Here is a 57,671-nt window from a genome sequence, read left to right as displayed (position 1 = left end):
ACTTCGTTCAGAACATCCCATTCTATGGCTTTGCCGTTCTGTGCATCGACCATCCCGAAGTCCAGGCCCTTATCGGGCGCGTCACGGATCGTCGCATTTTCACGTTCGGCTTTTCGCCGCAGGCCGATGTGCGTGCGGTTAATGTTCGCACCAATATCGGCGACACTGTCTTTGATGTCGTGATCCGCGAACGTGTCGATAGCGAAGAACGCGTGATCAAGGATGTCCGTTTGCCGATGGTAGGCGATCATAACGTTTCCAACTCGCTGGCGGCGATTACGGTCGCGCTTGAACTTGGCATCCCGGATGAGAAAATCGTCTCCGCCTTTGATGGCTTTACCGGTGTTAAACGTCGCTTCACCAAAACCGGTGAAGTCAATGGTGTCACCATTATCGACGATTACGGTCACCACCCGGTTGAAATCAAGGCGGTGCTGAAGGCCGCCCGTCAGGCAACGCAGAACAACGTGATTGCTGTGGTTCAGCCGCACCGTTATTCGCGCCTGCATGATCTGTTTGAAGATTTCTGCACCTGCTTTAACGACGCTGACAGCGTGATTGTCGCCGACGTTTACGAAGCCGGAGAAACCCCGATTGAAGGCGCATCACGTGATGCCCTTGTCGAAGGCCTGCGCAACCGTGGCCATCGACATGTCAGCGCACTTGAAGGGCCGGAAAAACTGGCCGAAGTCATCAAAGCCGAAGCAAAGCCGGGCGATCTTGTCGTTTGCCTTGGCGCTGGTTCCATCAGCGCATGGGCAAATGCCCTGCCCGCCCAACTTGAAGCGATCAAGAACTGAGGCAGATATGAGCACGCCGAAACACCATACGCCCCTGATCGACCGCCTGCCCAAGGTGCGTGGCAAGCTGCGTGAAGGCGCACAACTTGCCAAAGTCACCTGGTTTCAGGTTGGCGGCCCGGCAGACGTGATGTTTCGCCCAGAAGACGAAGCCGACCTTGCTGCCTTCCTGAAAGGCAAACCGGCAGACATGCCGGTAACTGTGATCGGAGTTGGCTCGAACCTTTTGGTGCGCGATGGCGGCATTCGTGGCGTTGTCATCCGCCTTGGTCGCCCGTTTACCGACGTGGTGGTTGAAGATGGCGCGGTTCACGCCGGTGCCGGTGCGCTTGACCTCAATGTTGCGCAAACTGCACAGATGAATGGCATTGCCGGTCTGGAATTTCTGTCTGGAATCCCCGGCACCATCGGCGGGGCGTTACGCATGAATGCCGGGGCCTATGGTACCGAGATCAAGGATGTCCTTGTATCGGCAACCGCAATTGATGGCAGCGGGAATATTCATACCGTCACGCCAGATGAAATGGACATGACCTATCGCCACTGCGGGCTTCCGGAAGACTGGATTTTCACATCCGCAATCTTGCGCGCATCGTCTGGTGATCCCGAAGACATCGCCAAACGCATGGATGAAATCCAGAAGGCGCGCGCGGAATCGCAACCGATCAAATCACGCACAGGCGGATCGACCTTTGCCAATCCTGTGCCTGATCGTGCGTGGGAGCTTATCGATGCCGCCGGATGCCGGGGACTTACCATCGGTGGCGCGCAGATATCCGAACAGCATTGCAACTTCATGATCAATAAGGGCGATGCCACCGCCCTTGATCTTGAACAATTGGGCGAAGAGGTCCGCAGGCGGGTCAAAGAACACAGCGGCGTTGAGCTGCGCTGGGAAATCCGGCGCATTGGCGAACGCCTTGGCCACTCGATCATAGGAAAAGACGCATGAACAAACATGTCGCTGTCATTCTGGGCGGTTGGTCAGCAGAGCGGGAAGTTTCCCTGTCCTCGGGGCGCGAATGCGCCAAGGCGCTGCGCGAAAAGGGCTATAAAGTCACCGAAATCGACGCAAACCGTGATCTTGCCCATCAATTGGCGGCCATTGATCCCAAACCGGATGTGATTTTCAATGCCCTGCATGGCCGCTGGGGCGAAGATGGCGCGGTTCAGGGACTGCTTGAAATCATGAACATCCCCTATACCCATTCCGGTGTTCGGGCATCGGCAATCGCCATGGACAAGATGTCCGCCAAGGCGATGTTTGCCGAATATGAAATTCCCTGCGCCCGCCATGTCTGGGTCACGCGCGAAGACATCGCATCGGGCAAGGCATTGCCGCCGCCCTATGTTTTGAAACCCAATAATGAGGGATCCTCGGTCGGGGTTGAAATCATCCTGACCGCCGAGGAAGAACAAAACATGCTGGCCCGTGATTGGGTCCATGGTGACGGCGTCATGCAGGAAGAATTCATTCCCGGGCGCGAAATGACCGTTGCCGTCAAGGATGGCGAGGCGATGGAAGTCATCGAAATCCTGACCGGCAATCACGCCTTTTATGATTTTGAATCCAAATATGCCCAGGGCGGCTCCGAACATATCGTTCCTGCCGACATCGAAGGTGATTTGCGCGATCGACTGCAACGTCACGCCGAAGAAGCCTATAAGGCGCTTGGCTGCCGGGGTGTGGCACGCGCCGATTTCCGCTATGACCCGGAAAACGACCGTTTGGTGATTCTTGAGATTAACACCCAACCGGGCATGACGCCGACATCACTGGTCCCGGATGCCGCACGCCATGACGGCATGAGCTTTGCCGACATCGTTGCATGGATGGTGGAGGATGCATCGTGCGAACGCTAGAAGAACAGGCCCGCGAACGGCGCGAAAAGCTTGATAAGCAACATAGCGTTGGCACCAACGTCAAAAAGATCGCACGGGTCATGTGGTGGACCGGCTTCATTGGTGCCATCGTGATTGTTCCGACAGCCCTTGTTTATACCGGCAAGGCCGATAAATGGATGAGCCTGGCGACGCAGGAAAGTGTTCGGCTTTCTGCCGCGTTTGGCATGACGGTAAAGAATATCGAAGTTTCAGGGCGCGAAAAAACCGACCCGAATGCCCTTTTGGCAGCCATCGGACAGAAACCGGGCACGCCGATCATTACATTTGATGTCGACGCCGCCCGCGAACGGATCGAAGAGCTGTCATGGATCCGAAGTGCGACCGTCGAACGCCAGTTGCCCGACACCCTCATCGTTTCGGTTGTTGAGCGCAAACCACTGGCGATCTGGCAAACCGAGGGCCGCGACCATGTGTTGATTGATGGCGATGGCGAGCAACTTCAGAATTACGAACTTGGTGATTACCTTGATCTGCCAGTTCTTGTCGGTGACGATGCACCGAAAAGTGCGGCGGAAATGCTGACCACCCTGCAATCCATTCCGCACCTTTATGAACAGATCACCGGTGCCCAGCGCATCGGGCATCGTCGCTGGAACATCCAGTTGGCCAACGGCATGTTCATTCGCCTGCCCGAAGAAAACATGGAAAAGGCATGGCAGCGCCTTGAAGTCCTTGATCGCGAACACAGCATCCTTGATCGCGATGTTCTGATTGTTGATTTGCGCCTGCCCGACCGCACATTTGTCCGCCTCACACCCGGTGCCGCAGAACAAAGGCGTAATCCGCCAAAGAAGGAGGGCGCGGTCTGAACTGACCGCCCCGACACCCTACGCATCCTGCACCCCATTTCAGACGCGTAAGGCACTGACTTGCGCAATATCATGATTGTTTTTCCACCTTCTTTGCGTAGTTTCGCATGAAGATGCGTTATGCGACGGTCTGCCTTAACCAAATTGCAACCGCTTTTGGTCGAAAACAGGCTTAATAAGGTACGGTCAAAAAAGTCCGACCATATAACCCATAAAAATTCAGAGCATTCAATTGGCACGCGGCAAAACCAGATCAGGATTGATTGCGGCATTGGACATTGGAACGTCCAAGGTCTGCTGCTTTATTGCGCGACGTGAAAAGGACCAACCGCCGAAAATCATCGGCATTGGTCACAACATGTCCAAGGGCCTGCAAAGTGGATCAATTTCCAATCTTGATGCCGCACAGGAAGTCGTGCTTGCCGCGGTCAACGCCGCTGAAAAAATGGCGGGTCAGACCATCGACTCAGTCATTGTCAATCTGTCTGGCGGTCGACCGGAATCCGAAACCCACACGGTTGAGCTTCCGCTTGGCTCCCGTCCGATTGGCAATCTTGAGATCCGGAAACTCAATGACCAGAAGGAAGCCCTTCTGCGTCAGGCTGGCGATGAGCTGATCCATACTGTCCCGTTGGGGTTCCGCCTTGACGGTGCTAACACCATGAATGATCCGCGCGGCATGTATGGATCGACCCTTGGTCTTGATCTGCATTTTGTCCGAACGCAAACCGCACCCTTGCGCAATCTTGGCACCCTTCTGGCACGCTGCCACCTTGCGATTGAGGAAACGGTCGTCACCCCGCTGGCATCGGGTCTGTCGGCCCTGACAGCCGATCAGCGCGATCTGGGCGCGACCGTGATTGATATGGGCGCAGGCACCACAAGTGTGGCGGTCTTTAATGCCGGTCAGGTGGTCTACACCACGTCTATTCCGGTCGGCGGCGCACATGTAACGCGCGATATCGCCTATGGGCTCAATACGTCGCTTAATCATGCCGAACGCATGAAAACCCTGCATGGCAGTGCTCTGACCTCGCCGTCTGATGATCAGGAAATCCTCGCGGTTCCGACCATCGGCGATGAAGACGAAAACAATTTCAATCATGTGCCGCGCTCGATGCTGATCAACATCATCAAGCCGAGGCTTGAAGAAACGTTCGAATTGATCCGCGATCAATTGGAAGAACACGGTTTGTCGCAAATCGGTGGACGCAGCATCGTTCTAACCGGTGGTGCCAGCCAGTTGAACGCCATTGCCGATCTGGCGAGCCAGATGTTTGAACGTCCGGCCACGATTGCCCTGCCGCACGGTGTTTCGGGCCTTGCCGAAGCCACCGCCGGACCAGCCTTTTCGGCCTGTTCGGGGCTCTTGTTGCGCGCTGTTGCCCAACAGAACGATCCCCTGAGCGAAGCCATGGCGCAAATCCGTCAATCGGGTGGGCGTTGGGGCCGTTTGGGTGCCTGGTTGAAAGAGAACTTCTAGTTCGCACGCCCAAACGCACTTTTTTATCCATTTTCCCGAAAACTTTTAGCCGCATTAAGAAGGCAATAACTCTTTGCCAGCTAAAACGGACTCGGAGGTCTTTGTGCCCGAAGCATTTCTGGCACGCACAGGCAAAGGGAAGGCCTGTGTGATCTTTAAGCTCTAAAGCGCGGAGAGGAAGAGCAAACAATGAGTACAATCAGTTTTTCCGTTCCTGAAACGGAAGAAAACCTAAAACCAAAGATCACCGTTATCGGTGTCGGTGGTGCCGGCGGCAACGCCGTTAACAACATGATCGCATCCGAACTTGAAGGATGTGACTTTGTTGTTGCCAACACCGATTCTCAGGCCCTGACCCAGGCAAAAGCAACACGCAAGATGCAGCTTGGTCGCAAGATTACCCAGGGGCTGGGTGCAGGCGCACGTCCGGATGCGGGTAGTGCCGCCGCCGAAGAGTCCATTGAAGAAATTCAGGCGCAGCTTGAAGGCAGCCACATGGTATTCATCACCGCCGGTATGGGCGGTGGTACGGGTACCGGTGCTGCCCCGGTCATTGCACGTGCGGCCAAAGAAGCCGGCATCCTGACCGTTGGTGTTGTTACCAAGCCGTTCCATTTCGAAGGCACGCGCCGCATGCGCACCGCCGAACAGGGTATCGAACAGCTTCAACAGTATGTCGACACCCTGATCATCATTCCGAACCAGAACCTGTTCCGGGTCGCGAATGAAAAAACAACCTTCGCAGATGCCTTCCAGATGGCAGATGACGTTCTGCGCAACGGTGTGCGTTCGATTACCGACCTTATGATGGTCCCGGGTCTTGTGAACCTTGACTTTGCCGATATCCGCACTGTCATGAGCGAGATGGGCAAAGCCATGATGGGTACCGGTGAAGCATCGGGTGAAAAACGTGCACTTGAGGCTGCCGAAGCTGCAATAGCCAATCCCCTTCTTGAAGATGCATCCATGAAGGGTGCCCGTGCGGTCCTGATCAACATCACCGGCGGCATGGATATGGCGCTGTATGAAGTTGACGAAGCCGCCAACCGCATCCGCGAGGAAGTTGCATCCGAAGCCAACATCATCTTCGGTTCGACCTTCGACCCGACCATCGAAGGTGCGCTTCGCGTTTCTGTTGTTGCAACCGGTATAGACGCCGAAGAAGTTCGCCGTCCGCAGCCGACCACTGTTTCTGTTGCACAGCCTGTTTCCCAGAAACCGGCAGAACAGCCCGCCGCGGCACCGTCCTTCGCACAACATGGCGCAGGCAACGCAGCAGCCGCTGCTGCCCACAACACGGGTGCTGGTGACTATGCGGGTGGTGCGTCGGTTGATCACATTCCTGCTGATCGCTTTGCTGCCACCGGCAGCGCACAGCAGCCGGAAATCAGCCATCAGGCCGAAGCACAGGAAACCGGGTCGATTGAAATGGGCCAGACGGTCCTGAAATCGAAACCCGTTCTGCGTGCAGACAAGCCGGTCCAGAAACCCACCAGCAACGGCGACATGGCTTTCATTCCGCCGCGTGCTGTAACGCCAAGCGAAGCCGAGCATGCTCAGCACAGCCCGGACGTATTCGAAGCAGCTGATGCCCAGAATGCAACCTCGCCGCGTTCTGTTCTGAGCAGCCTGTTTGGCAAGAACAAGACCGCCAAGGAACCGCATAGCTATGCGGAGCCGAAAGTCTCGCAGCCGCAGGCACCTGCGCCACGCCAGACCGAGATGCCGCTTGGCGAGGACAGCGAACATGTCATGAAGAAGGAGCCTGCTTCCCGGGGCAAGACGCAAGGCGCGTCTGACGACCTTCTTGAAATTCCGGCCTTCCTTCGTCGTCAGGCCAACTGACGACGATCTCCGCGCGAAGATGGGGAAGGCTTAACGCCTTCCCCCTTTTTTTTGGACGCACCAGCTTGGATGACGCTGTAATTCGGCAATTGTGACCAAAGCCCGTAAGCCACGCGGTTACAACCCGTGCAAAATACCCAGCAGAAATGCATTTTATTCAATAATTTCAAAGCACTATGAAGTTTACAAAGCGTAACAAAGAGTGATTTGAGTGATTGTTCGATCAACAGTAGTGTTCCAAACTAACAAAGCAGGGGCCAACGAATTTGACGGTGGCTTTGAACATGCTTTGACGTTGATTGATGACAAACTGACTGACCTGATTTGGGGGTTCCTGTGAACAATATTGCCGATCTTGGTTCTGCTATCACGCAGACTGGCTTTTCCGGCGACGGTTATGTGCTCCAGCGCACGCTCAAAGCCTCTATCGGCTGTGCCGGTGTTGGTTTGCATTCCGGTCAGAAGATTCGCATTACCCTTCACCCTGCCCCTGCCGATCATGGCATTGTATTCCGCCGCACGGACCTGGATGACCAGCCGCTGTTTCCGGCACGTTACGATGGCGTGATCGATACCCGTCTTTGCACCTGCCTTGGTGATACCGCCCGGGGCATCAAGATCGGAACCATCGAACATCTGATGGCCGCCCTTGCCGGGACGCGCATTGATAACGTCCTGATCGATATTGATGCCGACGAAGTTCCGGTCATGGATGGCAGCTCCGCCCCGTTTAACTTCCTGATTGATTGCGTTGGCATCGAAGAACTTGATGCCCCGCGTCAGGTCATTGAAGTCCTGAAACCGGTTGAAGTCGAATATAACGGCTGCACCGCACGGGTTGAACCGGCCAACGGGTTCGAGATCGATTTCGAAATCGACTTCGCCAGCAAGGCCATTGCCAACCAGCGCATGTCCGTAAAGTTCGATGACGGTGTATTTGTTGCCGATATCGCACGTGCCCGCACCTTTGGCTTCCTGCATGAAGTTGAAGCCATGCGTTCTGCTGGTCTTGCTCGTGGCGGTTCGCTTGATAACGCGGTTGTTCTTTCCGGTGACGAAGTCATGAACGAGGAAGGCCTGCGTTACGAAGACGAATTCGTCCGCCACAAGATCCTTGATGCGCTGGGCGATCTTTATACCGCCGGCAAACAGTTGCAGGGCAAGGTCACCGCGTACAAATCTGGTCACCATGTCAACAATCTGCTGCTGCAGGCGTTGCTGGCCGACGAGGACGCCTATCGTGTTGTCCCGCTGACCAAGGCGGCCTTGCGCGGCGTTTCCGAGCCGATGCTTGCCACCGCCTGAAATCAGGTGTCACTGGCATCCAAATTATGAAAATGGCGGCCCTTGTGGTCGCCTTTTTTGTTTTCGGCGTTGGTTTTCAGTCTTCTGATCCCCGTCACAGCATTTAACATGGAATAAAAGTCGGCATTTGACGACACAACTACTTGCCCAAGCACGCCCTTCGCATGATATAGTCCGGCGGATTTTACGGTGAGTGCGTCAAAAATTTCGAGGATACGTCACAGTGCTAAGTACCGTTCGCGCCAAACACGTCATTGCAACTCTCGGCCTGTCGCTGATGCTTGCGGCATGTTCAAGCAATGATGCGCCGGAATATGTCGAACGTCCGGTTTCCGAACTGTATAACGGCGCGCAGGATCTGCTTGACGCCAAGGAATACCAACAGGCTGCCGAGGCATTTGACGAAGTCGAACGTCAGCACCCCTATTCGGTTTGGGCGACCAAGGCGACCCTGATGTCGGCTTATGCCTATTATCAGGACAACAAATACGATGACGCGATCAACGCACTGGATCGCTTTATCTCGTTGCATCCGGCCAACCCGGATGTGCCATATGCCTATTACCTCAAGGCGCTGTCCTATTACGAACAGATTTCCGACGTCGGCCGCGATCAGCAGATGACCCAGCACGCGATGGATGCGCTTGACGACGTCATCCGCCGCTTCCCTGACAGCAAATATGCCCGCGATGCCAAGCTGAAAAAAGACCTGACAGTCGATCACCTTGCGGGCAAGGAAATGGATGTCGGGCGCTATTATCAGGACCGCAACGAATATCTGGCGGCGATCAACCGCTTCAAAGCGGTGATCGAGAATTATCAGACCACCACCCACGTGCCAGAGGCCCTTGCACGCCTGACCGAATGCTATCTTGCGCTTGGTCTTGAAGGCGAAGCCAAACGGACCGCGGCCGTGCTTGGTCACAACTTCCCGGGCAGCGAGTATTACAGCGAGTCCTATAGTCTCATGCTTGGTGAAGACGCACCGGAGCGCGAAGACAGCAGTTGGTGGGATGACACGACCAATGCCATCTCCAGCCTGTTCTGATTTCGATCAAGCAAACCCTCGCAAGGCCAAGGGTTTGCTTGACAATCCGCCCTGTGACAAGATAGAACAAAAAAAGAACAACTTGCGGTTAACGTCTGATATCCCTGCATTTTGATCAAACGCCCTTGGGACGACATGATTGAATGTCGTTTCGCCTTCGCAAGGCTTGCAAGGCAGGGCGGGATTGGGCACTCTGCACATTCACAAACAAGTTTGGCTGTACCTGTCTGCTGCTCCGTTAACAACATCAGTACCCAGCAATGCTTCGACGCCTCAGCATTCGGAATGTAGTCCTTATCGACAAACTGGATCTCGATTTTCACGACGGGCTTAGCGTGCTCACAGGTGAAACCGGTGCCGGTAAATCGATCCTGCTTGATTCCCTTGGCCTCGCCCTGGGTGCCCGCGCCGATAGCGGTCTTGTCCGCCATGGCTGCGACAAGTGCAGTGTCACCGCAACCTTCAATCTGCCGCAAGGCCACCCGGTTTTCGGATTGCTGTCCGATCAGGATATTGATCTTGAGGGCGAAGACCTTGTCGTGCGCCGTGTTGTCACTTCCGATGGCCGGTCGCGCGCCTATGTGAATGACCAGTCCGTCTCGGTCGGGCTGCTGCGTGATGTTGGTGATTACTGCGTCGAAATTCAGGGCCAGTTTGATCAGCACGGCCTTCTTGATCCCACCACCCACCGCGCAACGCTTGATGCCCACGGCAATCTTGGCACCCTTGCGATGACCGTGCGTGATCATTGGCGCGCCTGGCGTGAAACGCAAAAGGAACTCAACGCTGCCCGCGCCCGAATTGACAAGGCGCGCGAGGAAGAGGAATGGCTGCGCCATGCCGTCGATGAGCTTGAAAAGCTCTCCCCCGAAGAAGGCGAAGAAGAACGCCTTGCCGAGGAACGCCAGTTCCTGATGCATGGTGAAAAGCTGGTTGCCGCCCTGAATGATGCCGGTACAGAACTGTCGCGTGGCAAGGGTGCGGAAAGTGCCCTTCGCAGTGCACAGCGGTGCCTTGAGCGTGAACTTGAAAAGGCCGATGGCCGGTTTGAACCGATTATTGAGGCCCTTGATCGTGCCGCGATCGAGCTTGAAGAAGCCAACCGGGCAATCTCGGCCACCTTGGCCGATCTTAATCTTGATACCGGTCATCAGGAAAATGTCGAGGAACGCTTGTTTGCCCTGCGCGCAGCAGCCCGCAAATACAATGTTCCGGTCGATGGGCTGAATGCGCTGATGAAGGATTTCCGATCCCAGATCGATCAGCTTGAATTCGGCGAGAAGGAACTGAGCCGCCTCACCGCTGCCGTAAGCGAATATCGCAAAGCCTATATCGAAGCCGGCGAGAAGCTTCATGCCGCGCGCAAGGAAGCGGCCGCCAAGCTTGATGGCGCGATCAATGCCGAACTTCCGCCGCTTCGCATGGAAAAGGCCCGCTTCGTTACCGACATTGCCGAACTTGAAGAAGCTGAATGGGGCCAGGATGGCATTGACCGGGTGCAGTTCACGGTTGCCACCAACCCGGGCAGCCCCCCGGGCGCGCTCAACAAGATCGCATCAGGCGGGGAGCTTTCACGCTTCCTGCTGGCGCTCAAGGTCGTTCTGGCGCGTGTTTCAGCCGTGCCGAGCCTAGTCTTTGACGAGGTCGACAGTGGTGTCGGCGGCGCGACGGCAGCGGCCATTGGTCAGCGCCTGCATCTTCTGGCACAGGAACGCCAGATCCTTGTCATCACCCACAGCCCACAGGTCGCCGCCCGCGGTCGCACACATTTCTATATTGCCAAGCGCGAGGCAGACGGCACCATGGTGACCCGCGTCGACGCCCTTGTCGATGGTGCACGGCGCGAAGAAATCGCCCGCATGCTGGCCGGTCATTCCGTGACGGCCGAGGCGCGTGCAGCCGCCGACAGCCTGCTTGAACAACCCAATTGATCCCGACGCCAACGCGTCGGTCCAACCTTGAATACGGAACAAAAAGAATATGAGCGCCGAACACGCGTCAAACATGTCCGAACTCCCCGAATTGCCGTCTTCGAGCACGGAGGCGCGCAAACAGCATGCCGAAATTTCTGAACGTATCCGGTCTTATAACGAGGCCTATCACGTTAATGACGACCCGCTGGTTTCGGATGCGACATATGATGCGCTGTTCAACCGCCTGATCGAACTTGAATCCCACTATCCGACGCTTAAGAAAAACAGCCCGACACAGGAAGTCGGTGCCGCCCCGGCCGAAGGCTTTGCCAAGGTCAAGCATGCCCGCCCGATGCTGTCACTTGGCAATGCGTTTTCGCGCGAAGACATTGTCGATTTTCTTGCCCGTATTCGTCGCTTCCTGAACCTGACGGCGCACAGCCCGGTTGAGGTGGTTGGCGAACCCAAGATCGATGGTCTTTCGCTGTCGCTGCGCTACGAGAACCGCCAACTGGTCACCGCCGCCACCCGTGGGGATGGATCGGAGGGCGAAGACGTTACCGCCAATGTCGCCCATATTGACGACATCCCCAAGACACTTCCAGATGATGCGCCCGATGTGGTCGAAATCCGGGGCGAGGTTTATATGGCGCGCTCTGCATTTCAGAAACTGAACGCGACCCAGGCCGAAACCGGCGGCAAAACCTTTGCCAATCCGCGCAACGCAGCGGCAGGGTCGCTTCGCCAGCTTGATCCGTCGATCAGCGCCAAACGCCCGCTTCGTTTCTTTGCCTATAGCTTTGGCGAACTGTCCGAAAGCCTTGCCCAGACGCAGTGGAATTTCCTGCAAAAGGTCGAAGGATGGGGCTTCGTCACCAATCCGCTGACACGGTTGCTTCATAATGCCGATGACATCATGGCGTTCTATGACGAACTGGCAACGCAGCGCCCGGACCTTGATTACGACATTGATGGCATTGTCTATAAGGTCAATGACTTCGAACTTCAGCTGCGCCTCGGCTTCGTCAGCCGATCACCGCGCTGGGCGATTGCGCACAAATTCCCGGCCGAAAAGGCCCGCACACGGATCAAGGCCATCGACATTCAAGTTGGTCGCACAGGTGCCCTGACCCCGGTCGCTCGGCTGGAGCCGGTTACGGTTGGCGGTGTCGTGGTATCCAACGCCACCCTTCATAACCGAGATGAGATTGACCGCTTGGGCGTTTGGGTTGGCGATCTTGTGGTTGTGCAACGTGCCGGTGACGTAATTCCCCAAGTCGTTGAGGTCATTTTGGACGAGGATGGCAATCATCCTAATGATGCAACACCATACGAATTTCCCACCGAGTGCCCAAAATGCGGCAGCCACGCCATGCGCGAAGAAGGTGAAGCCGTCACCCGGTGCACCGGCGGCTTGATCTGCCCGGCGCAGGCAGTTGAACGCCTGAAACATTTCGTATCGCGCACGGCCTTTGATATCGATGGCCTGGGCGCAAAGAACGTCGAGGCGTTCTTTGAACTGGGTTGGCTGAAGTCGCCTGGCGATATTTTCCGCCTTGAAAGCGATCACGGGGATGCCATTCGCAAGCTTGAAGGTTGGGGCGAAAAATCCGCAACCAAGCTGTTTGACGGCATCAATGAACGGCGCACCATCGGGCTCGACAAGTTTATCTATGCACTTGGCATTCGCCAGATCGGTCAGGCAACTGCAAAACTTCTGGCACGCCATTATGGATCGCTTGCCGAATGGCGCAGCGCCATGGTTGCGGCCAATGAAGCCGACAGCGAAGCCCTTCGCGAACTGATCAACATTGATCAGATCGGCCCCGGCGTTGCCAAGGACCTGATCGAATTCATGGCCGAAGATCATAACCGCGAGGTTCTTGATGATCTGCAAGGGCTTTTGACCATTACCGATGTCGAAGCCCCGCAAGTCAGCGACAATCCGGTCAATGGCAAAACCGTTGTCTTTACTGGCAAGCTCGAGCTGTTTTCACGCAACGAGGCCAAGGTCAAAGCCGAAAGTCTTGGCGCAAAGGTCGCCGGATCCGTATCGGCAAAAACCGATTATTTGGTTGCAGGACCGGGTGCGGGCTCCAAATTAAAGAAAGCAGAAGAATTAGGTGTTACAGTGCTTGATGAACAGGGATGGCTTGATCTGATTGCCACGGAATAAAAATGATCTAATCGGGGAGTGTGTGCTGATGGAAGACCTTGGAAGTTTTTTTCGCCGTTATGTCGATGCCCATCTGAAGCTTGAAGAAAACGCACTTGATGATTTCTTCCACTTCCCGTGCCTGATCAATGATCTGTCCGGCGTGCAGGCCATTGGCAGTTCAGACGATCTGCACAAATACCATCACTCATTCTTTGATGAACTGAAAAATGCTGATCTTGCCATGGCAAAATCCATGGTGATTGAACAACATTCCGCCCTTCCCGGTGGGGCGCGCGCGATTGTTTCGTTCCGCTTTGGCAATTCGGAAAACAACCTGATCTTTGATTGCGACTATGCCTTCGCGCTGCTCAAGCAGGATGAAAAGTGGAAAGTCATCTTTGCCCAGCTTGATGAAATCAGATACAGCGACCTGTATTGAGGCCCGCATGGTGCCCGCCCTTCTCCACCGCCTGATCACACTTGGTTTCACCCTGATGCTGGGATGCTTTCCAGCGGCATCAAAGGCCGATCCGGACTTTGATACCCTGTCGGGCCCGGCACGTGCGATTGATGCTGATACGCTTGAGTTCGGCTTCAAACGTGTTGATCTGTGGGGGGCGGATGCCATGAACCGTTTTCAGGAATGTCTGATTAACGGTCAAAGCACGGCCTGCGGGGCAGAGGCATGGCAGGTGACAACCAACCTTCTGGTCGCTACACCGATCACGTGCGAAGTCCGCGGGAAAAACCGGTATCATCGCAACATGGCCGTTTGCCGAAATGCCAACGGGGTTGATATTGGACAAAGCCTGATTGTTCGGGGCATGGCGGTTGCCCGCCCCGATCAGATGCCGGAATACGAAGCCTATGAAAATCAGGCGCGACAGGCACGCACCGGCGTCTGGGCAGGGGAATTTATCGATCCGCTGAAATGGCGGCGCGGAGAGCGTTTACCCGAACATGAAATTGAAGTTCGCCGCTGGCAGCGTGACGAATAACGTCAAACCCAATTAGCGTTGCGACGTCCCGCCCGATGCGAATGGCCGTGCCAGCAACCGTCCAAGACCCGCCAGGGTAAAGCTGTTTTTAAGTGACGCCACACCGAGTGTGACCACAACAAACCCAACCAACTGCGGCACTGTCAGAACTTCGCCAAGGAACAGCCAGGCGGCAAAGAAGGTCATGGCTGGCCCGGAAAGCGAAATCAACGATGCCTGTGTCGCACCGACCCTGCGAATGCCCTCGTACAGCAGGAAGAACGGAATAACGGTGCAAAAAATCGAAATGCCTGCCGTCCACATGATGCCAGCCACGTTCAGGTTCAGCGGGTTTTGCACGATCATTTGGTAAATCACCATGCAAATACCGGCCATGGTGTTGATCAGGGCTGCAAAATGCATCGACCCGATGACGGTAATCATCCGCTGTCCGAAATAGAGATAAATCGCATAGGTCACGGCAGAACCGAACGCCCAAGCCGCCCCGTACCAAAGCTCCTGCGACACTTCGCCAAACCCGCCCGGTGCCAGCACCAAAACAAGTCCAACATAGGTTATGACAAAGCAGACAATCTGGCGAAATGGCGGAAAGCGCCGTTTATGGAGTGCCTCAAGGATCATCACGACAGCCGGGAACGTAAACAACACGATCCTTGAAACGGTGACCTCAATCAACGAAACGGCGGTAAAATCAAACAAGGCCGCAAGGAAAAATAATCCGCCATAAAGCCCGCCCCAGGCAAGATCGAACGGCTTCATCTTGCGGTCGCCCGGCCGGTCCTTGCCAAACAAAACCACACCAAGCCAAAAGAGCGGCATCGCAATCAGAAACCGCAACAGCAACAAGCCATCCACTGTCATGCCCGTGGCATAAACAAATTTTGCCAGCAGCCCTTTCATCGCCAAGGCAGCTGTCGCAAGCAACACAATGGTCAGCGCGGACCCCGCCGGCGACACGACAGGCGTAACAACCTGTTGCCCGGGCTCCGAAGGTGACGGTGGTGGCGTCATGGGTTTCTCCGATCCTCTATCGGTTGCCATAGTTACCCGTGAACTGCCATTATTCAATTCGAATTAATTGCTATCAGATATCAGCTTTGGCTATATCTAACAGGCACATGGATGCGCAAAGCTGCTCAGGATCACGCCCGATGGATATCAAACAACTTCGAAGCTTTGTTCATATTGCGGAACTCGGCAGCCTGTCACGCGCGGCAGAGCGGCTTAATTTGTCGCAGCCTGCACTCAGTCGGCAGCTTAACCTTCTCGAAGAGGCCCTTGACACCAAACTGCTGGAACGCACCGGGCGTGGCGTCAAATTGACCGAGGCGGGCCAGATGCTTGCCGAACGGGCCCGCGTAATCCTGACCGATCTTGCCCGGCTTGAAGCGGATCTTTCGGCCCGCAGCAGTCAGGTGACAGGCCATGTGCATGTCGGCGTTCCGCCCAGTGCCGGGATCGTGATTACCGGGGCGCTGATTGAAACTCTGCGCGATCGGTATCCTGACCTTAACATCACGGTTGCCGAAGACCTGACCGGTGATGTGCAGGAAGGACTACTTTCGGGGCGACTTGATATTGGGATCCTTCATGACGGCATGATTTCACGCAGCCTTCATGCCGAACAGCTATGGCGTGAAGACCTGTTTCTAATTTCCCACCCCTCACAGGTCGGCGAACAGGAAACCGAAATCGCCTATGAAGATGTTTTGTCCCTGCCACTCATCATGCCGACCAACAAGCACGGGCTGCGCGCCATGATGCAAGAAGCGGCCTTTCGCGCCGGACGTCCGTTGACCCCGGTGGTCGAGGCCGATGCCCTTCGCGTTTTGGTCGATCTGGTGACACGCAATGTCGGTCATACCGTCTTGCCGCGCAGTTCGCTGGTTCAGGAACTTTCGACCGGGCGCCTAAAGGCACGGCGCATCACCAACCCGGAACTGTCGCGCAAGGTAATGCTGTCATGGTTACAGGATCGCCCGCTGAGTGCCGGGGGCAAGGCGGTTGTCGATACATTGCGTGATCTTGCTGGCACCGTTCCGATGGCCAACCAAAAATAAGTCAGCACTGGCTCTCATAAACAAAACCCCGACCGAAGCATCTTTCGGTCGGGGTTTTTATCATTGTATCAATCGTTGGGATCAGACGGGTGCCTGACTGTCCGACGATTTCTGCCAAAGATTGATACCGGCATCCCCGGCATATTTATCGATCTCGGCCAACTCGTCCGCGCTGAATTCAAGGTTATTGAGCGCATCAAGGCTGTTATCAAGCTGCTGAACATGACGTGCCCCGATCAGGGCAGAGGTCACCTCGGGACGGCGCAGCACCCAGGCAATCGCCATCTGGGCCAAGCTTTGACCGCGGCGTTTGGCGATTTCGTTCAGTGCGCGAACGCGATTGATGTTTTCCTCGCTCAGCATGCCTTTCTGGAAGGATCCTTCAAGAGCGGCACGGGAATCCTCTGGCACGCCATTCAGGTACTTGTTGGTCAAAAGACCCTGTGCAAGCGGCGAGAAGGCAATGCAGCCCATGCCAAGCTCGGAAAGGGTATCAAGCAGACCATCCTCGACCCAGCGATTGACCATCGAGTAGGACGGCTGATGAATCACGCACGGCGTTCCCATGTCCTTGAGGATCGCATGCGCTTCGCGGGTCATTTCCGGGGAATAGGACGAAATCCCGACATAAAGCGCCTTGCCCGAACGCACGATCTGGTCAAGCGCGCCCATGGTCTCGGCAAGCGGGGTGTTTGGATCAACCCGGTGAGAATAGAAGATATCGACATAATCCAGCCCCATCCGCTTAAGGCTTTGATCCAGGCTGGAAATCAGATATTTGCGCGATCCCCATTCGCCAAACGGCCCCGGCCACATGCGGTAGCCCGCCTTGGTGGAAATGATCAACTCGTCGCGGTGCTTTTTCAGATCCTGCGATAGAACCTTGCCAAAGTTTTCTTCGGCCGAACCCGGCGGCGGGCCATAGTTGTTGGCAAGGTCAAAGTGGAACACACCGCGATCAAACGCGCGACGGATCATCGCCCGCTGGGTTTCATAAACATCCACACCACCGAAATTCTGCCACAGACCAAGCGTGATTTTCGGCAGAAGCAATCCACTGCGCCCGCAACGGTCCCAGTTTTCATCGTTATAGCGGTCCGGATTTGCCGTCCACTGGGCTTCGACTTCAGCCATATATTCCTCCTGCTTTCAGAAGCGGTTTACCGCTTTTCTTGAATCGATCCAATGCAGTCTTAATAGGGCATTCGACCCTGTTTGTCAGTGCCAAGTACGCAGCGAGAAATCAGTCTGATTTCTTTTTGATCGGCGCTGTTGCGTTTTGCAGCCATTCACGATGATCATCATCAAGATCATCGGCATACATCGCATAGACCTGTGCGTGGTAATCGTTAAGCCACTGCAGCTCGTCCCTGGTCATCAGTTCCGGATCGATCAGTTTGCGGTCAATCGGCGAGAAGGTCAGCGTTTCAAAGCCAAGCATCTTGCGATCGGCCCCAATCGGCGCATCGATTTCAGTTACCGCAATCAGGTTTTCAATGCGAATGCCGTATTCGCCTTCCTTATAAAAGCCCGGCTCGTTCGAAAGGATCATCCCCGGTTTCAGGGCCACCGTGTTCGGCGCCTTGGAAATGCGTTGCGGACCTTCATGCACACCAAGGTAGCTGCCAACCCCGTGGCCGGTGCCATGGTCAAAATCAAGTCCGGCTTCCCAAAGCGGCATGCGTGCCAGCGTATCAAGCTGTTGGCCCGTCGTTCCAACGGGGAATATGGCTCGGGCAAGGGCAATATGCCCCTTCAGCACGCGGGTGAAGCGGTCGCGATGTTCCTGTGTCGGGTTCCCGATCACGGTCGTGCGCGTGATATCGGTGGTGCCATCGAGATATTGCGCGCCGGAATCAATCAGGAAAATCTCTCCCGGGGTCAGATTACGGTTGGTTTCCGGGGTATTGCGGTAATGGCAAAGCGCCCCGTTCGGGCCGCTGCCCGGAATGGTTTCAAAGCTTGAATCACGGAACAGAGGATCTTCGGCACGCATCGACAGCAACATGTCGGCTGCAGCGCGTTCATCGATATCACCGTTGGCGGCCGTTTCATCAAGCCATTTGAAATAACGAATGATCTTTTCGCCGTCGCGTTTGTGGGCCTTGCGTGACCCTTCAAGTTCGACCTCGTTCTTGCAGGCCTTGGGAATGGCGACCGGATCACGCCCGACACGCACGGTGGCGCCAGCCTCGGACAATTTCATGCGCAGCCAGTCGGCTGCAGTGGCTTCATCCAGACGCACAGCCTGATTGCCCATCGCCTTCAGGGCATCCCCGAGTTCGCCCGGTGCCCGCAAGGTTGCCTCACCCGACAACCATTTGAGCGTTTCCGAGGCGATCTTGCGTTCGTCCATGAAAAGCTCGACCGAGGCATCGCCGTTGATGATTGCATAGCCAAGAGCAAGCGGTGTTTGCGGCACATCGGCACCTCGGATATTCAAAAGCCACGCGATACTGTCAGGTGCCGAAAGAATGGCGCTATCGCACGAAATGCGCGACAGGATTTCGGCAATCTGGGTGCGCTTTTCAAAACTGGATTTGCCGGCATATTCCATCGGATGTGGCCGAACCGGGCCAAGCGGCAGGTGCGGCTGGGCATGCCAGATGGCGTCAATCGGGTTGGTATCAATCGCGATCAGTTCCGCCCCCACGGCTTCACAGGCAGACCGCAGATGGGTCGCCTGTTGCACGGTATGCAGCCAAGGATCATAAGCCAGCTTCTCGCCCGATTTCAGGTGGTCATGCAACCAGCCGACAACTGGTTCTTCGACCAGGTGGCGGTATTCGAACAGATCACGGTTAACTTGCTGGCGCACCTGAATGGTGTAACGACCATCGACAAAAACGGCGGCCTTATTGCGCAAGACAACAGCCGCACCCGCAGATCCGGTAAAGCCGGTCAGCCACGCCAGACGTTCGGCCCGTGCTGGTACGTTTTCGCCCTGATGTTCATCCGCACGCGGCACAATAAAGCCGTCAACGCCCTTGGCCGCCAGATAGGTGCGCAAGGCATCCAGTCGATGGGCTGCGTCAAAATCATCCTTGGCCATTTTAAAAAGCGTTTTGCGCTCATCCCGCAGGGCCAGCAATTCGGCCCGCAGGGCATCATCCGGGGATTGGCAAATCAGATCAATCCAGTCTTCTCGCGTGCTGCCCTGGGCTGCGGCCAGAACACCGTCAATCAGGTCGATGACAGCGCTAACATCCTTGTCGACATTGGCGGCTTCAAGCAGTTTGGCAAGTTGAGCATCACCGGAAATGGCCATGAAGATCCTCTTTAAAACATGTGGGGCATTGGGCAGGTGGTAAGACCTATGTAAGGGTTTGTGCCGATGTCGCGCAAGCACCAAAGAACTTTCGGACATACTACGCTCTTTTCCCCGCCCGAAACACCGGTGCATGCATCCCGCGTATGAATGCGTTGCAACCTTCGCAATGCACATTAGCCAAAGGTTAACGTATGACAGTCCCGCGACAAAAAGATGGCCCGTCGGGACGTCAATTTGCTGGAGACCATGAACGGTGATCCGTTTTCCTATTACTGCCTTGAGCGTCATACAATCCCGTCGTCGCCAGACGGCCTATGACGGCCTTGAGCGCCTGGCCCTTGGTCAGAAAACTGCGCTCGGTCTTGATACAGGCCCTGCCCATCCGGCAGACGACATTGCGGATCGAACTAAAAACGACCCGCAAGATGATGCCAAGGATACGGAATAACGGATCAATCCCGCCCGGGTTGGTCTGCATCAAAAGACGAAGCGCAGGATCACGGTTCATGATCCTTGCGGCATTTTTGTCTTTTCCCTCTGAAACGGCCCTGCTTCTCCACAGCAGGGCCGTTTCTTTTTGACCAGTCGCAGGCCAGCACGCCATAGTGCCCCAAACAGTAAATCATCATCACGATGCGGAGTGGAAATGACCAAGACAGTTCTGATCACCGGTGGATCACGCGGTATCGGACGCGCAACTGCTGTTCTGTTTGCTGCCAAAGGCTGGAACGTTGCGCTAAGCTTTGTTGGCAATCATGAAAGTGCTGATGAAACATGTGCGATGTGCGAGCGCGCCGGGTTTACCGGCAATGTGATTGCCCGCAAATGCGATGTCCGCGATGAAGACAGCGTTATTGCCCTGTTTGAGGCCGCACGTGATCGGTTTGGCGCGATTGACGCCGTGGTCAATAATGCCGGCATTGTCGCCCGGCAAAGCACACTTGCGGATATGGATATTGATCGCATGAAAGCCGTGTTCGATACCAACGTGCTCGGTGCCTATCTGGTTGCACGCGAAGCCGCTCGAACCCTTCGTTCCGGTACCGCTATCGTCAATGTTTCGTCCATTGCTGCAAAGCTTGGCTCACCTGGCGAATATATCGATTACGCCGGATCAAAAGCGGCAATCGACACCCTGACCATCGGCCTTGCCAAGGAACTCGGCCCGAAAGGGATTCGCGTCAATGCCGTGCGTCCGGGCATTATCGAAACCGATATTCATGCCAGTGGTGGCCTCCCGGAACGCGCCCATGAACTTGGCCCGAATTGCCCATTGGGACGTGCCGGCGACCCGCAGGAAGTCGCCCAAAGCATCTTTTGGCTTATCTCGGGCGACGCGTCCTATGTCACAGGCAGCATCATTGATGTATCCGGTGGCCGGTAGCGAGACCGATCAAGCCTGATACTCGACAACTTTCCGGATTTGGTTGCTTTTAGGGCGTTTCAGGCTTTCCCGGCAAATCGGCAGATGCCATCGCCACGTCCTTTGTTTCGCCAAACACCGCGGCCAAGCCATCATGCAATTCAATGATATCAAGTGGCTTGGCCAGTATGCGCGCAACCCCCAAAGCATTGAAGGCGTCGGTCACCTCGTCTGAGGCATACCCGGTCATCACGACAACAGGAATGTCATTGCCAGCTTCTCGCAGCTTTTCGATCATTTTCTGGCCGGTCATGCCCGGCATGGTCTGATCGGTCAGAAGCGCATCAAACTTTGCGTCCGGTCCGCTCAGTGCTTCGAGCGCCTTAGCTGCCTCATTAAACGTATCGACGGAATATCCGATCCGCTCCAACATCCGCGCACACAGCCTGAGGTTCTTTTCCTCGTCATCCACGACCGCAAGATGCCCGCCTGCACCTGCAGACAGACTGCGGGTTTCGCGCTTTTCATCCGTGGCTTCGCGATCATGTTCCGGCAACAGGATCGCAAACCGGGTTCCCTGCCCCAAACGGCTATAAACCGATATCTCGCCCTTGTGGCCGGTCACGATGCCATGCACCGTAGACAGGCCAAGACCAGTGCCCTTGCCCGGCTCCTTGGTGGTAAAGAACGGATCAAAGATCCTTTTGGCTGTTTCCGGCTCCATACCGACGCCGTTATCCACGACGCTAATCTGGATATAGCGCCCGACCGTCAATAACGGATGTAGTTCCAGACTGTCTTCGGTGACTTCGAAGCGGCTTGCCTTCACGCGAATTTCACCCTGATCGCCAACCGCATGACAGGCATTGGTGATCAGGTTCATCAAACACTGATCAAGCTGTGTTGCGTTGCCCATCACGGTCATTGATTTCGCCCCCAGTTCGACCTTGATCGAGACACTTGATGGCATGGACCCACGGGCAAAACGAACCGTGCCCGAAATCATCGACCCGACATCAATCGGAGAACGTTCGGTTTCTGAATTCCGGCTGAATGCCAGAATTTGACGAACAAGATCACGGGCCCGATCCGCCCCCTGGCGAATTTCCATAACATCTTCACGCAGCGGTGAATTTTCGGGCAAATCGGAATAAAGCAGTTCGGCATAACCACTGATTGGCTGCAGGATATTGTTGAAGTCATGTGCGATCCCGCCCGCAAGAACACCGATGGTTTCCATTCGCTGGGAATGACGCAGTTGCTGTTCAAGCTTTTCACGTTTGCGTTCGGACTGAAGCCGCTGAAGTTCGGCAGACGCCCGCGACGCGAACACTTCGACGATGGATTTCGCCAGTTCCGGATCACCAAGTGGTTTGTCCGATATGGTCACCAGAATACCGATCGGTCGTGCCTCACTGTCGTAAAGTGCGGCCCCGACATATCCAACCACATCAACGTCAGTGACCTTTTGGACATCCTTCATCAAAACGGAAAAATTGTCTTTGCAGACAAACGTGCCTTCCTTGATAACGCGTTCCGCTGCAGATCCAGCCAAGGCAAAATCAAGGCCGCCGCGACTGCCATCCGGGGAATAGAACGCAACTGACTTCACCCGGTCACCGACAAGTTCGGCGATATGGCAATAGGTCATATCAAGTGTTTCACACAGAACCTTTGTCAGGTTTTCAAAGAACCCGGCACCGACCTGATAGCGGATACCACGATAAATGGATTCCAGTGTCTCCTGATGGCGTTCACGCTCCGTCACGTCCAGTGCGAAACTGGCGATACAATCCAGTTCGCCATTGGCATCAAATATCGGGCTTTCATACCATTCGCAGATGATGCGGCTGCCATCGCTTTTGACATTCTCGAACCGGTTATTGACGCTGTTTTGCGTTTCCATGATCCGTTCGATCAGAGTGCCAAGACGCGCCCGGTCTTCCTCGGGCACCAGAAGTTCAAGCTTCTTGCCGACCATCTCATCGGCATTATAGCCAAACAGCTGACAGGCGGTTTCGTTCACCTCTATGATGGTTCGGTCCGGCGTCCAGTAAAACACCCCGATTTTCGCGTTGTTGAAGTGCGCGCGCAGACGACGCTGGTTGGCCTCCAGATCACTTTTGGCAACCTCAAGATCCTGGCGATAACGGATGCGTTCGGTGATATCGCGGCAACTGATCCTGATGCCGAGGTTCCCACCGTCGCTATCGGCGATCGGTTGCCATGACATGTCGATACCGACCTTGCGGCCATCCTTGTGAACACCGGTGAATTCGCGGTCACTGCCTGACAGGCCATCAAGACCTTCGTCAATATAGTGGCGCACACGGTCACGATCCTCGGGCGCAACAAATGACAGCGGATAATCACCACAAGCCATACATTCATCGACCGTGTAGCCCAGAACGCGTTCAATCCCCGGGTTCACCCAGATCAGTTTGCCATCAGGTGCAATCCAGCTTTCCCAGCCGTAGGTATAGTTGGCAACCGCCTCAAAACGACGGCGCGAGAAGCTAAGCTCGTCATTGGCCTCCATGACATTTTTCATGCCTGCGGCGGCTGCCAACAATCCACCTGCCATGTGGGCAAAAACGATTTCCTCAGGGCGCCATACTCTGGTCCGCCCGACAGACTCAAAGCACAATATCCCCATTCGGCCGGCCGCCGAAATCAACGCCACATCAAGGATTGCCTTGATATTCATCGGGATCAGATAAGCGTCTTTAAGTTCGGAAGTACGCGGATCTTCAAGGGCGTTGTCCGCATCGATAATCTGCCCGGTTTCCAGAGCTGCAAAATATCGCGGCAATACAGCGCGTTTCAAAATCATGCCGTCATGTTTCGCCGACGGATCATTGGCATCAAACAGCCCGACGCACTCAACGTCACCATCATCTTTTTCCAACCACAGACTTGCCCGTTCACAATTCATCAGGTTGGCAAAACGCTTCAATGTCGGGCGGAAAGACGCATTTTCGATGCGCTCAAGTGACGAGAAATGGTTGGCGACTTCGGACGCACTTTCGCGGATTTGTTCAAGAAACTTTTTGCCCGACATCAGTTCGTTCTGCGAACGCAACTGGTCCATGCTGGTTTGCAAAAGTGCCTGCCGCATCCAGACGATCCCGACAACAAGTGACGCGGTCATCCAGACATACCCAAACAGCGCAGATCCCCAAACCGGCAACGTATGGGGAACGGTGCCGCTATCGGTGATCAAGCCGCCGTCGAGGTTGAAAACACGCGTCACGCCGACGCTTGCAATCGCGACAACGCAGAACACCGCGTATCGAATGGTCACGGAAAATCGCCAGAACAGCGCCACGATCACCGTCGATACAATCATCATCGCCATGCCGCTTGCGGGTGAAAACCTGACGATATAAAGCAACGACATGCTTGTCATTGCGGCGACAATCACAACCGACTTGGTAAAGGTCGATAAGCGCTTGCGCAGTACAAGACCGGCAACAACGGCCAGAAAAACCAAAAGATGGATGATCTCGACCGTGATCGAACGCTGGCTTGCTTCGCGCAACATCGAGGAAACCAGTGCAGGCAACCCGCCAATCGACATCACAAACAGCATAAAGTCTGCGATGCGGTTTCTTGTCCGGTCCAGATTGGCGCTTAATCTTTTTGGCATGAGTTATCGGACCCCATTCTCAGACCAACTGGTCGGGCATGCTGTTATAGATGCTTTCAAAGCGCAGATGATTATCGGCAAACAGCCCCAAAAGTTTCGGATCGAACATCTCCGGGGATGTTCGCTCGTCACCTTTGGTGATGATATTCACAGCCTCCGTGTGGCCATAGGCCGGTTTGTATCGGCGCGCACTGCGAAGGGCGTCATATACGTCTGCCAGTGAGACGATCCGCGCAATCATCGGGATATCCGCGCCCGACAGGCCCACACAATAGCCTGACCCTTCCCAATGTTCGTGATGATAGCGCGCAATGATTGCGGCCTGTCCCAGAACCGGGTTGTCAGATGAGTTGAGCATCGCAAAGCCGATCTCTGTGTGGCGCTGCATGACCTTGAATTCGTCGTCGGTCAGCTTCCCGTTTTTCAGAAGCACCTCATCGGGCACACCGACTTTTCCAATGTCATGAAGAATGCCGGCCAGACGGATTGTCCGTTGAACATTCTGATCCAGACCGGCCATTTCTGCCAGCAATTGGGAATAAAGACCGACGCGAACACAATGCTCGGCAGTTTCGATGTCCCGATACTGGGAAATCAGGCTCAGCCGATCGATCATTTCCTGTTCGGCTCCGCCAAGTTTGCGGCTGATGTCATCCAGAGTTTTCGACTGACTGATATTTTCCAGTTCGAGTTTCCGAACACGTTCGACTTCGCGGTCCCGTTCCTGCAGTCGTGCCTGCGCATCAAGTGCGGCGCGTTCAAGATCGGCACGTTCAATCGGCTTATCAAGAAATTCCCGAACACCAAGACGCAGTGCCGTCACGGCATCGGTCTTGTCACCATCCCCGGTCAACAGAATGAATTCGAAATCCCGTTTGTATTCGTTGATTGCCCGTTTGACGAAGTCCAGACCACTGCAATTTGGCATGCGCAAATCAGAAACAACCAGACGCAATGATGCGTCCGATTTTACTGTCTCAAGTGCTTCAAGTCCGTCAGATGCAACCACCACTTCAAAACCGGCACGTTCCAAAATACGTGCCAGCAATTTTCGGATCGGCGGTTCGTCATCTACAACCAAAATGCGACGTTCAAGCTCACTCAATCACTCTGCCCCATGCCAGATACAAAACACTACGAGCGAATAGATAAAACCTATCCGTTGGTATTGTATATTGCAACATACGCAAAAAGTGCGAGATCGGTTCTCAGGCTGTTTTTTGCCCGGTTTCCAAGGGATTTCGCGGAAAAAGCAGTAAAAACCTTTGATTGAAATTTGATGGAGAAGTTCTGGTATCTCAGGGATTTCAGTTGCGAAGGCCCGATTGCAATGCGAATCGAAGAAAATCAGCATACGGAAAATCGATCAAAGCAACCGGATCGTGTACCCAGTCATCATGCAACAGCGACCGACAAGGCGGTTTTGGTGATGGGCGTTTCAGCGTCCCGGTGCGAACCTGTTAGGCATTGCCCGTTATCCACGGGCACCTGATTGTCAAATGTCTCGTGGTATTAATGCATAACGGCAATGCCTCGCGAAAATCACAACGCAATATCGCATTGCCGCCAACTTGTTACACTTTGCAGCATCGTATCCATGCCTGGAGCTAGCGGCGAAGATGGATGAGTTTTTCTGGTGGATCGTTCTGATTGGGTTTATCGCCCAATTGATTGATGGCGCCCTTGGTATGGCCTATGGCCTGACCTCAACTTCCCTTTTGATCACGCTTGGCCTACCACCTGCACAGGCAAGTGCGACTGTCCACGCCGCCGAGATTGCAACCACCGCTGTTTCCGGTACAGCCCACCATTTTGCACGCAATGTCGATTGGCGCATGGTCCGTCAACTGGCACTTGCCGGTGCAATAGGCGGCTGTGCTGGCGCTGCTCTTTTATCATCGGGGATCGGGGACTATCTGGCACCGTTTGTCGCGGTTTATCTTAGTGCCCTTGGCGTGCTTGTAATTGCAAAAGCCCTTCGCAAAGTTCAGCCGCCTGCGGCGATCCGCGGGCTTACCCCGCTTGGCATGATCGGTGGATTTCTTGATGCAATCGGGGGTGGAGGCTGGGGACCTATCGTATCAAGCACTCTGGTCTATCGCGGCAATGAACCGCACCGCATGCTTGGAACGTCTGCCGCGGCCGAGTTTTTTGTAACCGTGACGATTACCGTCACATTTGCCGGATCATTCGGATTAGAAAGCTTCGGCATGGCGGCACTAGCACTTGTAATCGGTGGTGTGCCGGCCGCCCCGTTGGCGGCCGTGCTTGTCAAAATTATCCCGCGAAAGCCGCTTATGATTGCGGTTGGCGTCCTTATTGTCGGCCTTGGCCTTCTTGGGATATATCGCTTTGTCTTCGCCCTTATGGCTTAGCCGACGACAAGTGTTGTCCAGTTTTCGAACTTGAAGCGATTGATCAGGGAAAGCCCGACATCGCGATAGGCCGACAGAACAAACTGTTCCTGATGGGCAAGAAGGCCTGAAAGGATGACGACACCGTTTTCCGAGAGCGTGCTGGTCAGGTCATGCGCCATCCCACGCAGTGGCCGAGCAAGGATGTTTGCACAGACAATGTCGTAATACCCGGCATCACGAATACGGGCATCCTGAAAACCGTTTGAATGAATGGCCGTGACAAGATCGGCGATCTTGTTGGTTTTGGCATTTTCGCGTGCGACCCGAACCGATGCGGCATCAATATCGGCCATCATCACCGGGCACCGCCAGGTTTTGGCACATGCCATGCCCAAAATGCCGGACCCACAGCCCATATCAAGCGCATTCTGACGCGGTCCGCGTTTGGCCAGCCAATCGATTGCAGCAAGACATCCCTTGGTAGTTTGATGTTCACCAGACCCGAATGCCAGACCGGCGTCGACCTGAAGGGCAGTTTTGGATACCGGGATTTCCTCGTTCCAGTGCGAACCATGGACAAAGAAACGCCCGACCGAGATCGGCTTGAAGCTGCGCAGGTTTTCGCTGACCCAGTCCTTTGGCTCATAGGTGCCAAAGGTCACGGTTGGTGCATCAATGCCAACTGCGGATGCCATGATCGACACCGCGGTCTCAACCGCACCCTTGTCAAACATCTCACCGGCAAAGCCTTCGATACGCCAAGGTCCGTCAGGGTTGCCATCACGCTCGAAATGCGAAAGCGCATCGCAATAATCAAACAGCGCGTCGGCAAACATCTGTGCATAGGCGCCATCAACTTCGAACTTGAAGTTATAGCAAAGGACGGGTTCGGTCATATCGCTTCTCGCTCGTGTGGGCGGCAAATGTGCTCTGCCCGGTTAAATCGGTCATCCGAAAATGTTGCCCGGGGCTTACCCCGGCAGGATGAAGCTGTCGACCACTTTCTTGGTGCCGACACTTTCGAAATGGATTTCCAGCTTGTTGCCATCGACCGCACGGACGGTTCCCGACCCGAACTTACGATGGCGCACCGTATCGCCCACCTTGTATTTCGATGAGTTGGAACTGGTGGAATAACTGGTTTCACCGTCGGGCTTCACATCAATCACGTTCTTGCGCACGCGATCCTGCCATCCGCTTGAGGCGAATTTACGCTCCCCGGCACCTGATACCGGATTGCGTGATGGCGCACTGCTATCACTCGCCCAGCTTGGCATTTTCATCCAGTCATCGGCACCCCAGGCACCTGGCGAATGATTGCCGCCATGCCCGCCAAGACCGGTATCGCTGCTGCGTTCGATATGTTCGTCTGGCAACTCATCAACAAAGCGCGATGGCAGGGCTGATTGCCACTGATTATAGATGCGCCGATTGGCCGCATAACAGATGGTCGCACGTTTGCGCGCCCGGGTGATCCCGACATAGGCCAGACGGCGCTCTTCCTCTAGGCCCTTGACCCCGCTTTCATCCATTGCGCGTTGATGCGGGAAGACGCCCTCTTCCCAACCGGGCAGGAAGACATAATCGAACTCAAGTCCCTTGGCCGCATGCAGGGTCATGATGGTGACTTTTTCCTCATGATCGTTCTGCGCGTTTTCCATCACCAGTGAAACATGTTCGAGGAAACTAGTCAGGTTTTCGAACTCGCCAATTGCGGACACCAGTTCTTTCAGGTTTTCCAGACGGCCGGGCGCATCAATTTCCTTTGATGTCCGCCACATATCGGTATAGCCGCTTTCATCCAGAACGGTTTCAACGACTTCGACATGGCTGCTGTTGCCAAGCATTTCGCGCCAGCGTTTGAAATCCCCCAAAAGGCCGCCGATGCTTTGGCGCATCTTGGGTTTGAGTTCTTCGGTATCCAACAAATCACGCGCCGCCGCCGGCAACGAAATCGCCTGATCACGGGAATATTGATGCAATGTCTGAAGCGTTGCCTTGCCAACCCCGCGCTTGGGTACATTGACGATGCGCTCAAATGCCAGACTGTCATCAGGCTGCGCAACAAGCCGGATATAGGCCAGCGCATCACGGATTTCCTGACGTTCATAGAAGCGCGGACCACCGACAACGCGGTACGGGATGCCCAGCGTGATCAGGCGCTCCTCAAACTCGCGGGTCTGGAAACCGGCACGCACCAGAATGGCAATCTGCGATGCGCCAACGCCCTTGCGCTGCAGGGCTTCGATATCCTCACCGATCAGGCGGGCCTCTGCTTCACCGTCCCAGACACCTTTGACAAACACCTTGTCGCCAGTATCGATTTCGGTCCACAGCTCCTTGCCCAAACGGCCATCATTAAACGTGATCAGTTTGGATGCAGCGGCCAGAATATGCGGGGTGGAACGATAGTTTTGTTCAAGACGAACCACCTTGGCACCGGGAAAATCGGACTCAAAGCGCAGGATGTTGCCAACCTCGGCCCCGCGCCAGCTATAGATCGCCTGATCATCATCGCCAACGCAGCAGATATTGCGATGAACCATCGCCATTGCGCGCAGCCACAGATATTGGGCAACGTTGGTGTCCTGATACTCGTCGACCAGAATATAGCGGAAGGTGTTCTGATACTGCTTCAGGATTTCCGGGTGCTGCTGGAACAGGGTCAGGCAATGCAGCAACAAGTCGCCGAAGTCACAGGCATTCAGGACTTTGAGGCGTTCCTGATAAATCTTGTAAAGGTGCTTGGCCCCGCCATTGGCGAACTCGACACTTTCATTGACCCGTTCAGGTGTCAGGCCCTTGTCCTTCCAGCGCTGAATGATCCCCATCAGTTGCTTGGCTGGCCATTTTTTCGGATCGATCTGTTCGGCATCCATGATCTGCTTAAGCAGGCGCACCTGATCATCGCTATCAAGGATGGTGAAGTTTGACTTTAGCCCGATCAGGTCGGCATGACGGCGCAACAAGCGTGCTGAAAGCGAGTGGAAGGTTCCCAGCCACCAACCTTCAACCGGACGACCAAGCGCCTGTGCCACACGTTCCTGCATTTCCTTTGCCGCACGGTTGGTAAAGGTCACCGCAAGGATCTGCTGCGGATGCAGGCGTTCGGTCTGTGCCTTGGTTTCCAGAAGATGCGCCAGACGCGTCGTCAAAACACGTGTTTTCCCGGTTCCGGCACCTGCAAGCACCAACAGCGGCCCATCCAGCGTTTCGACAGCATCGCGCTGCTCGGCATTCAGATTGTCGAGATATGCCGGGGTCGGTGTATCGGCCAGACGCATTTCGGGGCTGGCGGCGAATTCATCAATTTCGAAGGGATCATCCATCATGACCGCATATATATCACGCTGTGCGAAGGGGGCCAGTCTCGTTCCATATTGACCCTACGATTTTTACATTCTGCACCACATTGCGGGCGTCAACCAAGCCCTTCGCGGGAACGTTTGTATCAACCGGCTCTGCCCGGCAGAAAGGCCTCGAGTTCCTGAATAACACGCGACGCCGTCATACCATCCCACAGCGGGATTTTGGCTGGCGTCCGCTTGTAACCGTCGGAAACACTTAGCGCGGACATCACTGCGGGGGTCAACTGATCAAGCTCGACAAGCTGATTGGTTCCCAGTGTGATGGTGATTGGACGTTCGGTTGAATTGCGCAGCGTCAGGCATGGCACGCCAAGCAGGCTGGTTTCTTCCTGAACACCACCGGAGTCTGTTACGACAACGCCTGCATCCTGCATCAAACTGGTAAACCCGACATACCCCATCGGCGGCAGCAAGCGAACACCGTCAGTATGCAGCGGCCCCATCAAATTTGATGTCCGAAGGCACTTTTCCGTCCGGGGATGAAGGACAAAACAAATATCGGCATTGGTGGCGAGCGCCATCAAAGCATGGCATATCTGATGGAGCCGTCCGAGATCATCGACATTGCTTTGCCGATGCAGGGTTACAAGGACATAGCGACCGTTAAAGAGACTGAGCTTGTGAGCGGTTTCTTCCTGATCAATCCTTCCTTTCATCATCGCCAGCGTATCAGCCATGATATTGCCGACACGCTTGATGCGGTCGGCCGTGATCCCTTCGGCCCGTAAATTTGCATCGGCCTCCATCGACGGCGTCAGCAACAGATCTGCCTTGTGATCTATCTCGATACGGTTTTGCTCTTCGGGCATGTCGGGATCAAAGCATCTGAGACCCGCTTCCAGGTGAACAAGGGGCACGTTTATCTCAGTTGCAACGATGGCTGCGGCACGGGATGAATTCACATCCCCGACAACCAGAACCATGTCGGGCCGGTCTTCATGACAAAGTGCCTCATATGCCTGCATCATTCCGACATTCGGATCGCCATTTTCGAATGGCTCCCAGTTCAGGACATGATCAGGGTCCGGCAATCCAAGCTCCCGCCAGATAGTCGAAGACATCGCGCGGTCGAGATGCTGGGCCGTATGGACAAAAGACGGACGAATTACAGGATGGTTCGCCAACCCGCGCAACAGCGGCGCGATCTTCATGAAGTTGGGTCTGGCACCGGCAACGAGATGAAGCTTCATCTTATATCGATACATCCTGCATCTGGAAAAGCTTGGCCGTTTTCACATAGCCTAATAGATAAGTCCGGCTTCCCATAACCCTCTTTGGTATCGGTATTTTTTGCCGCAGATCGTCACAGCTGCGGGATCAGAAATACCAAATAACATCATCAGCCTATTTCATGGTCTCTGTATGTGACTTGCTCACCCGCGCTTTCAGCATCCATGGTCTGAAAATTGCTTTGATTTCCGTTGGTAAGCATGTCTGACGCCCCCGGAGGTCTTCTGGGAGTGCCAGCTGTGCTTTGTGCATCCCAGAAGAAAGGTATCTCGAAATGAGTGCTATTTTTGGATTGGGCAACGGGTTGCCGATATCAACCCGGGCCAGTTCTGCGGAACGGTCAGGTGCACACGAAAGTATCGAAAGTTTTAGCGCAGGTAGCGCTGCACCTGTTTCAGGCGTTGCGGCAATCGGATCTGAGGGTGGCTCCTCCAAAAGCCAACTTTCGGACGCGGTTCAAGCCGTCATGCTTGAATTCCAGAATATCGGAAGCGGGTCATCAAGCTTTGCTGCGGCCATGGACGCAGTCAAAGCCAATGACAGCGCAAACGGTATCAAGACCACTGATGACCCGGTCTCGTCGAATTCCGATCCGGCAAAAGATGATTCTGCACTTGCAGAGCAGGATGCCGAGGAGGAATTCAAGTCTGCCGCTCGTGACAGTTTCAATCTACCGACAAAAGACAAGGAACGTAACGAAAAGGCAGAAATTGAGGTCCGCAAAGAACGTCAGGAAATTGACGATGCAGCTCAACCGGCTGCAACGGATCTTCCAGAAAACGTTGCCGGTCTTGATAGCCGGGTTGCAGCCCAAGTCATGTCTGGTCCGCCAGCACGACAGCAACCTGCATTGGCCGCCTGATTACATCGGCCTAAAAACCTTGAACGGAGCAGCGCAAAATAGCGCTGCTCTTTTTTCATTGCGGATCGGACTAGAACAGCTTTGGTGGTGCATCACCGCGTTCTTCGCTTTGCAGTTCCATCAAGGCGTTGTTATAGGCCATCATCGCATCCTTTTCATGGACGAAGCCGATGATATGGCGCTCCTCGGCACTGTTAAGAACTGGCAAGTGTTCTTCGCCGGTTTGCTCCATCAGTTTGATGGCCTTTTCGATATTGTCTGTCCGGTAAAGGACCGGCGGCTTTGAACGTGCGACCTCGCCGGCCGTGACTTCATCGCCAAGATTGGGATCAAAGGCAGCATGGCGCAAATCGGTCAGTGTGATCGTTCCGTGCAGTTTGCCCTGATCATCAATGACAAAAAGTTCCGAATAGGGTGCGTTGATCAGCTTTTCACGGACAGTCGTCAACCCCTCGGTCAGGGGGACGGTTTCGTATTCGCGCTTCATGATCTCGTCCACCTTGATCGTGCGCAACAAATTGACCTCCCTACCCCAGCGCGTCGACAAACCACGGCATTTCAATTGCCACTGGAAAAACGATCCGCCCTGGAACTGATCCATCACCACTGTTGCCAGAACAGATGCCACCATCACCGCAACCGTCAACGCATAGTCACCGGTCAATTCAAAGATGATCAGGGTCGTTGAAATCGGTGCACCAAGGATGGCCGCGGCAACAGCCCCCATACCAACAAGCGTGTAGGCCGAATAGCCAGATGAAAGCTCGGGAAAGGCGCTGGTTGCGATCATCCCGAATGCCCCGCCCAGCATTGCACCAAGGAATAGTGCTGGGCTGAACATTCCGCCTGCAAAACCAAGTCCCATGCAGATCGAAACGGCAAAGCCCTTTGCAAGCAACAAGCCGATCAGGAAAGTCAGGCTGTAGCTTTCATTAAGCGCATCATTCATCGCCCCATAGCCGACACCGACAATCTGCGGAAAGACCAACGCAATCAGGCCAACAATCAGCCCGGCAACCGCCGGACGCAGCCAGAGCGGTGCATTGGTCAGATTTGCCGTTTTTTGCACGACCGGGATCGCACGCACGACCAAAACCGCCGCCACACCAGCAATAATCCCCAAAAGCGCAAAAGCCGGAAACTCCCAAAAAGACTGGATTTCATGACCGGGGATCAGGAAGGCGACCTCATCGCCGTAATAGATGCGCGTTATGACCGTACCGGTGACCGATGCCAGCACAATCGGCGCAAAAGCTGTCAGGGCATAATGACCCAGTGCAACTTCATGGGCAAAAAGGGCACCCGCCAGCGGCGCGTTGAATGATGCCGCCACCGCTGATGCCACGCCACAGCCCAAAAGTGTTCGGGACGCAGAACGGCGCAAATGAAGAATGCGCGCCAGCCACGCCCCAAATGATGCGCCCATATGGACAACCGGCCCTTCGCGGCCAAGGGATGCCCCACTGCCAAGCGATACCGCACTGGCAATCGCACTTTTGATCCCGCAGCGGGTCGACATGCGCGCATCATGGAACGATGCCGCGTCGATCACATCAGCAACCCCGTGCGGTCTTCTTTCCGGCAGGAACTTGTAGATGAAAATCCCGACAATCAGACCGCCCACCGCCGGGGCCAGGATGAGTTGCCAGACGGGAATTTCACTGAGATGCCGATGAAGGGCTTCTTCGCCAGTCCCGAAAAACAACGACTGAACAAGCAACAAGCCATCTCGAAACAGGATGGCGCCGCCCCCGGCCAGTGCCCCGACAATCATTGCCAAAATCGACAGAACCAGTTGCTCGCTTTTGACGATGCGACGCATGCGGTTCAAAAAGATGTTCGATTTCAAAAGCTTTTCAGCCATATCAGCAATACCGGGGTTGGCGAATTGATTGTGCGTAAGATCTTAGGATCAGCTTTTCCTGCGAATAAAGGGTAAAGACAAGAACCACCATGTTTAATTTCGCATTCCTGACGCCCGTTGATTGATCCGGATAGATATGCCACAACAAGTGACCCGGATTCAGCGCATCCCCAGTGCCGCGATCCCGTTTCAGAAAACCGTCATTGCCAAAATCATACGAAATACAGCATTCTGCCCGTCTCGCGTGAAAGCAGGGCCAGAAACGCCACCAATCGTTCTCAACGGAACCAAAAACAATGAATGACCACCGACCAACGGGTACACAGGCGGCGCGGCCGCTGCCCGGTCTTGTTGAATTTATCTGTCTGATGGCAATCACCATCGGGCTTGTTGCCCTGTCGATTGACAATCTGCTGCCGGCCTTTGGCCCAATCGCGCAAGACTTTGGCATCGAAGACGGCAACCGCATGCAGATGCTGATTTATGTCTTCATGATCGCGTTTGGCCTGATGCAGATCGTTTATGGCCCGCTTGCCGATAGTTTTGGTCGCCGCCCCACCCTGATCGCAGGACTTGGCATTTATTGCATCGGCACCGTGATGGCGATCTTTGCCGACAGCTATGAACACCTTCTAATCGCACGTTTCGTACAGGGTCTTGGTGCGGCTGCACCGCGGGTTCTGACCATGGCGATCACGCGTGATTGCTTCGAAGGCCGCGAAATGGCCCGCGTCATGTCGTTTGTCATGATGGTGTTCATCATTCTGCCTGTGTTCGCCCCGGCATCAGGCAGCCTGATTTTGGCACTGGCCAACTGGCATATGATTTTCGTCAGCACCTTGGTCCTCGCGATTGCGATTGTGTGCTGGTACTTGCTGCGCATGCCTGAAACCCTGCATCCGGAATATCGGCATAAATTGTCGATGCGCCGGATCGCACGCGACATCAAAACCACCGTCACCAATCGTCAGACATTCGGCTATGCCACGGCGATGGGCGTCATGTTTGCCTGCCTGATGGCCTATATCGGATCTGCCCAGCAAATCTTTGAAACCGAGGTTTACGGGCTTGGTGTCTGGTTCCCGCTGGCCTTTGGCATGATTGCCGCCTGCATGAGTTTCTCTTCATTCATCAATGCACGACTGGTGCGCAAGATCGGCATGCACAAGATTTCTCATGTCGCGCTGTTCTTCTTGACCGCCAGCAGCCTGATCAATGTTCTCATTGCGCTCTGGTTTGACGGGCATCCGCCCTTGTTCGTCTTTGGCATCGGCCTGACAACGATCCTGTTCTGTTTCTCGCTGACCATGCCGAACTTCAACTCGCTTGCGATGGAGCCAGTCGGCGCGATTGCCGGTACTGCCTCCTCGATCACCGGTGTTTACAGCACGTTGATCGGCGTGATCGCCGGCGGGATTATCGGGCAGCAGTTCAATGGCACTGTCATCCCGCTTCTGGTCGGTTACTTCGCGCTTGGCCTGATTGGCATTGTGATTGTTGGCATCACTGAACGCGGCAAGTTCTGCCACGCAACCCACTAGGCGCCGACATTCCTGATCACAAAAAAGCCCCGCAGAGTGCAGTCTGCGGGGCTTTTCCTTCCGACCGGACAGGCGTTTATTTCGCCTGACGCGGATCGTAATTCAGGTTCGGTGCCAACCAACGTTCTGCCTCGGCCAGGGTCATGCCCTTGCGCTCGGCATAGCTTTCCACCTGATCGCGTTCGATTTTACCAAGGCCGAAATACTTGGCCTCCGGGTTGGCAAAATAAAAACCGCTCACCGACGAGGTTGGCGTCATGGCATAGCTTTCAGTCAGCGACACACCAACATTCTTCTCTGCATCCAAAAGATCCCAAAGAATGCCTTTCTCAGTATGTTCCGGGCAGGCCGGATAACCCGGTGCCGGACGGATACCGCGATATTTTTCGGCAATCAGATCATCATTGCCAAGCGCCTCGTCAGGCGCATAGCCCCAAAGCTCCTTACGAACTTTTTCGTGCATATGCTCGGCAAACGCCTCGGCAAAACGGTCGCCCAGGGCCTTGACCAGAATGGCATTGTAATCATCATGCTCTGCTTCAAGCTTGGCAGAGATTTCTTCGACTTCTGGCCCGGCGGTAACAACAAAGGCACCGATATAGTCGGTCTTGCCGCTGTCTTTTGGCGCGATATAGTCGGCCAACGCGCGGTTCGGACGCTTGTTGTTCTCGCGATACATCTGCTGACGCAGGGTATGGAGCATCACCGGCTCATTCTTCTCTGGCGCCGGGGTAACTTCGATATCATCACCGACCGAGTTGGCTGGCCAAAGACCGACAACCGCCTTGGGCTTGAACCATTTTTCGGCAACGATTTTTTTAAGCATTTCCTGCGCGTCCGCATAAAGGCTACGCGCTGTTTCGCCGACCTTTTCATCCTTCAGGATGTCGGGGAAACGCCCATGAAGTTCCCAGGTCTCGAAGAACGGCTTCCAGTCAAAACGCGACACCAGTTCTTCCAGATCGAAATCTTCAAACAGTGTGATACCGGGTTTGAGCGGAACCGGTGCCTCGAAATTATCCCAGTCAAGCTGAACCTTGTTGGCGCGTGCATCGACAATCGAGAAACGCTTTTTCTGCAGTTGCTGTGCTGCATGCTTTTCAGCCATCGCGATATATTCGTTGCGAATTTCCTCAGCAAAGCGTTCGCCATTGGTTTTTGAAAGCAAATTGCTGGCAACACCCACCGCACGGGATGCGTCGATCACGTAAACCACCGATGATTTCAGATAGTTCGGCGCGATTTTAACCGCTGTATGGACCTTCGACGTCGTCGCGCCGCCAATCAGAAGCGGAATATTCAGCCCTTCGCGTTCCATTTCGGCCGCGACATAGGTCATTTCTTCAAGCGACGGGGTAATCAGGCCCGACAAACCGATCATGTCGACCTTTTCGGCCTTGGCGGTTTCGATGATTTTCTGGGTCGGCACCATCACCCCAAGGTCGATGACCTCGAAGTTGTTACATTGCAGAACCACACCAACGATGTTCTTGCCGATGTCATGCACGTCGCCCTTAACGGTCGCGAGCAATATCTTGCCGTTGGTTTCGTGCTTGCCATCTTTTTCCTCTTCGATGAAGGGAATCAGATAAGCCACCGCCTTTTTCATCACACGCGCGGATTTCACCACCTGCGGCAGGAACATCTTGCCGTCACCGAACAGGTCACCAACGATGTTCATGCCGTCCATCAACGGACCTTCAATCACATGCAGCGGCTTGTCCGCCTGTTGACGGGCTTCCTCTGTGTCTTCTTCGACGAACTCGGCAATACCGTTGATCAGGGCATGCGCCAGACGTTCTTTGACCGGTTTTTTACGCCATTCAAGGTCGGCCTTTTTCTCGGGCCCGCCAGTACCTTTGTATTTTTCGGCAACTTCAAGCAAACGGTCGGTCGCATCCGAACGACGGTTCAGGATGACGTCTTCGACGCGTTCACGAAGCTCTGCCGGGATTTCTTCATACACAACCAACTGACCGGCATTGACGATCCCCATATCCAGTCCCGCCTTGATGGCGTGATACAGGAACACCGAGTGCATCGCTTCGCGGACCGGGTTGTTGCCCCGGAACGAGAACGAAACGTTGGAAACACCACCGGAAATCTTGGCGTATGGCAGGTGTTTTTTGATCAGCTTGCAGGCTTCGATGAAGTCGACAGCATAATTGTCGTGCTCTTCGATACCGGTCGCGACGGCAAAGATGTTCGGATCGAAAATGATGTCTTCGGGCGGGAAGCCAACCTTATCGACCAGCACGTTATAGCTGCGCTTGCAGATTTCGAACTTGCGATCAACCGTATCGGCCTGACCTTTTTCATCAAAGGCCATGACGACAACTGCCGCGCCATAGCGGCGCAGTTTTTTGGCCTGTTCGATGAAGGGTTCTTCGCCTTCCTTGAGGCTGATCGAGTTAACAATACCCTTGCCTTGCAGGCATTTCAGACCGGCTTCGATCACGTTCCATTTGGAACTGTCGACCATGATCGGCACACGGGCAATGTCTGGCTCGGCCGCAATCAGGTTGATGAACTTGACCATCGCCGTTTCGGCGTCAAGCATCGCATCATCCATGTTGATGTCGATGATCTGCGCGCCGTTTTCGACCTGCTGACGGGCGATCTCAAGGGCTGCATCGTAATCTTCTTCGACGATCAGCTTCTTGAATTTCAGCGATCCGGCGACGTTGGTCCGCTCGCCAATATTGATAAATCTGGAAATGTCGGTCATGGGTCTTTTCGATCTCTTTTCAGCTATCAATATCAGATTTACGCAGCATCAAACGGCTCGAGGCCGGACAGACGCATTCTTGGCTCAAACTTGGGCACAACACGCGGCTTGGCATTTGCCACCGCATCGGCAATCGCCTTGATGTGCGGCGGTGTCGTGCCACAGCAGCCCCCCAGCAGATTGACCATGCCGGTATCGGCCCATTCCTTGACCAATTCGGCCATTTCGGCATCGGTCTGGTCATATTCGCCAAACTCGTTGGGAAGACCTGCATTGGGGTAAACCGAAACGCGGCATTCGGCAATGCGCGACAGTTCCTGAACATAGGGGCGCAGCTGTGCGGCACCCAATGCGCAGTTCAGACCAATCGAGAACGGCTTGGTATGACGCACGGAGTTATAAAACGCTTCGGTCGTCTGCCCCGAAAGCGTCCGACCAGATGCATCGGTGATCGTGCCGGAAATCAGCACCGGAACATCTTCACCACGTTCGTCGAGAACCTCGTCGATGGCAAAAAGCGCAGCCTTGGCATTGAGTGTATCAAAAATGGTTTCCACCAGCAGTGTATCCGCCCCGCCATCCAGCAAACCGGTTGTGGCTTCCTTATATGCCTCTTTGAGCTGATCAAAGGTGATGGCACGGAAGCCGGGATTGTTCACATCTGGCGAAATCGATGCCGTCCGGTTGGTCGGGCCGATGGCACCATTTACAAAGCGCACATCCCCCGGATGGGCGGCTTCCCACTCATCACAGGCAGCGCGTGCAATCTTGGCACTTTCGAAATTGATCTCGTAGGCCAAGTCTTCCATGCCGTAATCGGCCTGGGCAATGGTTGTCGCACTAAAGGTGTTGGTCCCGTTCAGGTCTGCACCGGCCGCGATGTACTGCAGATGGATGTCCTTGATGATGTCCGGCTGGGTCAGTGACAAAAGGTCGTTGTTACCTTTGACGTCCTGCTTCCAGTCAGCAAAGCGTTCACCGCGATAGTCTTCCTCGGTCAGCTTGTGCTTCTGGATCATCGTGCCCATTGCGCCATCAAGGATCAGTATCTTTTCCTCGGCCCGTTTGCGCAGCAGGGCAATGCGTTCCTTGCGATCATTCATCTTTTTCATCCAATCAATTCTTCATGCGTCCGGGTTACAGGGCAAAACCAGTTTCAGGCTGCAACCTGTTCGGTTCCGCGAATGCCCAGCGCATGGCAGATGGCATATGTCAGTTCGGCACGGTTAAGCGTATAGAAGTGGAAGTCGGTCACCCCTTCGCTGATCAAACCTTCCACCTGCGAAATGGCTTCGTGGAATGCGACCATGCGACGGGTATCGGGATCTTCATCAAGCCCTTCGAAACGCCAATGCAAACGTTGCGGCACAGAAGCACCACACATATCGGCAAATTTCAAGAGCGACGCAAAGTTAGTCACCGGCAAAATGCCCGGAACGATGGGCGCTTCGATGCCCGCAGCCACACATTTGTCACGGAACCGCAGATAGGTTTCGTTATCAAAGAAGAACTGGGTAATTGCCCGGTTGGCGCCGGCATCGATCTTGCGTTTGAGATAATCAATCTCGAAATCGGAACTCGGTGCATCCGGATGGGTTTCCGGATAGGCTGATACCGAAATATCAAAATCGGCAATTTCCTTAAGGCCAGCAACCAGATCAACCGCATAGGCGTAGCCACCCGGGGTCGGTTCATACTTATCGCCCGCATCCGGCAAATCCCCGCGAAGGGCAACGATGGAACGGATACCCTCGTTCCAATAGCTGCGCGCGATCTGATCGATCTCTTCCTTGGTATGACCGACACAGGTCAAATGGGCGGCGGCCGGAATACCGGTTTCACCCTGAATACGGGTGACGCTGCCATGGGTGCGATCACGTGTGGTGCCGCCGGCCCCATAGGTCACCGAAACAAAAGACGGATTGAGCGGCGCAAGCCGATGGATCGACCGCCACATGGTTTCTTCCATCTTCTCGGTTTTCGGCGGGAAGAACTCGAACGAAACCTTGAGGTGTTTGCGTACTGCGTTGATTTCTGGAACCGTCATCATATCGATATCTCAATCCTGTCTTCGCTTTCCCGCAGGCTGAGCCCTTGGGTCGGTCTTTCTATCTGGTTATTTTCAATACATGCTGCGCGTTATTCCGCAGCCTTTTCTGAATTTCTTTGAACTTTGTCCGCTGCTTGTGCCGATGTCGGGCGAGCCATCCAGATCCGAACCGTCAGTGGCTTGCCCGGCAAACTGACAACGTTGCCAGGCTCAAGACCGCTGGCGCGGAACCAGTCATTGATGGACGCGTCATCAAAACCAAGACGTCGGTGCGCATGTTCTTCGCGGAGTTCTTCCTGTTCGTGCTGGGCAAAATCGACAATGACAAGCTTACCCCCGGGGGCCAGAACGCGTGCTGCCTCGGCAAGTGCCGCCTCGGGCTTTTCAGCGAAATGTAGCACCTGATGCAGGGTCACCACATCAAACATGCCGCCGGGATAAGGCAACTGGTACATGTCGGCTTGTCGAACAAGGCAGTTGGACAGGTCTGCGCGTTGCAGACGCGCACGCGCAACAGCCAACATTTCGCGTGACATATCAACGCCAACGCCCTCTTCGGCGTTACGCCCGAGAAGCTCAAGAATACGCCCGGTACCTGTTCCGACATCGAGAATCCGGCCACCGGTCAGATCACCCACCGCCTCAAGCAATGCTTTTTCAACAACTGCCTCGTCGACATGCAGCGAGCGAATCCGATCCCAGTCTTCGGCGTTGGCGCGGAAATATTCAGTCGCGATCTTTTCACGTTCTGCCTTCACCTGATCCAGACGGGCACGATCAAGTGCAAGCGTTTCGTCATCCTTTGGCAGCAGATCCAGCACAGGCTGCACAAGGTCGGCACCCGGCCCGGAATGCGGCGTGCGATAGAAAACCCAAGTCCCTTCGCGGAACCGGACAAGCAGGCCTGCCTCGCACAATAATTTAAGGTGTCGGGAGACGCGCGGCTGGCTCTGACCGATGATCTGGGTGATCTCGCTGACGGTCAATTCGCACTCGGCACAGATCGCAAGCAAGCGAAGCCGCGTCGCTTCAGCAGCTGCGCGCAATCTTGCCAGAACCTGTTCCATACCAATGCCCTCCACGTTGACAAGAAAGATATAAAGATATGTTTATATTTGTTCAAGCGCTATTTTCGCGTGAAAACTTGTTGCCTAAATGCCACACCTGAAAACTGCTTGATCCTGATCAACTTTTTGTATGCTGGTGTTTAATTTCACCCTATGCTAACCAAATGGATATCTGAGGCGTGCGCGTTACATGATCGCCCTTCGAGCAGGGGATTGATCGGTAACGTTTTTTGGTGTCCCGCATCAAAAGCGTTTCGGGTCGGGGAAGTCTGTGTATCGAACATCGGTTGGCTAAAAATAATGAAGTTTCGAACTTTGCTTTCGCTTTGTGCCGCAGGATCGCTGTCTTTGCTGACCGCGTGCGCATCGACAGAACCCGCTCAGGACACGAGTGATTATGATCCGCTTGAGCCGGTGAACCGCGTGGTTCACGGTGTTAATGGTGCGGTCGATTTCATGGTCCTGTATCCTGCTGCAATGTGGTACCGCGACATTGCCCCGGAACCTGTTAAAACCTCCGTCGCGAGCTTCGTGCGCAACATCAACGAACCGTTGAACTCTTTCAACGCGTTGCTGCAGGGCGACCCGGATCAGGCTGCTGCCTCGTTCCAGCGTTTCATCATGAACTCGACGCTTGGTTTCCTTGGTTTCAATGATGTCGCATCTGATTTCGGCATTCCTTACCGTCGCGAAGATTTTGGTCAGACCCTTGCCCATTACGGCATTGGCGGTGGCCCTTACATTGTGCTTCCGCTGCTTGGCCCGTCCAACCTGCGTGATACAGCCGGCATCGGTGTTGACTATGTTGCCAACCCGCTGACTTGGGGCGCACAGAATAGCGATACCGCCGAAGCCCTTTATCTTGGCTCGGTCGGTCTTACAGCCCTGCATTATCGTTACGCGACGATCAATCAGCTGAACGAACTGCAAAAGTCGTCTATCGACTATTACGCAGCCCTGCGCAGCCTCTATCGTCAGCAACGCAATAAGATGATCCGCAACGGTGGCCCGTCACCAGAATTCGCTGTAGAAGACGAAAGTGCATCTTTTGACTTCGACGATGCTGTCGAAGCGGCAAGCAAGTAAGAGCCGGTCATGGTAAACAGCAAAATCGCCATATCAACCGCCGCGATGATCGCCATCGCAGCCGCTTGGTCTGGTCCGGCGTCGGCAACGGGTTTGTCTTCAAACGTTGTTGCCGAAGTCGCTGTCGAAACCAGCGCAGCAAATGTCATTCAGAGCATGGCTGACCAGGCCATGAATGAACTGACCGATCAAAGCCTTGCTGAAGATGTCCGCCGCAAAAAGTTCGTGTCCTTGATGGACCGCTATTTTGCAATGGATGTCGTTTCGCGCTTCGTTCTGGGGCGTTACTGGCGTTCGATTTCCGAAGCGGAGATCGAGGAGTTTTCAGTCCTGCTTCAGAACTATCTGGCTCTCAACTACGCAAACCAGTTCAAGGAATTCAACGGCGAACAGTTTGTCGTCGGTGATGAGACCCAGAAGAACAAGGACACCTTTGTCGATTCGCAGTTCGTCCGTCCGGACGGCCCACCGGTAAACATTGTTTGGCGGATGCGGATGTTTGATGACAGCTACAAGATCATTGATGTTTCCATCGAAGGTCTTAGCATGGGCATCACCCAACGCGATGAGTTCACATCGGTCATCCAACAGAACAATGACGACGTTGGCGCCCTGACCGCTGCACTCAAGGCAAAAACCGGTCTCTGATCGAAGCCCGCCTCAATATCCGAATATAAAAGCCACCATCCTTGCGACGGTGGCTTTTTTTGCATCTGGCATCCGGGCATCAAAAAGGCCACCCGAAGGTGGCCTTTAATCTCAAAGCGCAAAACCGTCTTAGCGGGTCAGCGGCTTGTATTTGATACGGTGCGGGCGGCTTGCCTCTTCACCATAGCGACGTTTGTAGTCGGCTTCATATTCCTGATAGTTCCCTTCGAACCACTCGACATGCGAGTTGCCCTCATAGGCCAGAATATGGGTCGCAATTCGGTCAAGGAAGAAGCGATCGTGCGAGATGACCACAGCGCAACCGGCAAACTCGAGAAGGCCTTCCTCAAGTGCACGCAGGGTATCGACGTCAAGATCGTTGGTCGGTTCGTCAAGCAGCAGAACGTTTGCGCCGGATTTCAGCATCTTGGCAAGGTGAACACGGTTACGTTCACCACCGGACAACTGACCGACTTTTTTCTGCTGATCTGCGCCCTTGAAGGCGAACTGTGACACATAGGCACGCGACGACATCGGACGCTTGCCCAAAAGGATCTCGTCGAGGCCGTCGGAAACTTCCTGCCAGACGGTCTTGTTCGGATCAAGCGAGTCACGCGACTGATCAACATAGCCCATCTTTACGGTATCACCGATCTTGAGCGTTCCGGCATCTGGGGTATCAGCACCCGTCAGCATCTTGAACAGGGTGGTTTTACCCGCACCGTTCGGACCGATCACACCAACGATACCACCCGGCGGCAGACGGAAATCAAGGTTTTCAAACAGAAGCTTGTCACCATAAGCCTTGGTCAGGCCCTCGGCAGTGATAACTTCGTTACCAAGGCGCTCGGCAATCGGAATAACGATCTTCGTTGAGTCCGGAACGGCCTTGGCGGCCTCGGCGACAAGATCGTCATAGGCGCGGACACGGGCCTTGGATTTTGCCTGACGGCCTTTCGGGTTCTGACGGATCCACTCAAGTTCGGTGGCAAGCTGTTTCTGGCGGCTGCCTTCTTGACGGGATTCCTGTTCCAAACGCTTTTGCTTCTGCTCAAGCCAGGAGGAATAGTTGCCTTCGAACGGAATGCCTTGACCGCGGTCAAGTTCCAGAATCCAGCCCGTGACGTTATCAAGGAAGTAACGATCGTGGGTGACCAGAATGACGGTACCCTGATAATCTTCAAGGTGGCGTTCAAGCCACGCAACCGATTCAGCGTCAAGGTGGTTGGTCGGTTCGTCAAGCAGCAGAATGTCAGGTTTTGCAAGCAAAAGACGGCAAAGGGCGACACGACGGCGCTCACCACCGGAAAGCTTGGTTACATCCGCATCCTTGGGCGGGCAACGCAGGGCGTCCATCGCGATCTCAAGGGTGCGTTCCAGATCCCAGCCATTGGCCGCATCGATGCGTTCCTGAAGTTCACCCTGCTCTGCAAGGAGGTCATTCATTTCGTCATCGGTCATCGGCTCGGCGAATTTGCCGCTGATTTCGTTGAAGCGTGCAAGATCGTCAACAATCGAACCGCACCCTTCCATGACGTTGCCAAGAACGTCTTTCTCCGGATTGAGCTGCGGTTCCTGTTCAAGATAGCCGACATTGACACCTTCGGCAGGCCAGGCTTCACCGGCGTAATCCTTTTCGATGCCGGCCATGATTTTCAGCAGGGTCGATTTACCTGCGCCGTTGTTGCCCAGAACACCGATTTTTACGCCTGGCAGGAAGGACAGTGTGATGCCCTTGAAAAGTTCGCGACCGCCCGGAAGGATCTTGGTCAGGTCCTTCATGACGTAAATATACTGGTAGGATGCCATTAAATTCCCCATCCAAAAGTCGTTGGGTCCGCCCTGTTGGGCTGAAACACTTCGGCACACTCATGCGCATGCCTGAAATACTGTGCCCGTTTGTAACCGACAGGCAGGCTCTTAACAACTTCAAACCGCAGACAGCTCACATGCTATCAAAACATGCCAGGTGGCGAGCTGAAACAAGGTGCATCAAGCAATCTCGCGTCGGCGACATCAATCGGGTTAGGCAAACGAAATTTGCGTCGATTTCAGTCAAAAAATAGCTGCGTCGGACCGTGACGGGTCCCTTAAGTTATAAAAACGTCACTTTTTAGGCACTTAGACGCAATGTTTTTCAACCTTAAAATGCTGCAATGCACACAGTGAAAACCGCCCGGATTCTGTCACTATTTTTATTCGACGTTGGGGCAGAACACCTTCTAACACCCTGTTCTATACGACTAATGATTAGCTTATGGCGACTCTCGAAAACTGGTATCGAGCTTTACAGGCAATGAGTGTGTCTTGATGCATTCAACGCCACGCATTCATGCGGCCGACAAACACAGCATAAAAATATGTCGGCAGGGAAAGTTATCATTTCTAGGAAGGAGACGCGCGATGGATGAACAAAGCGCAGCCTACTGGAAGAGAAACGTGAAGCTGGTCTCGGTCCTTATCGCGATCTGGTTCATCGTTTCCTACGGTTTCGGCATCTTGTTTGTCGATGCCCTCAACTCTATCGAAATCGCGGGCTTCCAGCTTGGTTTCTGGTTTGCTCAACAGGGGTCCATTTACGTCTTTGTCGCACTGATTTTCGTCTATGTGGCCAAGATGAACAAACTGGATCGCGAATTCGGCGTTCGTGAAGACGACTGACGCAGGATCAGGGAGACAGACAAGATGGATCTTACCACCCTTACATATATTGCCGTCGGCTTGAGCTTCGCGCTGTATATCGGCATCGCGATCTGGGCCAAGGCAAGCACCACCGGCGAATTCTATGTCGCTGGCAAAGGTGTTAACCCGGTCGTCAACGGCATGGCGACCGCAGCAGACTGGATGTCGGCTGCTTCCTTTATCTCTATGGCTGGCCTCATTGCCTTCCTTGGCTATGGTGGCTCGGTTTACCTCATGGGCTGGACAGGTGGTTACTGCCTGCTGGCGATGCTTCTGGCACCGTACCTTCGCAAGTACGGCAAATTCACCGTGCCGGAATTCATCGGGGATCGTTATTATTCCAAAACCGCCCGTATCGTTGCTGTTATCTGCCTGATCTTTATCTCGTTTACCTATGTGGCAGGTCAGATGCGCGGCGTTGGTATCGTGTTCTCGCGCTTCCTTGAAGTTGAACTCCTCACCGGCCTGATCGTCGGCATGGGCATCGTCTTCATCTATGCTGTTCTTGGCGGCATGAAGGGCATTACCTATACCCAGGTTGCACAATATTGCGTTCTTATTATTGCCTACACCATTCCGGCAATCTTTATTGCCTTCCAACTGACCGGCAATCCGCTGCCGCAGCTGGCATTTGGCTCGACCGTGAATGGCACAGGCGAATACATGCTTGATCGCCTTAACCAGGTTGTGACGGAACTCGGCTTCCTCGAATACACCACCACCAACAAGTCAACGATTGATATCTTTGCAATCACGCTTGCACTGATGGTTGGTACTGCCGGTCTTCCGCACGTTATCGTTCGCTTCTTCACCGTTCCGAAAGTCCGTGATGCACGTTCTTCTGCCGGTTGGGCGCTGGTCTTCATCGCGCTGCTGTACACCACTGCTCCGGCAGTTGGTGCAATGGCACGCCTGAACCTGACCGACACCATCCAGACCGGTGAAGTGGGCGCAGAAGACGGTAACCTCGTCTATGAAGAACGTCCGGACTGGATGAAGCGCTGGGAAGCAACCGGCCTTCTGAAGTTCGAAGACAAGAACGGTGACGGCCGCATCCAGTATTACAACGATGCGAACGCAGAGTTTGCGACCAAAGCAGCCGAATATGGCTGGGCTGGTAACGAACTGAGCGTTGACCGTGACATCATGGTTCTTGCCAACCCGGAAATCGCACAGCTTCCGAACTGGGTCATTGCCCTGGTCGCAGCTGGTGGTATCGCCGCAGCACTTTCAACAGCTGCTGGTCTTCTGCTTGTGATTTCATCAGGCGTTTCACATGACCTTCTCAAAGGCACGTTCACACCGAACATGACAGAAGGACAGGAACTGATGGCCGGGCGTGTTGCGGCTGCGGTCGCGATCGTGATTGCCGGTTATCTGGGCTACAATCCTCCGGGCTTTGTGGCACAGGTGGTGGCCTTCGCCTTCGGTCTTGCCGCATCCTCGCTGTTCCCGGTTATCATCATGGGTATCTTCTCCAAGAAGGTTAACCGTGAAGGTGCTATTGCCGGGATGCTGGTCGGTCTGATCTTCACCATGGGTTATATCATGTCCTACAAGGGCATCTTTATCCCGGTATTGATCGAAAACGTCGAAGCAAACTGGCTGTTCGGCATCTCGCCGGAAGGCATTGGCGTCGTTGGTATGATCCTGAACTTCATCGTTGCTTTCGCTGTGTCGAAAGTCACCGCTGAACCGCCAGAGCATATCCAGCACATGATTGAAGACATCCGCGTTCCGAAAGGAGCCGGTGGCGCAGTTGACCACTAATCGGTCAACTGGTTTGCCAAGAACTGTTGCAGGCCCCCGGATCATTGATCCGGGGGCTTTTCTTTTCGGCCTTAGTCAGGCAACAATGACTCAGGGCATGCCCTTGCGGAGGAAAACAGTCATGAGCATCGAACTCGAAGAAATTGCCGAATTTCTAAAACAGCACCACCCGTTCGATCTGTTACCTGACGAAGAAATCAACGCCCTGCCCAAGCGCCTCTCGGCCCGCTATTTCCGCGCAGGGACCAAAGTCCTCTCGCCCGAGGAACAATGCCTTCATCTTTACATCATCCGCACCGGCGGCACCGAAACCCGTGACCCGAACGGGCAGTTGCTTGCCCGCCTGTCAGAGGGTGAATGCTTTGGTGTGCGCGCGATGTATCAGAACGGGCGCGCGGCCAACAACATTACAACTCTCGAAGACAGCCTGTGTTACTTGCTGCCTGAGAAGGATTTTCACGCGCTAACTGGCAAGTATCCGCAGTTTAGCTATTTCTTCGCCCAGATGGGGGGCGAACGCCTGCGCAGTGGCATGCAGTTGCTCGAAAGTCGCGATGACGATCAGCTCAAACTGATGAGTGTGAAGGTCAGTGACCTGATCGCGCGCGAACTGGTCAGCATCGACAAGTCGGCCTCCATCCTCGAAGCTGGCCAGTTGATGAGCAAGGAACGCGTTTCCTGTCTGTTGATCACCGAAGGCGGTGACGGCGTTGCCGGGATCATGACCGACCGTGACCTGCGCAATCGTGTCATCGCCAAGGGCCGCAGTTATGATGAGCCGGTAACCGCCATCATGACCGAAAAGCCGATCTCAATCGATCCTGATCAGTATGCGTTTGATGCACTTCTGACCATGACACGCAACAATATCCGTCATCTGCCGGTGATGAAGGACGGCAAGGCAGTTGGCATGATCACCACCAACAACTTGCTGGCACGCCAGTCGCTGTCGGCTGTTTACATGGCAGGTCGGATCGGCAAACTGACCGAACCCGAAGAAATGGCAAAGGTCATCGCCCAGGTCCCCGAACTTCTTAGTCACCTTATTGAGGCGGGCGCGACATCGCAAAATGCCGGACATATCGTAACGACCCTTTCGGATGCGGCGACCGCCCGGCTGCTGCAACTGGCAGAGGAAGAATTCGGCCCACCGCCCGTCCCCTATGTCTGGATGGCGGGTGGGTCACAAGGCCGCCAGGAACAAACGGCACTTTCGGATCAGGACAATTGCCTGATTATAGATGACGCCTATAACGCGGATCAGCACGGGGACTATTTCAAAAATCTTGCCGACTTTGTCTGTGATGGCCTGAACAAGGTTGGCTACGTCTATTGCCCCGGTGAAATGATGGCCAGAACAGATGAGTGGCGGCAACCGGTGCGCACCTGGCAGCACTATTTCAATAAATGGATCGAACAACCCGAACCAAAGTCCCTGATGTTGTGTTCGGTCTGGTTTGACCTGCGCCCGGTCCACGGCACCAAAAGCCTGTTTGAAGACCTGCATCGCATGATCATCTCCAAGGCCAAGGACAACCGTATTTTCCAGGCCTATATGGTGGGCAATGCGCTGAGCCATCACGTCCCGCTTGGTTTCTTCAAGAATTTCGTCATGATCCGCGGCGGCGAACATGACAAGACGCTTGATCTGAAACATAACGGCGTGGTGCCAATTGTTGATGTCGCCCGCATTCACGCCCTTGCCAACGGTGTCGAGGCCGTAAATACCTATGAGCGGCTCAATGCCGTAAAGGCATTCCCATCCATCAGCAATCAGGGGGCATCAGACCTTCTCGATGCCTTTGAATTCATCAGCATCACCCGCCTGAAACATCAGGTCCGTCAGATCCGGCGCGGCGAAAAACCCGATAACTTCCTGCAACCTGAAAGCCTGTCGGCGTTTGAGCGCAGCCATCTAAAAGATGCGTTCTCGGTGATCAAGAACCTTCAGGGCGCGCTTGAGCACGCCTTTGGCAAAAGCGGGACGTAAGCCATATGGGATTGCGCCAGAAAATCCTCGACAGTCGGCTGTATCGTGACTTCATCCAGCGCAAGGCAACCGGGCCTTTGCGGACCTATTACGATGTGCCGCCTGCCGATCCTGAAAGATCCGTGATGGAAACCGAATTCATCGCTCTTGATTTGGAAACCACCGGCCTTGACCCCAAAAAGGACGAAATCGTCAGCCTCGGCTGGGTGATTATCCGTCAGCTTTCGGTCGATTTTTCAAGTTGCGAACATATTCTGGTGCGGCCAACCAAGGAGCTCAGCGAAAGCTCGGTCGTGGTCCACCGGATCTTTGACAGCGATGTCGCCGATGCCCCAAGCATTGAAGCAGCCCTTGAGCATCTTTTGCCCCAGATGGCTGGCCGGGTTCTGCTATCCCATCATGCGCCAATTGAACTGGGATTCCTTGGCCAAGCCTGCAAACAGTTCTTTGGCGCGCCACTGCAAATCCCGACGGTCGATACTCTGGTTCTGGCTCTGCGTGACATCCGGCGCAGCGGAGAAACCATGAAATCCGGGGCGCTCAGGCTTGATACATTGCGCCGAAATCATAACCTGCCCCCCTTCCGGGCCCATAACGCATTGTCTGACGCGATTGCCGCGTCGGGCCTGTTTCTGGCCCAGATCGCCAAACGTGATCCGAAAGGCGAACTTGAGCTCGACCGGATACTGCGCTAATCGGTTATCAGGGCTCAAAAAATGCCCCACCAATAATAACAGCAGATCGGGAGCCACCAGCCTATGTACGTCTTTATCTTCTCAACCGTTGTTATCGGGTTTGCGTCGGCTGGCGTGGTCATGTTGCTGTTCCGGCTTTGGGGCCGTAAGGCACCGAAATATGTCATTCCGCTCGTCGCAGCGATTGCGATGTTTGGCTACATGATCTGGGATGAATACACATGGTTTGATCGCTACGAGGCCCGTCTGCCTCAAACCATCAGCGTCATTCAGACCTTTACTGACGAAAACATTTTCGCGCCGTGGACACTGGTTTCCGCACCGACCAACCGCTTTACGGCGATTGATCGCGAAAAACTGGTATCCAATCCCCAAAACCCCGATGAAAAACGCGTCATGACCCTGCTGCTGCGCAAGGGCGGCGAAACCCTTGCCCTGACCCATCTTGTTGATTGTGCGCAAGGACGGCGTGGCTATATCACGCCCGATACATCACTCGACAGCAACGGCTTCCCGACCGCGATGAATGAATGGTTTGATATGGATGCCAACGACCCCCTGCGCGCGGCGGTCTGTTCCTGAACGCTGTTTCCATCGCGAAACCGGATAACCTTTGGCCCGCCCTGTGGCGGGCCTTGTCATGTGTGGCAACAAAACTGATTTCGGCTATAGTGATGCAAACGCGCCCTTTTTCTTAAGTTACGGGTCCCTATGCCCCATTTTCGATCCCCATTGCCATCCGCAGTCGCCTTCTTTGTGATCGCGGTCGTTTTTTTCGGCAGCATCTCAACAGCGGCCCGTGCGCGCGATATCACTGTCTTTGCCGCTGCGAGCCTGACCAACGCCATTGAAACTGCGGCCGCCACCTATGAAAAGGAAACCGGTGATACAATACGCCTGTCACTGGCAAGTTCTTCGACACTGGCGCGCCAGATTGCCGCAGGGGCACCCGCAGATGTCTTTATCTCTGCCAACGAAAAATGGATGACCTGGTTAACTGATCAGGGCCCGCTTGTCCCCGGCAGTCGTCATGACCTGCTGACAAACCGTCTGGTTATTGTCGCCCCCAAAGATAGCAATCTTAGCCCGATTAAAATTGGCGATACTTCAGACCTGACAGCATTGATCGGACCCAATGATCGCATTGCAGTCGGCGACCCGGACCACGTACCTGCCGGGATTTATGCCAAACAGGCACTGACATCTTTGGGGCAATGGGAAACGGTCGCACCAATGCTTGCGCGTACTGACAATGTTCGTGCGGCCCTGGCGCTGGTTGAACGGGGCGAAGCACCGATTGGCATCGTTTATCAAACTGACGCCGGCATTTCAGATAACGTCAAAATCATCGGCACCTTCCCCGAAAACAGTCACCCGGTCATTACCTATCCTGTTGCCCTGACAGGTGATCCGTCCGAAACCAAAGCCATGAAATTCCTACTTTGGCTTTTGGGGGATGACGCGGGGCGCATTTTTGCCGACTATGGCTTTGAACCCGTTGCAACAACGCAAGCCAACGTACCCGGAAAATGATCAGCTTAACCCCCGCCGAAATCGAGGCACTTCTGCTAAGCTTGCGCATCTCAGGCGTTGCTGTTGCTTGTGCACTGCCCTTTGCCATCATCGTCGCAACTGCGCTTGCCCTCGGTCGGTTTCCAGGGCGCTTTATTCTTGATGCGATTGTGCATCTACCGCTGATCCTGCCACCGGTTGTGATGGGCTATTTGTTGCTGATTGCCTTGGGCACACGGGCACCGTTGGGCGCTTGGCTGTATGAAACATTCGATCTGCGTTTTGTTTTTAGCTGGACGGGCGCGGCACTGGCATCGGCGATCGTAAGCTTCCCGTTTCAGGTCCGCGCCATTCGACTGAGCCTGGAAAACGTCAATCCCGGTCTTTATCAGGCTGCCGAAACCCTTGGCGCCGGGCCGATTGACCGATTCTTTTCGCTGACACTACCCTTGGCACTCCCCGGTATCATTGCCGGTGCCATTACCGCCTTTGCCGCAAGCCTTGGTGAGTTTGGTGCGATCATCACGTTCGTATCAAACATCCCAGGCGAGACCCGCACCCTGCCACTGGCGATCTATACTGCGATCCAGACACCGGGCGGCGAATTGGCCGCGGCACGTTTGGCGGCTCTTTCGATCGGGTTGGCCTTTGCCGGGTTGCTTCTGTCTGAATTGGCGCTCCGTCGTATTCGCAAGAGGGCCGCTTCATGAGCATCGGTGTCAATGTTGAACGCAGTCTCAAGACTTTCCGGCTTTCCGCCGAATTCAATATTCCTGAACCGGGGATAACCGCCCTGTTTGGCCCTTCTGGCAGTGGCAAGACGACGCTTGTTAACATGATTGCCGGTTTGGTCCGCCCGGATCGCGGCCATATTCAAATCAACGACCATGTGCTTTTTGAACATTCACGTGGCATCAACCTTCCGGTTCGCAAGCGTCGGGTTGGCTGCGTGTTTCAGGATAATCGCCTGTTCCCCCACAAATCGGTCCGCGACAACCTGTTTTACGGCGCGCGCCGTAATCCCCACAAACTGCCACAGGATGAACAACAGGCCATCCTTGAGATGCTTGATATCTGGGATCTGATGGATCGCCGACCCAACCTTCTGTCTGGCGGGGAAAAGCAACGGGTGGCACTGGGGCGTGCACTTTTGTCCAATCCGGATGTATTGCTGCTTGATGAACCGCTTTCTGCCCTTGATCACGCCCGCAAACAGGAAATCCTGCCATATCTCGAATGGTTGCGTGATCATCGCAAGATACCGATCCTGTATGTCACCCACGCGATTGACGAGGTCGCCCGCCTTGCCGACCACATGGTGATCATTGATCAGGGCAAGACACTTGCGACCGGGTCGGTATTTGAGATGCTGGGCCGCACGGACTTGGCGCCGCTGGCCGGGCGTTTTGATGCCGGAACGGTTCTGGCCGCCCGAATTGTCAGTCGTGATCCCAAGGCCGAGGTCAGCTTCCTTGAATGTGGCGGTCAACGACTTGTCGTGCCCTATCTGGGCCGTCCGAAAAGTGATCGTGTCCGACTGCATATTCGTGCCCGCGACGTCATGATTGCCCGCACCCCGCCCCACGATATCAGTGCCAACAACATCATTCCCGTTACCATCACCAAAATCAGTGACGAGCCCGGTGACACCATCGACGTGACCATGTGCTTTGGTCAGGATGCGGACGCCACCCTTCTGGCCGAAACCAGTGGCCGCCCCAAAATTCATGCCCGCATCACGAAATGGTCGGGATCACGCTTAAAACTGCAGCCCCATCAAAAGGTCTTTGCCGTGATCAAGTCGGTCACAGTCAATGGGCAGTTGCGCGATCGCTAGATTTGACACACCAGGAAACGGCAAACCCCCGCCGGTATCTTCGACGGGGGTTTGTTTTAAGGCTTAAGGGTGCTGATACGCACTGGGCGCTGGCCAATCCCATTTATCCTGCAAGGCCGGATCGGTTTCATAGATCTCGACCTTCAGCGGATAACAAGCGGCTTCATCACTTGAATGGCCGGTGCTGCAATCCCCACCCGGACAGGTCGACAGATTGCCCAGCAAATCAATCTCGGCAAACATTTCAAGATAGTCCCCCGGGCGTACAGGACTTGCCTTCATGAAATACTGATGGGTGTCCTTGGTAAAGCCGGTGCACATGAAGACATTCAACACATCATGCACATAGTGATCGGCTTCCTGCATCGACATGCCAGTCTCATCACTAAAGGCCCGGCAAAGGTTGGAATGGCAGCAATGGTGATAATCATTCCCTGACAGCAACCGGTTGGTGAACGGATCGCAGCGGGTGCCGATCACGTCATGCACACTGCCGCCATCCTCATCAAAGCCATACCAATCAAGGGTATCTTCGCTGATGAGCGCCATCGAACGCAGATAGGGCATGTTGGACCACAAACGGTCACCTGTGGTCAGGTGTGTCCGATGCAGGGCACGGGTCTTGCCGCTAAAAAACCGTTCCTTCAGGTCATTGGCATTCCAAAGGTTCAAATCACCGACCTGCGGCCCATCGACACTGACAATGCGGAAAAAGTATCCCTTGGGCACATGAAACGTGCGCGCATCGCGTGGTGGAACGATAACCTCGTTCACTTTCTTCATTGAAGCCTTGAATTCGGTAAGCGTCGCAAAGTCGGGCTCGGGCAAGGTTCCGTTGGGATAAACAACGACCGGCTTAATCGCGCGACGCTCGGCGGCGTCTGTTGGGGCTTGGTGCTGGGGTTTGAAAGTCATGGGGTGGCCTCGATAACAGGAAAATAGATGGGCGACAGAATGGCACAGTGACAGGTTGACACAAGCCTGTTTCAACCTGTCCGACAGGCAGATCAAACGAACAACTAAACAAGCGGTGTGATCAATTCTCGGCGTTCATCCCACGTATCAAGATTATCGACAACCAGTTGGCCCATGGCATCGCGGGTTTCCACCGTTCCACTCGCCAGATGCGGATACAGCACAACGTTATCAAACTTGGCAAATGCTGGATCAATCTCCGGTTCATTTGCAAACACATCAAGTCCCGCACCGGCAATCGACCCGTGCTGCAACCCCCGGATCAAAGCCGGTTCATCAATCACCGATCCCCGTGCGATATTGATCACGACACCATCTTTGCCAAGGGCTTCAAGCACCACTTCATTCACAATCCCGTTGGTCGCGGCCCCACCGGGGCAGGACAACACCAAGATATCCGACCATGTCGCGAGTGCCGTCAGATCATCAAAGAACCGGTACTCGACGTCCTTCTTGCTGCGTCCGAAATAGCCGACCTCGACCCCACTTGGCACTGCGCGTGATGCAATTGCCTGTCCAATCCGGCCGAGCCCTACAATGCCAAGCCTCTTGCCGCGTACACTTCTGGTCAGTGCCATCGGACCTTTTGCGGCCCACTTTCCGCTGCGCACCCAGTCATCACCCAAAACAAGCTGTCGCAAAGTGGCATGCATCAACATGATCGCCGTGTCGGCAACGTCATCGGTCAGAACGTCAGGTGTGGTTGAAAGACGAATGCCGCGGTCACGAAGAGCCTTAAGATCAAACACATCATGCCCAACGCCAAAGCTTGTAATGACTTCAAGGTTCGGCAGTTGCGCCAGCAAGTCATCCGGAACACCAAAGCGCGCGGATGTCACAACTGCTCTGATCTGATCGCCCATTTCATCAAGAAATTTCTGCTTGTCCGAAACCAGGTCATAGCGATGCAGATCGTGGCGTTCTGCCAACATGGCCGTATAGGCCGGGCGGATATCAAGAAGGGCAAGGACGGAACGTATCATTGGGGCGTCTTTCGGTGGCTGCGTGTGCCCCAAAGACTAGCGGCCTCAATCACCTGAGACAAGTTGATGCGCAGTTTCGTATCACCAGAAAACCACATTCAACCCAATACGTTTGCCTAGATACAATGAGGGCGGGGATGGCAATCGCCCAATCCCCGCCCCAATGCAGATTACTCTGCCGCGAATTCCTTGCAGCCGGTGCAGAGCAGATCAATGATGTGCAGGGCAAAGGAACGCCAGATATCCATGCGGAAGCTTTGCTCGGCATCCCGCCAAAGAACAACCGTGACACCGTCAATCACCGTACGGCAACCACCACCCACCGGGATGCTGTCGATATCGCGTGGGCAACCGATGGTCAGCAACTCGCTCGCACGTTCGCCTTCGATGCGCACCGTGACTTCACGGGCTGACACCTCGGTCAGGCTGTGGGTTGCCGATGCATAGACATCCGCGCACGCCTTGGTCACTGTTTCGGCATCATCCGGCTTGGCAATGATCAGCCATTCATCCGGACCGAGGCAGATGGACTCAGTCGTGCCGTTGGCCGCACGTGCGCCAACAGTGGTTGCCAGATCAACACCAATCGCCTTGGATACGGCCGGAATATTGGCCGCCCGCAAACGCAGCGAGAAACGGGCAACAGGTGCCATCAGGGTCAGTTTGACCGGCCCTGAAGCAACGATCGGACCTGGCGTAAATGCGTGTGTAAGTACCGTCATTTTTCTGTTCCCCGCCTAGAGTTTCAACCGTTCGCCTTCGGGATCGTAAAACACGGTCCCGGTGACGGTCGCCTTGATCACACGATCTGGCATCGGAATGTAAATGGTTTCACCCAAACGATTGAAACCGTCTTCAAGCAGCGCCATGGCAATCGGGCGACCTGCGGCATCGCTGTGATAGCTTGATGTCACATGGCCGACCATCTTCATCGGCTTGGGCTGGTTCGGATCAAGAACGATCTGTGCCCCTTCCTCAAGCTTGGTTTTGCCATCTTCGGTCAGAAGACCGATCAACTGCTTGCGGCCTTCGGCAACCAGGTCCGGACGCGCCAGACCACGTTTACCGACGAAATCAGGTTTCATTTTACCAATAGCCCAGCTCAGCCCGGCATCGTGCGGGGTGACTGTGCCATCGGTATCCTGACCGACAATGATATAGCCCTTCTCGGCACGCAGCACGTGCATGGTTTCGGTCCCATAGGGGCAGATATCGTATTTCTTGCCCGCCTCGAACAGCATTTCCCAAAGTGCACGACCGGCATGGGCCGGAACGTTGACTTCAAAGCCGACTTCACCGGTAAAGCTGATGCGGAACAGGCGCGCCGGAAAGCCGCCAACGCGGCATTCGGCAACTGACATGTGCGGGAAGGCTTCATCAGACATATCAAGACCTTCGACGAACGGCTCAAGCACCTTGCGGGCATTCGGGCCATTCAAAGCAATGGTCGCCCACTGCTCGGTCGTCGAAGTCAGCCAGACATCTAGGCCCGGCCATTCGGTCTGAAGGTAGTCTTCCATCATGTTCAGCACACGTGCCGCACCACCGGTCGTGGTGGTGACATGGAAGCGATCATCCGCCAGACGGCCAATCACACCGTCATCACGAATGAACCCGTCATCGCCCAGAAGCAGGCCATAACGTGCCCGGCCCGGTGCCAGCTTGGTCCAGGGGTTGGTGTACATGCGGTTCATGAATTCAACCGCATCGGGACCAACCACCTCGATCTTGCCAAGGGTCGATGCATCAAAGATACCGACACTTGCGCGCGTCGCACGGCATTCGCGCGATACGGCTGCATGCATGTCTTCACCGTCTT

At 54.7% G+C, this 57,671-nt stretch carries 46 protein-coding genes (2 of these 46 only partly in view); 28 read left to right on the top strand and 18 right to left on the bottom strand.

The genetic code is table 11. The annotated features are described in order from the left end of the window. The 12 genes from murC to AUQ41_RS13280 all read left to right on the top strand — a co-directional run. Window positions 1–800, top strand: partial view of a UDP-N-acetylmuramate--L-alanine ligase gene (murC, locus tag AUQ41_RS13335; RefSeq protein ID WP_063088836.1) — the 3' portion only. The gene continues 610 nt to the left of window position 1, outside the view; only the last 800 of its 1,410 coding nucleotides appear in the window; its start codon lies off the left edge, out of view; it ends in the stop codon at window positions 798–800. Between the two features lie 7 nt (window positions 801–807). Next, window positions 808–1,752 (top strand): UDP-N-acetylmuramate dehydrogenase, encoded by a 945-nt coding sequence (gene murB, locus AUQ41_RS13330; protein ID WP_063088835.1) that lies wholly within the window; start codon window positions 808–810, stop codon window positions 1,750–1,752. After that, entirely contained in the window at window positions 1,749–2,663 is a 915-nt protein-coding gene (locus AUQ41_RS13325; RefSeq protein ID WP_008889591.1) for a D-alanine--D-alanine ligase, read from the top strand. The genes murB and AUQ41_RS13325 overlap by 4 nt, the downstream gene beginning before the upstream one ends. Next, a complete protein-coding gene (locus AUQ41_RS13320) occupies window positions 2,651–3,514 on the top strand; it encodes a cell division protein FtsQ/DivIB (protein ID WP_063088834.1) in 864 nt (287 codons plus the stop codon). The genes AUQ41_RS13325 and AUQ41_RS13320 overlap by 13 nt, the downstream gene beginning before the upstream one ends. Window positions 3,515–3,746: 232 nt before the next feature. After that, the gene (gene ftsA, locus AUQ41_RS13315; protein ID WP_063088833.1) at window positions 3,747–4,997 is read left to right on the top strand and encodes a cell division protein FtsA; all 1,251 of its coding nucleotides are present in this window, start codon (window positions 3,747–3,749) and stop codon (window positions 4,995–4,997) included. 189 nt (window positions 4,998–5,186) lie between these two features. After that, on the top strand, window positions 5,187–6,842 hold the full coding sequence (gene ftsZ / locus AUQ41_RS13310; protein WP_063088832.1) for a cell division protein FtsZ: 1,656 nt from the start codon (window positions 5,187–5,189) through the stop codon (window positions 6,840–6,842). A 336-nt stretch (window positions 6,843–7,178) separates the two neighbouring features. After that, the gene (gene lpxC / locus AUQ41_RS13305; RefSeq protein ID WP_063088831.1) at window positions 7,179–8,147 is read left to right on the top strand and encodes a UDP-3-O-acyl-N-acetylglucosamine deacetylase; all 969 of its coding nucleotides are present in this window, start codon (window positions 7,179–7,181) and stop codon (window positions 8,145–8,147) included. 223 nt (window positions 8,148–8,370) lie between these two features. After that, entirely contained in the window at window positions 8,371–9,195 is an 825-nt protein-coding gene (locus tag AUQ41_RS13300; protein ID WP_083952662.1) for an outer membrane protein assembly factor BamD, read from the top strand. 260 nt (window positions 9,196–9,455) lie between these two features. Next, the gene (recN, locus tag AUQ41_RS13295; protein WP_063088830.1) at window positions 9,456–11,126 is read left to right on the top strand and encodes a DNA repair protein RecN; all 1,671 of its coding nucleotides are present in this window, start codon (window positions 9,456–9,458) and stop codon (window positions 11,124–11,126) included. A 49-nt stretch (window positions 11,127–11,175) separates the two neighbouring features. Beyond that, window positions 11,176–13,284, top strand: a complete 2,109-nt coding sequence (gene ligA, locus AUQ41_RS13290) for an NAD-dependent DNA ligase LigA (protein ID WP_063088829.1) — start codon at window positions 11,176–11,178, stop codon at window positions 13,282–13,284. A gap of 28 nt (window positions 13,285–13,312) precedes the next feature. Beyond that, a complete protein-coding gene (locus tag AUQ41_RS13285) occupies window positions 13,313–13,705 on the top strand; it encodes a hypothetical protein (RefSeq protein WP_063088828.1) in 393 nt (130 codons plus the stop codon). A gap of 7 nt (window positions 13,706–13,712) precedes the next feature. Then, window positions 13,713–14,264, top strand: coding sequence for a thermonuclease family protein (locus tag AUQ41_RS13280; protein WP_232308391.1), 552 nt, complete (start codon window positions 13,713–13,715; stop codon window positions 14,262–14,264). 12 nt (window positions 14,265–14,276) lie between these two features. On the opposite strand, the gene AUQ41_RS13275 is transcribed toward AUQ41_RS13280, so the two are convergent. Next, window positions 14,277–15,275, bottom strand: a complete 999-nt coding sequence (locus AUQ41_RS13275; RefSeq protein ID WP_063088826.1) for a DMT family transporter — start codon at window positions 15,273–15,275, stop codon at window positions 14,277–14,279. 140 nt (window positions 15,276–15,415) lie between these two features. Between AUQ41_RS13275 and AUQ41_RS13270 the strand changes: the two genes are divergently transcribed. Next, on the top strand, window positions 15,416–16,324 hold the full coding sequence (locus AUQ41_RS13270) for a LysR family transcriptional regulator (RefSeq protein ID WP_008889580.1): 909 nt from the start codon (window positions 15,416–15,418) through the stop codon (window positions 16,322–16,324). Window positions 16,325–16,405: 81 nt separating this feature from the next. Here the strand turns inward: AUQ41_RS13270 and mgrA are convergent, their stop codons facing one another. Next, window positions 16,406–17,458 (bottom strand): L-glyceraldehyde 3-phosphate reductase, encoded by a 1,053-nt coding sequence (mgrA, locus tag AUQ41_RS13265; protein ID WP_063088825.1) that lies wholly within the window; start codon window positions 17,456–17,458, stop codon window positions 16,406–16,408. A gap of 109 nt (window positions 17,459–17,567) precedes the next feature. After that, window positions 17,568–19,592, bottom strand: a complete 2,025-nt coding sequence (locus tag AUQ41_RS13260) for an aminopeptidase P family protein (protein WP_063088824.1) — start codon at window positions 19,590–19,592, stop codon at window positions 17,568–17,570. A 256-nt stretch (window positions 19,593–19,848) separates the two neighbouring features. On the opposite strand from AUQ41_RS13260, the gene AUQ41_RS20735 reads away from it, so the two are divergent. Together AUQ41_RS20735 and AUQ41_RS13250 are read left to right on the top strand one after the other, a co-directional pair. After that, the gene (locus tag AUQ41_RS20735) at window positions 19,849–20,043 is read left to right on the top strand and encodes a hypothetical protein (RefSeq protein WP_143588658.1); all 195 of its coding nucleotides are present in this window, start codon (window positions 19,849–19,851) and stop codon (window positions 20,041–20,043) included. 198 nt (window positions 20,044–20,241) lie between these two features. Continuing rightward, complete coding sequence (locus AUQ41_RS13250) at window positions 20,242–20,979, top strand: SDR family oxidoreductase (protein WP_063088822.1); 738 nt, start codon at window positions 20,242–20,244, stop codon at window positions 20,977–20,979. 49 nt (window positions 20,980–21,028) lie between these two features. Here the strand turns inward: AUQ41_RS13250 and AUQ41_RS13245 are convergent, their stop codons facing one another. Beyond that, on the bottom strand, window positions 21,029–24,607 hold the full coding sequence (locus tag AUQ41_RS13245) for a PAS domain S-box protein (RefSeq protein WP_083952663.1): 3,579 nt from the start codon (window positions 24,605–24,607) through the stop codon (window positions 21,029–21,031). Between the two features lie 19 nt (window positions 24,608–24,626). Beyond that, window positions 24,627–25,712 carry an HD domain-containing phosphohydrolase gene (locus AUQ41_RS13240; protein ID WP_063088820.1) on the bottom strand — a complete coding sequence of 362 codons (1,086 nt, stop codon included), beginning with the start codon at window positions 25,710–25,712 and terminating at the stop codon, window positions 24,627–24,629. A 514-nt stretch (window positions 25,713–26,226) separates the two neighbouring features. Between AUQ41_RS13240 and AUQ41_RS13235 the strand changes: the two genes are divergently transcribed. After that, the gene (locus AUQ41_RS13235) at window positions 26,227–26,982 is read left to right on the top strand and encodes a sulfite exporter TauE/SafE family protein (protein WP_063088819.1); all 756 of its coding nucleotides are present in this window, start codon (window positions 26,227–26,229) and stop codon (window positions 26,980–26,982) included. On the opposite strand, the gene AUQ41_RS13230 is transcribed toward AUQ41_RS13235, so the two are convergent. The 3 genes from AUQ41_RS13230 to wecB form a co-directional block, all read right to left on the bottom strand. Further along, window positions 26,979–27,860, bottom strand: coding sequence for a 50S ribosomal protein L11 methyltransferase (locus AUQ41_RS13230; protein WP_063088818.1), 882 nt, complete (start codon window positions 27,858–27,860; stop codon window positions 26,979–26,981). The genes AUQ41_RS13235 and AUQ41_RS13230 overlap by 4 nt on opposite strands. A gap of 75 nt (window positions 27,861–27,935) precedes the next feature. Continuing rightward, on the bottom strand, window positions 27,936–30,293 hold the full coding sequence (locus tag AUQ41_RS13225; protein ID WP_063089027.1) for an ATP-dependent helicase: 2,358 nt from the start codon (window positions 30,291–30,293) through the stop codon (window positions 27,936–27,938). 122 nt (window positions 30,294–30,415) lie between these two features. Continuing rightward, window positions 30,416–31,522 carry a non-hydrolyzing UDP-N-acetylglucosamine 2-epimerase gene (gene wecB / locus AUQ41_RS13220; RefSeq protein ID WP_063088817.1) on the bottom strand — a complete coding sequence of 369 codons (1,107 nt, stop codon included), beginning with the start codon at window positions 31,520–31,522 and terminating at the stop codon, window positions 30,416–30,418. A gap of 314 nt (window positions 31,523–31,836) precedes the next feature. Between wecB and AUQ41_RS13215 the strand changes: the two genes are divergently transcribed. Continuing rightward, window positions 31,837–32,424, top strand: a complete 588-nt coding sequence (locus AUQ41_RS13215) for a hypothetical protein (protein ID WP_063088816.1) — start codon at window positions 31,837–31,839, stop codon at window positions 32,422–32,424. 70 nt (window positions 32,425–32,494) lie between these two features. Here the strand turns inward: AUQ41_RS13215 and AUQ41_RS13210 are convergent, their stop codons facing one another. Beyond that, complete coding sequence (locus AUQ41_RS13210; RefSeq protein WP_063088815.1) at window positions 32,495–34,288, bottom strand: chloride channel protein; 1,794 nt, start codon at window positions 34,286–34,288, stop codon at window positions 32,495–32,497. A 296-nt stretch (window positions 34,289–34,584) separates the two neighbouring features. Between AUQ41_RS13210 and AUQ41_RS13205 the strand changes: the two genes are divergently transcribed. After that, window positions 34,585–35,829, top strand: coding sequence for a multidrug effflux MFS transporter (locus AUQ41_RS13205; RefSeq protein WP_008889567.1), 1,245 nt, complete (start codon window positions 34,585–34,587; stop codon window positions 35,827–35,829). Between the two features lie 76 nt (window positions 35,830–35,905). Here the strand turns inward: AUQ41_RS13205 and metH are convergent, their stop codons facing one another. From metH to AUQ41_RS13190, 4 genes are all read right to left on the bottom strand, one after another. After that, window positions 35,906–38,557, bottom strand: a complete 2,652-nt coding sequence (gene metH, locus AUQ41_RS13200; protein WP_083952664.1) for a methionine synthase — start codon at window positions 38,555–38,557, stop codon at window positions 35,906–35,908. A gap of 38 nt (window positions 38,558–38,595) precedes the next feature. Further along, a complete protein-coding gene (locus AUQ41_RS20560) occupies window positions 38,596–39,660 on the bottom strand; it encodes a homocysteine S-methyltransferase family protein (protein ID WP_040822979.1) in 1,065 nt (354 codons plus the stop codon). Between the two features lie 53 nt (window positions 39,661–39,713). Then, on the bottom strand, window positions 39,714–40,607 hold the full coding sequence (gene metF, locus AUQ41_RS13195) for a methylenetetrahydrofolate reductase (protein WP_008889564.1): 894 nt from the start codon (window positions 40,605–40,607) through the stop codon (window positions 39,714–39,716). Between the two features lie 89 nt (window positions 40,608–40,696). After that, window positions 40,697–41,674, bottom strand: coding sequence for a metalloregulator ArsR/SmtB family transcription factor (locus AUQ41_RS13190; protein ID WP_008889563.1), 978 nt, complete (start codon window positions 41,672–41,674; stop codon window positions 40,697–40,699). Window positions 41,675–41,974: 300 nt separating this feature from the next. Here AUQ41_RS13190 and AUQ41_RS13185 point away from each other — a divergent pair, with 300 nt between their 5' ends. Together AUQ41_RS13185 and AUQ41_RS13180 are read left to right on the top strand one after the other, a co-directional pair. Next, a complete protein-coding gene (locus AUQ41_RS13185; RefSeq protein WP_232308390.1) occupies window positions 41,975–42,760 on the top strand; it encodes a VacJ family lipoprotein in 786 nt (261 codons plus the stop codon). Between the two features lie 9 nt (window positions 42,761–42,769). After that, window positions 42,770–43,408 carry a phospholipid-binding protein MlaC gene (locus AUQ41_RS13180; RefSeq protein WP_063088813.1) on the top strand — a complete coding sequence of 213 codons (639 nt, stop codon included), beginning with the start codon at window positions 42,770–42,772 and terminating at the stop codon, window positions 43,406–43,408. Between the two features lie 129 nt (window positions 43,409–43,537). Here the strand turns inward: AUQ41_RS13180 and ettA are convergent, their stop codons facing one another. Continuing rightward, window positions 43,538–45,217, bottom strand: a complete 1,680-nt coding sequence (gene ettA, locus AUQ41_RS13175) for an energy-dependent translational throttle protein EttA (RefSeq protein ID WP_008889560.1) — start codon at window positions 45,215–45,217, stop codon at window positions 43,538–43,540. A 594-nt stretch (window positions 45,218–45,811) separates the two neighbouring features. Between ettA and AUQ41_RS13170 the strand changes: the two genes are divergently transcribed. The 8 genes from AUQ41_RS13170 to modC all read left to right on the top strand — a co-directional run bounded on the left by AUQ41_RS13170 (window position 45,812) and on the right by modC (window position 53,894). After that, entirely contained in the window at window positions 45,812–46,069 is a 258-nt protein-coding gene (locus tag AUQ41_RS13170) for a DUF4212 domain-containing protein (protein WP_008889559.1), read from the top strand. A 24-nt stretch (window positions 46,070–46,093) separates the two neighbouring features. Next, a complete protein-coding gene (locus AUQ41_RS13165; protein WP_063088812.1) occupies window positions 46,094–47,860 on the top strand; it encodes a sodium:solute symporter family protein in 1,767 nt (588 codons plus the stop codon). Window positions 47,861–47,981: 121 nt separating this feature from the next. Continuing rightward, window positions 47,982–49,850, top strand: coding sequence for a DUF294 nucleotidyltransferase-like domain-containing protein (locus tag AUQ41_RS13160; RefSeq protein WP_063088811.1), 1,869 nt, complete (start codon window positions 47,982–47,984; stop codon window positions 49,848–49,850). 5 nt (window positions 49,851–49,855) lie between these two features. Next, window positions 49,856–50,545, top strand: a complete 690-nt coding sequence (locus tag AUQ41_RS13155) for an exonuclease domain-containing protein (protein WP_063088810.1) — start codon at window positions 49,856–49,858, stop codon at window positions 50,543–50,545. Between the two features lie 63 nt (window positions 50,546–50,608). Beyond that, window positions 50,609–51,127 (top strand): hypothetical protein, encoded by a 519-nt coding sequence (locus tag AUQ41_RS13150; RefSeq protein WP_063088809.1) that lies wholly within the window; start codon window positions 50,609–50,611, stop codon window positions 51,125–51,127. 174 nt (window positions 51,128–51,301) lie between these two features. Next, entirely contained in the window at window positions 51,302–52,078 is a 777-nt protein-coding gene (modA, locus tag AUQ41_RS13145) for a molybdate ABC transporter substrate-binding protein (RefSeq protein ID WP_232308389.1), read from the top strand. Beyond that, on the top strand, window positions 52,075–52,767 hold the full coding sequence (gene modB, locus AUQ41_RS13140; RefSeq protein ID WP_083952665.1) for a molybdate ABC transporter permease subunit: 693 nt from the start codon (window positions 52,075–52,077) through the stop codon (window positions 52,765–52,767). The genes modA and modB overlap by 4 nt, the downstream gene beginning before the upstream one ends. After that, a complete protein-coding gene (gene modC, locus AUQ41_RS13135) occupies window positions 52,764–53,894 on the top strand; it encodes a molybdenum ABC transporter ATP-binding protein (RefSeq protein WP_063088807.1) in 1,131 nt (376 codons plus the stop codon). Before modB ends, modC begins: the two co-directional genes overlap by 4 nt. Window positions 53,895–53,957: 63 nt before the next feature. On the opposite strand, the gene AUQ41_RS13130 is transcribed toward modC, so the two are convergent. The 4 genes from AUQ41_RS13130 to AUQ41_RS13115 form a co-directional block, all read right to left on the bottom strand. Next, complete coding sequence (locus tag AUQ41_RS13130; RefSeq protein WP_063088806.1) at window positions 53,958–54,809, bottom strand: DUF1989 domain-containing protein; 852 nt, start codon at window positions 54,807–54,809, stop codon at window positions 53,958–53,960. A gap of 104 nt (window positions 54,810–54,913) precedes the next feature. After that, window positions 54,914–55,852, bottom strand: a complete 939-nt coding sequence (locus AUQ41_RS13125) for a 2-hydroxyacid dehydrogenase (protein WP_063088805.1) — start codon at window positions 55,850–55,852, stop codon at window positions 54,914–54,916. A 170-nt stretch (window positions 55,853–56,022) separates the two neighbouring features. Beyond that, window positions 56,023–56,574, bottom strand: a complete 552-nt coding sequence (locus AUQ41_RS13120; protein WP_063088804.1) for a sarcosine oxidase subunit gamma — start codon at window positions 56,572–56,574, stop codon at window positions 56,023–56,025. A gap of 15 nt (window positions 56,575–56,589) precedes the next feature. Then, a protein-coding gene (locus AUQ41_RS13115; protein WP_063088803.1) for a sarcosine oxidase subunit alpha crosses the window boundary here: on the bottom strand, window positions 56,590–57,671 show its 3' portion. The gene runs 1,912 nt beyond the window's last position; only the last 1,082 of its 2,994 coding nucleotides appear in the window; its start codon lies beyond the right edge, outside the window — the gene reads right to left on this strand; it ends in the stop codon at window positions 56,590–56,592.

Origin of the sequence: Thalassospira sp. MCCC 1A02898 (genome assembly GCF_001618185.1) — a bacterium.
In the GTDB taxonomy this organism is placed as follows: Bacteria; Pseudomonadota; Alphaproteobacteria; order Rhodospirillales; family Thalassospiraceae; genus Thalassospira; species Thalassospira tepidiphila.
This window is presented reverse-complemented; position numbering and strand designations above follow the sequence as displayed.

Coding starts and splice junctions, on each gene's coding strand:
- murB (WP_063088835.1), top strand. CDS start 808: ATGAGCACGCCGAAACACCATACGCCCCTGATCGACCGCCTGCCCAAG.
- AUQ41_RS13325 (WP_008889591.1), top strand. CDS start 1,749: ATGAACAAACATGTCGCTGTCATTCTGGGCGGTTGGTCAGCAGAGCGG.
- ftsZ (WP_063088832.1), top strand. CDS start 5,187: ATGAGTACAATCAGTTTTTCCGTTCCTGAAACGGAAGAAAACCTAAAA.
- recN (WP_063088830.1), top strand. CDS start 9,456: ATGCTTCGACGCCTCAGCATTCGGAATGTAGTCCTTATCGACAAACTG.
- ligA (WP_063088829.1), top strand. CDS start 11,176: ATGAGCGCCGAACACGCGTCAAACATGTCCGAACTCCCCGAATTGCCG.
- AUQ41_RS13285 (WP_063088828.1), top strand. CDS start 13,313: ATGGAAGACCTTGGAAGTTTTTTTCGCCGTTATGTCGATGCCCATCTG.
- AUQ41_RS13280 (WP_232308391.1), top strand. CDS start 13,713: ATGGTGCCCGCCCTTCTCCACCGCCTGATCACACTTGGTTTCACCCTG.
- AUQ41_RS13275 (WP_063088826.1), bottom strand. CDS start 15,275: ATGACGCCACCACCGTCACCTTCGGAGCCCGGGCAACAGGTTGTTACG.
- AUQ41_RS13270 (WP_008889580.1), top strand. CDS start 15,416: ATGGATATCAAACAACTTCGAAGCTTTGTTCATATTGCGGAACTCGGC.
- mgrA (WP_063088825.1), bottom strand. CDS start 17,458: ATGGCTGAAGTCGAAGCCCAGTGGACGGCAAATCCGGACCGCTATAAC.
- AUQ41_RS13260 (WP_063088824.1), bottom strand. CDS start 19,592: ATGGCCATTTCCGGTGATGCTCAACTTGCCAAACTGCTTGAAGCCGCC.
- AUQ41_RS13250 (WP_063088822.1), top strand. CDS start 20,242: ATGACCAAGACAGTTCTGATCACCGGTGGATCACGCGGTATCGGACGC.
- AUQ41_RS13245 (WP_083952663.1), bottom strand. CDS start 24,607: ATGCCAAAAAGATTAAGCGCCAATCTGGACCGGACAAGAAACCGCATC.
- AUQ41_RS13235 (WP_063088819.1), top strand. CDS start 26,227: ATGGATGAGTTTTTCTGGTGGATCGTTCTGATTGGGTTTATCGCCCAA.
- AUQ41_RS13230 (WP_063088818.1), bottom strand. CDS start 27,860: ATGACCGAACCCGTCCTTTGCTATAACTTCAAGTTCGAAGTTGATGGC.
- AUQ41_RS13225 (WP_063089027.1), bottom strand. CDS start 30,293: ATGGATGATCCCTTCGAAATTGATGAATTCGCCGCCAGCCCCGAAATG.
- wecB (WP_063088817.1), bottom strand. CDS start 31,522: ATGAAGCTTCATCTCGTTGCCGGTGCCAGACCCAACTTCATGAAGATC.
- AUQ41_RS13215 (WP_063088816.1), top strand. CDS start 31,837: ATGAGTGCTATTTTTGGATTGGGCAACGGGTTGCCGATATCAACCCGG.
- AUQ41_RS13210 (WP_063088815.1), bottom strand. CDS start 34,288: ATGGCTGAAAAGCTTTTGAAATCGAACATCTTTTTGAACCGCATGCGT.
- AUQ41_RS13205 (WP_008889567.1), top strand. CDS start 34,585: ATGAATGACCACCGACCAACGGGTACACAGGCGGCGCGGCCGCTGCCC.
- metH (WP_083952664.1), bottom strand. CDS start 38,557: ATGACCGACATTTCCAGATTTATCAATATTGGCGAGCGGACCAACGTC.
- AUQ41_RS20560 (WP_040822979.1), bottom strand. CDS start 39,660: ATGAATGATCGCAAGGAACGCATTGCCCTGCTGCGCAAACGGGCCGAG.
- metF (WP_008889564.1), bottom strand. CDS start 40,607: ATGATGACGGTTCCAGAAATCAACGCAGTACGCAAACACCTCAAGGTT.
- AUQ41_RS13190 (WP_008889563.1), bottom strand. CDS start 41,674: ATGGAACAGGTTCTGGCAAGATTGCGCGCAGCTGCTGAAGCGACGCGG.
- AUQ41_RS13185 (WP_232308390.1), top strand. CDS start 41,975: ATGAAGTTTCGAACTTTGCTTTCGCTTTGTGCCGCAGGATCGCTGTCT.
- AUQ41_RS13180 (WP_063088813.1), top strand. CDS start 42,770: ATGGTAAACAGCAAAATCGCCATATCAACCGCCGCGATGATCGCCATC.
- ettA (WP_008889560.1), bottom strand. CDS start 45,217: ATGGCATCCTACCAGTATATTTACGTCATGAAGGACCTGACCAAGATC.
- AUQ41_RS13170 (WP_008889559.1), top strand. CDS start 45,812: ATGGATGAACAAAGCGCAGCCTACTGGAAGAGAAACGTGAAGCTGGTC.
- AUQ41_RS13165 (WP_063088812.1), top strand. CDS start 46,094: ATGGATCTTACCACCCTTACATATATTGCCGTCGGCTTGAGCTTCGCG.
- AUQ41_RS13160 (WP_063088811.1), top strand. CDS start 47,982: ATGAGCATCGAACTCGAAGAAATTGCCGAATTTCTAAAACAGCACCAC.
- AUQ41_RS13155 (WP_063088810.1), top strand. CDS start 49,856: ATGGGATTGCGCCAGAAAATCCTCGACAGTCGGCTGTATCGTGACTTC.
- AUQ41_RS13150 (WP_063088809.1), top strand. CDS start 50,609: ATGTACGTCTTTATCTTCTCAACCGTTGTTATCGGGTTTGCGTCGGCT.
- modB (WP_083952665.1), top strand. CDS start 52,075: ATGATCAGCTTAACCCCCGCCGAAATCGAGGCACTTCTGCTAAGCTTG.
- modC (WP_063088807.1), top strand. CDS start 52,764: ATGAGCATCGGTGTCAATGTTGAACGCAGTCTCAAGACTTTCCGGCTT.
- AUQ41_RS13130 (WP_063088806.1), bottom strand. CDS start 54,809: ATGACTTTCAAACCCCAGCACCAAGCCCCAACAGACGCCGCCGAGCGT.
- AUQ41_RS13125 (WP_063088805.1), bottom strand. CDS start 55,852: ATGATACGTTCCGTCCTTGCCCTTCTTGATATCCGCCCGGCCTATACG.
- AUQ41_RS13120 (WP_063088804.1), bottom strand. CDS start 56,574: ATGACGGTACTTACACACGCATTTACGCCAGGTCCGATCGTTGCTTCA.